The organism is Halorubrum saccharovorum DSM 1137, from assembly GCF_000337915.1.
GTDB classification, from domain to species: domain Archaea; phylum Halobacteriota; class Halobacteria; order Halobacteriales; family Haloferacaceae; genus Halorubrum; species Halorubrum saccharovorum.
Window position 1 is genome coordinate 57552 of record NZ_AOJE01000043.1, and the last position, 50924, is coordinate 108475.

Annotated in this window: 44 protein-coding genes and 6 pseudogenes (1 of these 50 only partly in view); 27 read left to right on the forward strand and 23 right to left on the reverse strand. The window is 64.3% G+C overall.

The genetic code is table 11. The features are described 5' to 3' along the window. The 6 genes and pseudogenes from C471_RS08880 to C471_RS08900 form a co-directional block, all read left to right on the forward strand. A protein-coding gene (locus tag C471_RS08880) for a M48 family metallopeptidase (RefSeq protein ID WP_004048360.1) crosses the window boundary here: on the forward strand, positions 1-607 show its 3' portion. It extends 275 nt beyond the left edge of the window; only the last 607 of its 882 coding nucleotides appear in the window; its start codon lies beyond the left edge, outside the window; its stop codon occupies positions 605-607. 655 nt (positions 608-1262) lie between these two features. Further along, positions 1263-1865: pseudogene (locus C471_RS08885) on the forward strand (IS5 family transposase); the annotation flags it as partial. Next, a pseudogene (locus C471_RS18345) lies at positions 1863-2440 on the forward strand (cytochrome C biogenesis protein); the annotation flags it as partial. The pseudogenes C471_RS08885 and C471_RS18345, both read left to right, overlap by 3 nt. 118 nt (positions 2441-2558) lie before the next feature. Further along, positions 2559-4007 (forward strand): cytochrome ubiquinol oxidase subunit I, encoded by a 1449-nt coding sequence (locus C471_RS08890; RefSeq protein WP_004048364.1) that lies wholly within the window; start codon positions 2559-2561, stop codon positions 4005-4007. Further along, positions 4000-4995, forward strand: coding sequence for a cytochrome d ubiquinol oxidase subunit II (locus C471_RS08895; RefSeq protein WP_004048366.1), 996 nt, complete (start codon positions 4000-4002; stop codon positions 4993-4995). Before C471_RS08890 ends, C471_RS08895 begins: the two co-directional genes overlap by 8 nt. A gap of 541 nt (positions 4996-5536) precedes the next feature. Continuing rightward, complete coding sequence (locus C471_RS08900) at positions 5537-6709, forward strand: tubulin/FtsZ family protein (protein ID WP_004048368.1); 1173 nt, start codon at positions 5537-5539, stop codon at positions 6707-6709. Between the two features lie 11 nt (positions 6710-6720). Here C471_RS08900 and C471_RS08905 read toward each other — a convergent pair whose 3' ends face one another. Continuing rightward, positions 6721-7788: a pyridoxal-phosphate dependent enzyme gene (locus tag C471_RS08905; RefSeq protein WP_004048370.1), complete on the reverse strand. Its 1068-nt coding sequence runs from the start codon at positions 7786-7788 to the stop codon at positions 6721-6723. 796 nt (positions 7789-8584) lie between these two features. Here C471_RS08905 and C471_RS08910 point away from each other — a divergent pair. Then, positions 8585-8935 (forward strand): nuclear transport factor 2 family protein, encoded by a 351-nt coding sequence (locus C471_RS08910; protein WP_004048373.1) that lies wholly within the window; start codon positions 8585-8587, stop codon positions 8933-8935. A 333-nt stretch (positions 8936-9268) separates the two neighbouring features. Here C471_RS08910 and C471_RS18455 read toward each other — a convergent pair. From C471_RS18455 to C471_RS08920, 3 genes and pseudogenes are all read right to left on the reverse strand, one after another. Beyond that, positions 9269-9863: pseudogene (locus C471_RS18455) on the reverse strand (IS6 family transposase). A gap of 216 nt (positions 9864-10079) precedes the next feature. Next, positions 10080-10940 carry an enoyl-CoA hydratase/isomerase family protein gene (locus C471_RS08915; protein ID WP_004048375.1) on the reverse strand — a complete coding sequence of 287 codons (861 nt, stop codon included), beginning with the start codon at positions 10938-10940 and terminating at the stop codon, positions 10080-10082. Then, positions 10933-11823: a 3-hydroxyacyl-CoA dehydrogenase family protein gene (locus C471_RS08920; protein ID WP_049909170.1), complete on the reverse strand. Its 891-nt coding sequence runs from the start codon at positions 11821-11823 to the stop codon at positions 10933-10935. Before C471_RS08920 ends, C471_RS08915 begins: the two co-directional genes overlap by 8 nt. Before the next feature lie 213 nt (positions 11824-12036). Between C471_RS08920 and C471_RS08925 the strand changes: the two genes are divergently transcribed. Together C471_RS08925 and C471_RS08930 are read left to right on the forward strand one after the other, a co-directional pair. Further along, complete coding sequence (locus tag C471_RS08925; RefSeq protein WP_004048379.1) at positions 12037-13044, forward strand: MBL fold metallo-hydrolase; 1008 nt, start codon at positions 12037-12039, stop codon at positions 13042-13044. Between the two features lie 240 nt (positions 13045-13284). Beyond that, positions 13285-14739: an aldehyde dehydrogenase family protein gene (locus C471_RS08930; RefSeq protein WP_004048381.1), complete on the forward strand. Its 1455-nt coding sequence runs from the start codon at positions 13285-13287 to the stop codon at positions 14737-14739. Positions 14740-15063: 324 nt separating this feature from the next. Here the strand turns inward: C471_RS08930 and C471_RS08935 are convergent, their stop codons facing one another. Continuing rightward, the gene (locus C471_RS08935; RefSeq protein WP_004048384.1) at positions 15064-16218 is read right to left on the reverse strand and encodes an acyl-CoA dehydrogenase family protein; all 1155 of its coding nucleotides are present in this window, start codon (positions 16216-16218) and stop codon (positions 15064-15066) included. Positions 16219-16256: 38 nt separating this feature from the next. Further along, the gene (locus C471_RS08940) at positions 16257-17021 is read right to left on the reverse strand and encodes an enoyl-CoA hydratase/isomerase family protein (protein WP_004048386.1); all 765 of its coding nucleotides are present in this window, start codon (positions 17019-17021) and stop codon (positions 16257-16259) included. 60 nt (positions 17022-17081) lie between these two features. Here C471_RS08940 and C471_RS08945 point away from each other — a divergent pair, with 60 nt between their 5' ends. The 4 genes and pseudogenes from C471_RS08945 (at position 17082) to C471_RS08960 (ending at position 20608) form a co-directional block, all read left to right on the forward strand. Next, positions 17082-18260, forward strand: a complete 1179-nt coding sequence (locus C471_RS08945) for a thiolase C-terminal domain-containing protein (protein ID WP_004048388.1) — start codon at positions 17082-17084, stop codon at positions 18258-18260. Next, on the forward strand, positions 18257-19669 hold the full coding sequence (locus C471_RS08950; protein WP_004048390.1) for an OB-fold domain-containing protein: 1413 nt from the start codon (positions 18257-18259) through the stop codon (positions 19667-19669). Before C471_RS08945 ends, C471_RS08950 begins: the two co-directional genes overlap by 4 nt. Positions 19670-19732: 63 nt before the next feature. Next, positions 19733-19987: pseudogene (locus tag C471_RS08955) on the forward strand (amidase family protein); the annotation flags it as partial. A gap of 15 nt (positions 19988-20002) precedes the next feature. Then, entirely contained in the window at positions 20003-20608 is a 606-nt protein-coding gene (locus C471_RS08960; protein ID WP_049909173.1) for a GNAT family N-acetyltransferase, read from the forward strand. 96 nt (positions 20609-20704) lie between these two features. Here C471_RS08960 and C471_RS08965 read toward each other — a convergent pair whose 3' ends face one another. The 8 genes from C471_RS08965 to C471_RS09000 form a co-directional block, all read right to left on the reverse strand. Then, positions 20705-21106 (reverse strand): universal stress protein, encoded by a 402-nt coding sequence (locus C471_RS08965; RefSeq protein WP_004048397.1) that lies wholly within the window; start codon positions 21104-21106, stop codon positions 20705-20707. Between the two features lie 82 nt (positions 21107-21188). After that, a complete protein-coding gene (locus tag C471_RS08970) occupies positions 21189-21965 on the reverse strand; it encodes an enoyl-CoA hydratase/isomerase family protein (protein WP_004048399.1) in 777 nt (258 codons plus the stop codon). Between the two features lie 83 nt (positions 21966-22048). Then, entirely contained in the window at positions 22049-22849 is an 801-nt protein-coding gene (locus C471_RS08975) for an enoyl-CoA hydratase/isomerase family protein (RefSeq protein WP_004048401.1), read from the reverse strand. 52 nt (positions 22850-22901) lie between these two features. Further along, positions 22902-23618, reverse strand: coding sequence for an ABC transporter ATP-binding protein (locus C471_RS08980; RefSeq protein ID WP_049909175.1), 717 nt, complete (start codon positions 23616-23618; stop codon positions 22902-22904). Further along, positions 23611-24417 carry an ABC transporter ATP-binding protein gene (locus C471_RS08985; RefSeq protein WP_004048404.1) on the reverse strand — a complete coding sequence of 269 codons (807 nt, stop codon included), beginning with the start codon at positions 24415-24417 and terminating at the stop codon, positions 23611-23613. The genes C471_RS08980 and C471_RS08985 overlap by 8 nt, the downstream gene beginning before the upstream one ends. Before the next feature lie 2 nt (positions 24418-24419). After that, entirely contained in the window at positions 24420-25496 is a 1077-nt protein-coding gene (locus C471_RS08990; RefSeq protein WP_152421851.1) for a branched-chain amino acid ABC transporter permease, read from the reverse strand. Beyond that, positions 25496-26365, reverse strand: a complete 870-nt coding sequence (locus C471_RS08995; RefSeq protein ID WP_004048409.1) for a branched-chain amino acid ABC transporter permease — start codon at positions 26363-26365, stop codon at positions 25496-25498. Before C471_RS08995 ends, C471_RS08990 begins: the two co-directional genes overlap by 1 nt. A 67-nt stretch (positions 26366-26432) precedes the next feature. Then, positions 26433-27713 carry an ABC transporter substrate-binding protein gene (locus C471_RS09000; RefSeq protein ID WP_204365931.1) on the reverse strand — a complete coding sequence of 427 codons (1281 nt, stop codon included), beginning with the start codon at positions 27711-27713 and terminating at the stop codon, positions 26433-26435. 315 nt (positions 27714-28028) lie between these two features. On the opposite strand from C471_RS09000, the pseudogene C471_RS18350 reads away from it, so the two are divergent. The 3 genes and pseudogenes from C471_RS18350 (at position 28029) to C471_RS09015 (ending at position 30946) form a co-directional block, all read left to right on the forward strand. Continuing rightward, positions 28029-28660 (forward strand): annotated as a pseudogene (locus C471_RS18350) (DUF5058 family protein). A 51-nt stretch (positions 28661-28711) separates the two neighbouring features. Further along, positions 28712-29128 carry a hypothetical protein gene (locus C471_RS09010; protein WP_004048419.1) on the forward strand — a complete coding sequence of 139 codons (417 nt, stop codon included), beginning with the start codon at positions 28712-28714 and terminating at the stop codon, positions 29126-29128. Between the two features lie 183 nt (positions 29129-29311). Then, positions 29312-30946, forward strand: coding sequence for an acyl-CoA synthetase (locus C471_RS09015; RefSeq protein WP_049909184.1), 1635 nt, complete (start codon positions 29312-29314; stop codon positions 30944-30946). Positions 30947-31751: 805 nt separating this feature from the next. Here the strand turns inward: C471_RS09015 and C471_RS09020 are convergent. After that, positions 31752-32036 carry a 2Fe-2S iron-sulfur cluster-binding protein gene (locus C471_RS09020; protein WP_004048423.1) on the reverse strand — a complete coding sequence of 95 codons (285 nt, stop codon included), beginning with the start codon at positions 32034-32036 and terminating at the stop codon, positions 31752-31754. A gap of 6 nt (positions 32037-32042) precedes the next feature. After that, complete coding sequence (locus C471_RS09025; protein ID WP_004048426.1) at positions 32043-32537, reverse strand: GNAT family N-acetyltransferase; 495 nt, start codon at positions 32535-32537, stop codon at positions 32043-32045. A gap of 283 nt (positions 32538-32820) precedes the next feature. Between C471_RS09025 and C471_RS09030 the strand changes: the two genes are divergently transcribed. The 6 genes from C471_RS09030 (at position 32821) to C471_RS09050 (ending at position 36257) form a co-directional block, all read left to right on the forward strand. After that, positions 32821-33741 (forward strand): Phenylacetic acid catabolic protein, encoded by a 921-nt coding sequence (locus C471_RS09030; protein WP_049909177.1) that lies wholly within the window; start codon positions 32821-32823, stop codon positions 33739-33741. Between the two features lies 1 nt (position 33742). After that, complete coding sequence (locus C471_RS09035; RefSeq protein ID WP_004048429.1) at positions 33743-34138, forward strand: metal-sulfur cluster assembly factor; 396 nt, start codon at positions 33743-33745, stop codon at positions 34136-34138. Position 34139: 1 nt separating this feature from the next. Then, complete coding sequence (locus C471_RS09040) at positions 34140-34346, forward strand: hypothetical protein (protein ID WP_004048432.1); 207 nt, start codon at positions 34140-34142, stop codon at positions 34344-34346. Beyond that, positions 34346-35110, forward strand: a complete 765-nt coding sequence (locus tag C471_RS09045) for a Phenylacetic acid catabolic protein (protein ID WP_004048434.1) — start codon at positions 34346-34348, stop codon at positions 35108-35110. The genes C471_RS09040 and C471_RS09045 overlap by 1 nt, the downstream gene beginning before the upstream one ends. A gap of 5 nt (positions 35111-35115) precedes the next feature. Continuing rightward, positions 35116-35292, forward strand: a complete 177-nt coding sequence (locus C471_RS17660) for a PaaD-like zinc ribbon domain-containing protein (protein WP_004048436.1) — start codon at positions 35116-35118, stop codon at positions 35290-35292. Positions 35293-35420: 128 nt separating this feature from the next. Continuing rightward, entirely contained in the window at positions 35421-36257 is an 837-nt protein-coding gene (locus C471_RS09050; RefSeq protein ID WP_004048438.1) for an enoyl-CoA hydratase/isomerase family protein, read from the forward strand. A 75-nt stretch (positions 36258-36332) separates the two neighbouring features. On the opposite strand, the gene C471_RS09055 is transcribed toward C471_RS09050, so the two are convergent. The 4 genes from C471_RS09055 to C471_RS09070 are packed head-to-tail and all read right to left on the reverse strand — an operon-like array spanning position 36333 to position 40717. Beyond that, positions 36333-37319, reverse strand: coding sequence for an MBL fold metallo-hydrolase (locus tag C471_RS09055; protein ID WP_049909185.1), 987 nt, complete (start codon positions 37317-37319; stop codon positions 36333-36335). Further along, positions 37312-38721, reverse strand: a complete 1410-nt coding sequence (locus C471_RS09060) for a UbiD family decarboxylase domain-containing protein (protein ID WP_004048442.1) — start codon at positions 38719-38721, stop codon at positions 37312-37314. Before C471_RS09060 ends, C471_RS09055 begins: the two co-directional genes overlap by 8 nt. Beyond that, on the reverse strand, positions 38718-40223 hold the full coding sequence (locus C471_RS09065) for a UbiD family decarboxylase (RefSeq protein ID WP_004048445.1): 1506 nt from the start codon (positions 40221-40223) through the stop codon (positions 38718-38720). The genes C471_RS09060 and C471_RS09065 overlap by 4 nt, the downstream gene beginning before the upstream one ends. Beyond that, positions 40220-40717: a hypothetical protein gene (locus tag C471_RS09070; protein WP_004048447.1), complete on the reverse strand. Its 498-nt coding sequence runs from the start codon at positions 40715-40717 to the stop codon at positions 40220-40222. The genes C471_RS09065 and C471_RS09070 overlap by 4 nt, the downstream gene beginning before the upstream one ends. A 143-nt stretch (positions 40718-40860) precedes the next feature. Between C471_RS09070 and C471_RS09075 the strand changes: the two genes are divergently transcribed. Then, on the forward strand, positions 40861-41367 hold the full coding sequence (locus C471_RS09075) for a MaoC/PaaZ C-terminal domain-containing protein (protein ID WP_004048452.1): 507 nt from the start codon (positions 40861-40863) through the stop codon (positions 41365-41367). Between the two features lie 71 nt (positions 41368-41438). Further along, positions 41439-42320: a thioesterase family protein gene (locus C471_RS09080; protein WP_004048453.1), complete on the forward strand. Its 882-nt coding sequence runs from the start codon at positions 41439-41441 to the stop codon at positions 42318-42320. Positions 42321-43241: 921 nt separating this feature from the next. On the opposite strand, the pseudogene C471_RS18460 reads toward C471_RS09080, so the two are convergent. Then, positions 43242-43573, reverse strand: a pseudogene (locus C471_RS18460) (IS6 family transposase); the annotation flags it as partial. Positions 43574-44221: 648 nt separating this feature from the next. On the opposite strand from C471_RS18460, the gene C471_RS09085 reads away from it, so the two are divergent. Then, complete coding sequence (locus tag C471_RS09085) at positions 44222-45601, forward strand: Cdc6/Cdc18 family protein (RefSeq protein WP_049909186.1); 1380 nt, start codon at positions 44222-44224, stop codon at positions 45599-45601. Positions 45602-47408: 1807 nt separating this feature from the next. Here the strand turns inward: C471_RS09085 and C471_RS09090 are convergent. Together C471_RS09090 and C471_RS09095 are read right to left on the reverse strand one after the other, a co-directional pair. Continuing rightward, a complete protein-coding gene (locus C471_RS09090; RefSeq protein WP_049909179.1) occupies positions 47409-48545 on the reverse strand; it encodes a Gfo/Idh/MocA family protein in 1137 nt (378 codons plus the stop codon). Between the two features lie 4 nt (positions 48546-48549). Next, a complete protein-coding gene (locus tag C471_RS09095; RefSeq protein WP_004048457.1) occupies positions 48550-49518 on the reverse strand; it encodes a sugar phosphate isomerase/epimerase family protein in 969 nt (322 codons plus the stop codon). A gap of 421 nt (positions 49519-49939) precedes the next feature. Between C471_RS09095 and C471_RS16345 the strand changes: the two genes are divergently transcribed. Together C471_RS16345 and C471_RS09100 are read left to right on the forward strand one after the other, a co-directional pair. Beyond that, positions 49940-50080, forward strand: a complete 141-nt coding sequence (locus tag C471_RS16345; protein WP_080505560.1) for a twin-arginine translocation signal domain-containing protein — start codon at positions 49940-49942, stop codon at positions 50078-50080. After that, on the forward strand, positions 50029-50924 hold an 896-nt coding region (locus C471_RS09100), incomplete at its 3' end, for a substrate-binding domain-containing protein (RefSeq protein ID WP_152421854.1). The genes C471_RS16345 and C471_RS09100, both read left to right, overlap by 52 nt.

The following is a 50924-nucleotide window of genomic DNA, read 5'->3' on the forward strand; positions in this document are numbered from 1 at the left end:
TCCGAATGCGTTCGCGGTCGGTCGCCGCGGAAACGGAACCGTGGTCATCTCTCAGGAACTCATTCAACTGCTTGACCGAAGCGAGCTCGAAGGCGTCATCGCCCACGAACTCGCCCACATCGACAATCGCGACGTCATCACGATGCAACTCGGTCAAGGCATCGCATCCATCGTTGCTATCGTTGCGCAGTACATCGTGTTGTTCACTGGTGAGAACGACCTCGCAGATTTCTTCCTCGCTGTCGTCGTCGGGAACATCGTCCAGTTCGTCGTGATGATCTTCGTGCTCGCGATTTCCCGGTACCGTGAATACGTCGCCGACTCCGACGCCAGGGATGTCATCGGGCAGGGCGAACCACTCGCTCGCGCGCTTGAGAAAATTCATCAGGGCAACCAGCAGGCCCAACAATCGGCTGGACGTGCCCAGCGCAGCCCTGGGTCGGCTAATCGGCGCGGCCGCGGGCGGGGGAGGCAGCGCTCCCGCGACGCGAACGTTGATCAGCAGGTGAGCGCACTCTGTATCTCCAGCTCTGACCGTGGCTTCCTCCAACAAATCGTCTCCACGCACCCGCCCATGGAGAAGCGTATCCAGCGGCTCCGCTCGTAGATGCCCGGGGTTCGCGAACTCCTCGCAGTCGTTCTCGGCGTCCTGCTCGGCATTGTGTTGATTGTCGCCCCACAAACAGCACTCCGACTGTCCGTATTCGTTGGCCCGAACCGTCGACGTCGTGGTGACTACGGCACAGACAAGCACGACTCGCTTTCCGACCAGTGGACGTGGCTCATTCGTGGACTCGGTGTCGTATGTCTCGCTATTGCGCTCTTTATCGCGTATCAAACGTATGCCTGACTGGTCCGCTAACACATCACTATCTCTATAGCTCCAGAGAAACTCATCGATAAGAGATACAGAGGTAGTGAATATGACGGCAACCCCGGAGTCTCGTCGGGTGGTCTTCCGACGGATCGCAAGACGTTCGCATACTGATTGGCCGGCGTACGATTCGACACCGTTGTACGATCGGACGTCGCTTGCTGGTCTAGAATCGGACGTTCGTATCGTCTCTACAACGTGGTTCAGACACGATGATCATACCTCCGTCGAGCAATTCGTCTGCTCGCTCCCGTTGGCCTATGCCATCTTTGACGCCGAGGATCGCTACACCGGGCCCACACGATACGAGAGGCTGTGTTGAATCGCCATACAGCAACGAGGTAGGCCGCTAAATCAAAGGAGTTGAAGCGGGAGAATCCGGTTGTTCATGACGCAGATCTCCCGCTTCATCGGGGAAGTTGTCCCGGTTGCTCAAAGAGTTACTGGCGATGGAGGCGAATCCGCCGCCCCGGAAGGTGGCGGCGGATTCGCCGACTATGCACTCGTTTCCCTTCACTGTCTGCGGATTTACCTCGATTCATCGTACCGCATGACGATCGACCTGCTCAAAGAGATGCCACAAATAACCGGAGAGATCGGCCTCAACGCGGCCGATCTCCCCGCGCCGTCCACGTTGTGTAAGGCGTTCGACCGGATCAGCATGAGCGTCTGCCGAGTGCTGCTGCGCCAGTCGGCGCAGCTGCACGATCTCTCTGAACACGCCGCGATCGACGCCACGTTCTACGACCGCTCACCAGCCAGCCGCCACTACTGCCAGCGAATCAGCTACCGCGTTCAGAAGCTCAAAGTCACAAAACTCGTCGATACAGCGTCTCAATCCGTCCTTGACGTTCACTGCTCAACAAATCGGGAAGGGAGCGACGCAGACCTCGCTGAGCAGATCGCCCGCCGGAACGCGGGCGATCTGCGGTCTCTCGCGGCCGATAAGGGCTATGACAAGCAATCGCTTCGTGAAGGATTACGCAAGCTGCCGGGCTACGTTGGATTCTACGTGAACTCTACTGACACCGAAAGCGCCTCTGTCACAGGCGCGGGGATTCGGGGAGTGGTAGCCGCGTTGGGCGTACTTGCGACGTTTGCGTTGCTGGGCGGGGCCACGGCGTGGGTCGGCCACGAGACACTGTCAGATATCACCATTTTTGAGACACTGGTCGGCGGATTGCTCATCATCTTCGGATTACTTGTCGCATTCGACCGCGCTCCATCACTGTCGGTATCACTTCCAAAGCGCCGATCAAGCGTTCTCGGCTTCGGTCTTTTTGGCGCGGGATACGCATTAGCTGGTGCCGGATGCGTCGCCCCAGTCTTCTGGCAGTTGTAGCCCGAGCAATCACCCTCTGGACCGAAGCAGCGCTGCTCGTATTAGGAGTCTATGCCGGTGTTGTTGCTGTACTAATGGCTGCAACAACCGTCGCAACTGGAGTCAGTATCATCAGTAACGCAAATCGCGTAATGGCTCATGCCGGATGGCTCAAGCGGCTCGCCGGCGTTGTGATGATCATAGCTGGGATCGGTCAACTCTATCTATCAGTTATCGTATACTAATACGGCGATTGAGGTGTACAAAAAGTACGGTTCTAATAATAGAATACTATTGTGGTGAATGCTCCAAACTGGGAACCGTTGGGCTACTCATAAGCTATTGTGCCGTAGCGTAGGGCGAATGGGTCCAATCACACTACTGAGTGCCGTCGACCCAGTCTGGGCGACGTTCCTCTCTCCGGAACTCGCGAGTCGGATGCAGTTCGGATGGACAATCTCCGTTCACATCATCTTCGCGTCCCTTTCGATCGGGCTCGCACCGTTTATTATCTACTTTACTTGGAAAGACGTGCGGACGAACGAGCAGCGGTATGCGCGATTGCGCTCGTTCTGGGTGAAGGTTTTCGCCGCCGGTTTCGTGATGGGTACAGTCACCGGGATTCCGATGAGTTTCCAGTTCGGCACGAACTTCCCACAGTTCGCCGAGGTATCCGGTGAACTGATCGGCGGCCCGCTGGCCTTCGAAGCGAAGATGGCGTTCTTCTTAGAGGCCGTCTTCCTCGGCGTGTTGCTGTATGGCCGCGACCGTGTTGAGGACCGAACATACCTCATCTCGTCGGTGCTCGTCGGCTTTGGCGCCTGGCTGTCTGGGTTCTGGATCCTGATCGTCAACGCTTGGATGCAGACCCCACGGGGCTACGAGATGGTCACCCGGAACGGGATGGAAGTCGCCAAACTAACCGATCCGTTCGCCGCGTTCCTCACCCCGCGAATGCCCTGGATGTACGTGCATATGATGAACGCGTCGGTGCTCGCGGTCGCACTGCTGGTCGCGGGCGTCTCGGCGTACATCGTCTGGAAAAAGCCCGACACTGAAGCCTGGAACACCGCACTCAAGCTAGCTGTCGTACTCCTAATCATCTCCGCACCGTTCCAAGCGGTCCACGGCGATGCCTACGGCCGCCACGTCGAGGACACCCAGCCACAGAAGTTTGCCGCGATGGAGGCTCACTACGAGACGGGGCAGGCCGACCTACACCTGCTCGCGTTTCCGAAGTCACCTGAGGCACTTACCGACCCGCGAGCCGAGAACCTCGTCACCGTGAGCCTCCCCGCAGTTGGGTCGTTTCTCGCCAGTGGCGGGGACTTCGACGCCGAGGTCATCGGACTGAACGAGTACGAGGAGAACCCCCCGGTAGCACTCGTGTTCTGGTCGTTCCGTTTCATGGTCGGGCTCGGGTTCCTGTTCATCGGGCTCGCGCTCTGGGGCGGGTTCCTCACGTACCGAGGCGGGTTGGCCGACAGCACACGCTACCTGAAGGCGATGATCGCTGCATCGCCGTTCGGCTACGCTGCGTTGCTCACCGGCTGGTACGTCACCGAGATCGGCCGGCAGCCGTGGGTCATCCAGGGCGAGCTCAAGACGAGCGAGGCGGTGTCATCGACGCTCACCGGGGCCGAGGCGACACTGACCCTGGTCGGGTTCGTCGTGCTCTACATCGGGCTGATGCTGACAGCGCTGTACATCCTGAAGTGGCTGGTCCGAGAGGAACTCCGGTCACTCGGCGTCCGAGAGTCGAATGGCGGCCGCTGGCACGGCCCGATTCCGTGGGTGAGTAGCGATGACTGACCCGCTGTTGCCCGTCGACGCGTACCTCGTCGAATCGCTGCCGGAGATCTGGTTCGGCGCCGTGCTGTTCGCGTTGGGGATGTACGTCGTCCTCGACGGGTTCGACTTCGGTATCGGGATGCTTTACGCGACCCGGACGGACGAACGCGAGCGGGAGACGTTCCTGGCGGCGTTCGGACCGGTCTGGGACGCGAACGAGGTGTGGGTCGTCGCCTTCGGGACGATGCTGCTAGCGGCGTTCCCGCGCGTGTACTCGCGCCTGCTGGCGGACAACTATCTGCTCGCGCTCGGGTTCGTCCTCGCGCTGGTGTTCCGCGGCCTCGGTCCGGAACTCCGCGAGCAGCGCGACGACGAGCGCTGGAAGCGCTACACCGACTACGCGTTCATCGGCGGGAGCGTGTTCGCGCCGCTCCTGTTGGGGATGCTCGCGGGTCGCTGGCTGTTCGGCGGAGCGACGCTACCAGTGGCGTTGACTGGCGTCGCCCTAGTCGCCGTCTCGATAGTCACGGGGGCGGCGTTCCTCGCAACCAAGACCGAGCCCGGTCTGGCATCGGAACTGCGAGCGTACGGCATCGGTGCGACACTGGCGTACCTTGGCGGTGTGGTCGTGCTGCTGGGAACCGTCGTCCTGACCGATGCGGGCGGCGCTGCCGACGCGATGCTCTCGCTGCCCGTCGCTGCAGTCGTCGCTCTCTCGGTCGCCGTCGGGCTGGGCGGGAGCGGACTGGCCAGACGCGGTCGGTACCGAGCCTGGCTCGCGAGCGCACTGGCGCTGCCCACACTGTTGACGATCATGGTCGCAATTCTGCTGTACCCGACGATTTATCCGCCGACCGGGCTGTTGGTTAGAGAAGCGGTCGTGTCGCCACTAGCGCTGAACCTCGTGACCGTCCTCGGGTTTCCGGTCCTGCTGTTGGTACTGTGGTACTTCAAGTTCCTCTACGGCGTGTTTAGCGGCCCAATCGAGGGTGAGGGCTACGGGGGGTGACCCCACCAACGTCTCGTCGTTCCATTCTCCGCTCAGTACTGGGGACTCTCCGATCGGGGATGTGTGCGATATGATGGAATCACATCCTCGCGATAGTGTATCACACTCAGTGTCACACATCACCAGTGCCGGCAACTGGAACGCGACAGAGCGTATCGGCTTCGGACCGCCGAGGACCGCATTGTGTCGCAGTTTGTCAAGCAGACACTCTAGCTGGAGCCATCGAAGGAAGATAGTTCCATATTCATGGAGAACGCCGGCCTCAACCCCTGAGACCCGGTTTTGCCACCGTGTCGGGGGATAGGGCAGTTTTGGTGGACTGATCGATGCCATCGAACGAGATCGCGAAGGGCTCGAACGGGGGCAGCCGTACCGATTCATTCACCTCACCGATGCCGCCCGCAAGCTGTTCGACCAGAATAACTTTTCGAGCCCGACGCATACCGAGACCTGTTCGCCGAAGTTGTGGTTAGCCGTCGAACGCCGTTTGTTATCCAAGCTTTATGAGTCCGCCCCGCGTATCTACATGTGGTGTGTTTACATGAAACTCGCATTGATCGGGGTCGGACAGGCGGGCGGGAAGGTGGTCGACGAGTTCTTGGACTACGACGCACGGACGGGCGCAGACATTGTCCGTGGAGCGATCGCCGTCAACACGGCCAAAGCGGATCTCCAGGGAATCGACCGCCTCCCGGAGGACCGCCGGATTCTGATCGGGCAGTCGCGAGTGAAGGGCCACGGCGTGGGGGCGGATAACGAGCTGGGCGCAGAGGTGGCGGAAGAGGACATCGACGAGATCCAAGGGGCGCTCGACTCGGTACCGGTCCACGAGATCGATGCGTTCCTCGTCGTTGCGGGGCTTGGTGGTGGGACGGGGTCGGGTGGAGCGCCCGTGATCGCTAAGAACCTCAAACGGATCTACACCGAACCTGTGTACGGGCTCGGCATTCTGCCCGGCAGCGACGAGGGCGGGATCTACACGCTGAACGCCGCTCGATCGCTCAAGACGTTCGTGGATGAGGTTGACAACCTCATGCTGTTCGACAACGACGCGTGGCGCAGTTCGGGTGAATCCGTTGAGGAGGGGTTCGACGCGATCAACGAGGAGCTGGTCCAGCGGTTCGGCGTGCTCTTCAGTGCGGGCGAGATAACCGAGGGAAGCGACATCGCCGAGAGCGTGGTCGACTCCTCGGAGATCATTAACACGCTCAAAGGCGGCGGGATCTCCTCGCTGGGCTACGCCGATGTCGAGGTGGACGAACCAGAGCGGAAGGGGTTGCTCTCGCGGCTCCGTGGCGATTCGGATGACGGGATCGACAGTACGGAAGCGACCAACCGGATCACGAGTCTCGTCCGGAAGGCGACGCTCGGTCGGCTCACGCTGCCCTGTGAGGTGAGCGGGACGGAGCGTGCGTTGCTCGTCGTCGCCGGCCCGCCGGAGTATCTCAACCGGAAAGGTATCGAGCACGGTCGCAAGTGGCTCGAAGAGCAGACCGGGTCGATGGAGGTCCGAGGTGGTGACTATCCGCGACGCGGTGAGGGAACGGTCGCGGCGCTCGTGCTGCTCGGTGGTGTGACGAACGTCCCGCGAGTGAAAGAGCTTCAGCAGGTCGCGATCGAAGCGCAACAGAATCTCGGGGAGATCACCGACGAGAGCGAGGACCGTTTTTCGGAGCTGATGGATAGTGACGGGGAGCTGGAATCGCTGTTTTGAGGGCGGGTAGGTTACGTATCAGTGAGCAGCGAGGCGAGGCGTTCCGGAAGGGCCGCCCGATTTGCCCGCTCGGTCGCAATCGACGCGTCCCCGGTACCGAGCTCTTTGAATCCTGTCCCGGTCGGCACGAGAACGACATCGTCGTCAGAGCCGATCGCACCGCGTTCCGACAGCCGCGTTGCACCCGCGAGCGACGTCGCCGACGCCGGTTCGACACAGAACCCGCCGTCGACGGCGAACTGCCGCTGCGCCGCCCGAATGTCATCATCGCTGACCGACACGACCGAGCCACCGGTGTCGCGAACAGCCGCGAGCGCACGACCACCGCTTGGGGGGTCCGGGTTCCCAATCGAATGGGCAATCGTCTCGCCGATCTCGTCGTCCGTAAGCGGCGCCGGATCGGCTACGCCGGCGTCGAACGCCCTTGTCAACGGATCGGACGTGTCCGTTTGGACGAGGTACAGCCGCGGCGGCTCGTCCAGCGATCCTGCGGCTTCGAGGTCACGAATCCCACGCCATATCCCCGAGGCGAAGCCCCCAGAACTCGTCGGCAAGACGATCGCGTCGGGCACGTCAGGCGCAAACGCCTCGCAGATCTCGAACAGGGCGGTCTTGTACCCGCTGATCCGTGACGGAGCGTCACTGACGAGAATCGAGATCGGGAGCTCCGTCGATAACTCGAGTGCATCGTCATAGAGGGCTCCGTAGTCGCCGTCAACCCGCACGATCGTCGGGTCATACTGACCGATGAGCTCCAACCTGACCGACGGGATCTCGTCTGGAACGAGTACGACGCACTCGCGATCCAGACCGGCTGCGTGCGCAGCGGTGCTCATCGCCATGTTGCCGTACGAGACGGTGCCGACGGCGCCGCCGCTCGCTGCAACCGCATGCGGGACCGCCACCGCGCTGCCCCGGTCTTTGTACGAGCCGGTCGGGTGTTCTCCCTCGTCTTTGACGTACACCTGACAGCCTGCGACAGCGTCGAGTCCCTCGCTTCTGACGAGCGGTGTCCCGCCCGCGGCGCGAGCGATTCCCTTCGGCCGGTCGATCGGGAGGAGCGGCTCGTAGCGCCACATCCCGTCGTAGTCTCGACATCCGTCCCAGGAGAATGCTGCCGTGTCCGTTTCGAACCAAACCGGCTCTCCACAGGTACACCGGACACGAGCGGGATCTTCGTACCGGTCACCACACCGGTAACACCGCGACGTCGTAGCCATAACGCGTCCTGGGAGGCCCGGCGACGTATACTCTCCGACCGTGAAATCTCCCCTCCGTCAACCCCATCCGGAGCGAGCGTCCAACAGGGAGCGTCACCAGCGGAATTGGACGACATCAGCCGTGAGAGGATTGTCAACATGCCTTTAAGAGCAGTACGCCCGCAGCGAGGACGTTCACGGTAGTCGTCAATCGCCACACAAAATGAAGAGCGAACTCATCCCCCACCAATACAGCGACTCTCATCGAAGCGATACCGATGCGGAACAAACGCGCCGTGGACTACCGTCCCGCATCGAAGTCGGCGTCGATCGGGGTTCTAAATGTATATGAATACCAACATTCTCGGAGAGTGTCGAGTATTAAATTTATCAGAGACACTACCTCGAAGACCACAGCGCCCCGGTCTCACGCTTGCGCACGGACCTCGGTATCAACTAGAGACGTGAGCCTTCTTTAGATACGGGTTTCGCCGAGCGGTGTGCGAAGTGCACCCCGAGGCGAAAAGACGCTCCGCTACAGGTACTGAATACTGACGAGGTGGCCGCTCCTCACTGAGACTTACAAGGCTAAAACCCCTCTCTGAAGGCCGGAGAGGATGTCAACGATGAGATACAGCAGAAGAACTATGTGTTCGTCTCCAGAGATTGTTCTCGTATGAATGAGAGCAAACGCGATCAGCTAATCGACTCCTATTTGAACGGGATGGATCACGAGGACAAAGCCCTGCTACGAGACGCCTTCGCCCCGGATATCGTACACGAACACCCCGTCCGCGACGTGAGGGGGATCGAAGATTTCCTCGTATTCAAAGTCGACGAACAGCCGCCCCAAGAGTCCGAACACAAAGTGAGCCGCCGCATCCACGTTCCGGAAGTGTCCGTGGTCCAAGGGCGAAAAGTCGGAACCGTTGAGGGGCAACCGGTAGACGTCTCGTTTTGTGATGTCTACGAGTTCAACGCGGACGAGTCGTCGATCACGAAGCTTTCTGTCTACGTGCGAGAGTGAGCTATCAGGAGGCAACGTCGATCGGTCTTCGAGGTCAACTGTCGGAGCCCCCTGGCGGTGAAATCAATGAGCCAAGGGAGAACGTCTTGAGGAGAGATGGGCCGATCGCTGAGCACGGACGAGTCGGGTAGCCGAGTCCGTTTTCGGACCGTAGCGGACTTTCTCTGTGCTTAACGGGACGACGACGAATACCTCGCCCAGACCGAGACGGAGACCGACGCAGAGGGGCACCACGAAACCGGCCTCGATCGTGAACGTCGCCGCGGATCGTGTCACTGGTTGCGTCAATGTCCGTCGTATCCCGCGGCGTGGGTACGCTCCGGTCGTGGTGACTCAAGCACGGTTCCACCAGACGGCGTGGGCTTGCAACCAGCTTCTGCGGTCGATAGATCGATGTGTGTAAAACAGTTTGAGAACAGAGAGGTTTCTCGTCTTACCTCACAAGATATACGTTCAACGGGGTTCCTGAAGCCGTGTAGGTGGACGCGGTAGCGGAGGTAGGTTGACGCGGTAGCTGAGGGTTTTCGCGTCGGATACCACCGATGAGATCGGTTCGTCATCGGCGAAAAACACGGCGTCAAAGACGCCGTGGTTCTCGGGACACTCGGTGAGGGATTCTCGTGCGATCGGAATCGCATACGTCTGAAAGAACCGGGAGTGAGGCTTCTATCAGATGTGGGATCAGCCGCGACGTACAGCAAGTACTGCTCGTCGGCGATCCGGATCGGTTCTGATCGACCGCACCACGATCCGGCTCTCAGCGTCAGCTGGCTGCAGCTCGGCTTGCAGTACCCAACTGTGAACAGCGATACGTCTTCGGTTGACACCAAGTGCTCAAAAAAAATAACTGTATTCGAAATTGATGAGATGACGAAATAGTGGCGGATACCTTTTCAATGATCTCGCGGGGTGCCCGCTCTCGATCCACACTTCCAAGTCAACATCCGCGCGTTGATCGTCGCCGTTTATCCGTCTGAATACGTCTCGTTCGAGGCGGAAGATCCCTTAGAAAAGGGTAGCACACAGCAAGGATCGAGATCGTCTGAACACGCCAATCGAGTCGAACAACTGCGTGGCCATCAGCATGGAGGTGCGGCGAACCGCCGGCCAACAGAGTTCAAGATCGATCTGTCGGCACGCGGTGCTATTCGCCGTGCCAGTCGGGATCGCGTCCCTCGAGGAAGGCGTCGATGCCTTCGTTTTTGTCGTCGGTCGCGAACAGTTGCGCGAACAGGGCAGCCTCGTACGCCAGCCCGTCGTCGAGGTCCATCCGGCCGCTTGCCCGCACCGCATCCTTCGCGAACTCGAGCGCGACCGGGCTCTTGTCGGCCATCGCGCCGGCCAGTTCGTCTACCCGCTCGTCGAGCGATTCCTCCTCGAGGACTTCGTCGACGAGTCCGATGTCGCCCGCCTCGGCGGCGTCGATCAGCTCGCCCGAGAGGATAAGCCGCATGGCCTGTCCCTCTCCGACGAGCCGTGGGAGACGCTGGGTACCGCCGCCTCCCGGAATGATCCCGAGAGAGATTTCGGGCTGACCGAGCTTGGCGTCCTCAGCCGCGAGGCGGACGTCACAGGCCAGCGCGAGTTCGCATCCGCCTCCGAGCGCGTGTCCGTTAATTCGGGCGATCACCGGAAGCGAGAGATCGGCGACACGCTCGTAGATCCGGGGGCGTTTGCTGGCTTCTCGCTGTTCGAGTGCGTCGCGCTCACGGAGTTCGGTCACGTCGGCTCCCGAGACGAACGCGCCGCCCGCGTCGTCGCCCGTGAGCACGACGACCCGCGACGACGGGTCCGCCTCCGCGGCGGCGAGCACGTCGGCCAGGTCCTCGCGGACCGCCGCGTTCAACGCGTTGCGCTCGTCCGGCCGGGAGATCGTCACCGTCGCCACGCCGTCGGCGCGGTCACCGACGGCCGCCTCGACCACGTCGGAGTCGGCGGCGACGGCGACGGGGTCGGCGGCGTCCTCAGAACCGGTGGCGTCGCCGGTGTCGCCCGAATCAGACATCGTCGATGTCTCCTTCACCGCTGACGCCGACGATCTCGCCGTCCTCCCAGACGTAGAATCCCTCGCCGCTCTTCTTGCCGAGCTTCCCCGCGCGCACCTTCCGGCGGAGCGCCTGCGGCGGCCGGAACCGCTCGCCCAGCTCCTCGCGGAGGTACTCCAACACGTCGAGGCGCACGTCGAGTCCGACCACGTCGGTCAGCTCGATCGGTCCCATCGGGTGGTTGTAGCCGAGTTCCATCGCCTGATCGATGTCGCGGGGACTCGCGACGCCGGTCTCGAGCATGCGGATCGCCTCCGCACCGAGGGCGACGCCCAGCCGCGAGGAGGCGAAGCCGGCGGAGTCGCGGATCGTGATCGGGGTCTTGTCGAGCGACTCGACGAACTGCGTGATCCGATCGAGGGTCGCCTGGTCCGTCTGCTCGGCGCGGATCACCTCGACGAGCCCCATGATGTGGACGGGGTTGAAGAAGTGGAGGCCGAGCGCGCGGCCCGAGTCGTCGAGGGTACTGACGATCTCCGTCACCGACAGCGACGAGGTGTTCGTCGCGATGATCGCGTCGGCGGGCGCGGCCGCCTCGACGTCCTCGAACACGCTCTGTTTGAGACCGACATCCTCGGGAACGGCCTCGACGACGAGCTCGGCGTCGCCGACGGCCGCCTCCAGGTCCGTCGTCGTCGAGATGTGGTCGAGCGTCGCCGTCATCTCGGCTTCGGTCACTTTCCCCCGGTCGACGCCGCCCTGGAGGTTCGCCTCGATGCTGTCGACGCCGTCCGCCAGCACCTCCTCGTCGATGTCGCGGATCGTGACCTCGTTGCCGGCCATCGCAGTCACCTGTGCGATACCGTGACCCATGGTTCCCGCACCCAGTACTGTGGTTCGCATGAATCCGATGTCTCTTTGGACGCAAATGAAACTTGCTGTCCGCGCAGCCGATTTCGCGGGTGCTGATTTCCTGTCGGATCGGATGGGGCAGTGACCCGAATCCGTTGGCGGCCGTGGCCCGAATCCGTTGACGACCGAGACGGGTGCGGATACCGCTCGTCGACGGCCCGGCCACACCGACAGCTTCGTTACGGTCCGTGCCAAGGGTACCCTATGCGTACGGATAGCGACGACGCGCGATCGATAGGCCTCGAAAACACGGTCTTCGAGGGATCGAACACCGTGTACCTCCTCGGCGCAGACGGGACGGGACCGCTCACACTCGTCGACGCCGGATTCGACACTCCGGACATCCGCGATCAGTTGGCGGCCGGGATGGAAGCGGCCGGCCACGCGGTCGCCGACGTCGACCAGATTCTGCTCACTCACTACCACGGCGACCACGCCGGCCTCGCGGGCTGGGTGCAGTCCGAAAGCGGCGCCGAGATTCGGATCCACGAGCTCGACGCGCCGGTCGCCGCGCCGGACGAGGCGGCGTATCGCGACCTCCGGGAGAGACAGGAGGCGGCCTTCGAGGCGTGGGGAATGCCGGAGCCGAAGCGCGAGGCCGTGCGGGTGGTGCTCGACGAGGAGACGGACCTCGCGACCGGTAGCCCCTCGATCGAGCCGATCGCCGACGGTGAGACCGTGCGGGCCGGACCGCACGAGCTGACCGCGATCCACCTCCCGGGCCACACCGCCGGCCACGTCGGCTACCACGCGGCCGACGTGGGCGTCCTCTGGAGCGGTGACGCGCTCTTGCCGCGGTACACCCCGAACGTCGGCGGCGCGGACGTGCGGCTCGACGGCGCCCTCGCGGCGTACCTCGAGAGCCTGGAACGCATCGTCGCCACCGCCCCGGAGAGCGCCTGGCCCGGCCACCGCGACCGCATCGACGATCCGGTCGGGAGGGCGCGCGAAATCATCGAACACCACCGCGAGCGCACCCGACGGGTCATCCGAGTCCTCCGCGAACGCGGTCCCGCGAACGCGTGGGCCGTGAGCCACGAGCTGTTCGGCGAGCTCGAGGACATTCACATCCTCCACGGGCCCGGCGAGGCGTCCGCCCACCTGGAACACCTGACCGACCGGGGACTGGTCGAGCGCGACGGGGACGGGACGTACGCGCTCGCCTCGCCGACGGACGACCTGAATCTCGAAGGGCTCTTCCCGGCCGTCTGATCGACGGTCGCGAGCACGTTCAACGACAACGTCCCCCACAGCGCCTCGATGACCGGGCGGTCGCGAGGCGAACCCTCCCCGTTCAGATTCCCTGCACGCTTACCCGTCACCGCGATACCGATCATAACGGCGTTCAGTTTCGGTCGTCAGACCGATCCCCGCTCGTCGCCCGCGCGCACTCGAATACGAAAGCAGAGCCGGTTACGGAATCTTTTTGAAACGACCTCGACACGGTGAGGTATGGGATACGACGGCCCCACAGAGTTGTACATCGACGGCGAGTGGACGTCGGCGACCGACGGACAGACCATCGAAACGGCAGACCCCGCGACGGAGGAGCCGTACGCGACCGTCGCGAGCGCGACGGCCGAAGACGTCGATCGCGCGGTCGACGCCGCCGACGCGGCCGCCGCTCGCGACGGCGCGTGGCGCTCGCTCGACCCGAGCGAGCGCGCGGCACACCTCCACGCCATGGCCGACGCGATCGACGACCTCTCGGACGAGATCGTCTTGGTGGAATCGCACGACAACGGAAAGACGCCGTTCGAGGCCGGACTCGACGTCGACATGGTCGTCGACACGTTCCGGTACTACGCCGGGTGGGCGGACAAGCTCACCGGGCAGACGGTCCCCGTGCCGGGCGACAGGCTCGACTACGTCCAGCAGGAGCCGCTCGGAGTGACCGCCCACATCGCGCCGTGGAACTACCCGTTCCAGCTCGCCGGGCGCAGCCTCGCGCCCGCGCTCGCCTGCGGTAACACCGCGGTTCTCAAACCGTCGAGCCAGACGCCGCTGTCGGCGCTGTACTACGCCGAGGCCGCCGAACGCGCCGGAATCCCGGACGGCGTCGTCAACGTCGTCCCCGGTACCGGGAGCGAAGCGGGCGACGCCATCGTCGGCCACCCGGGCGTCGATCACGTCGCGTTCACCGGGAGCACCGACGTTGGGAAGGGGATCATGTCCCGCGCCGCCGAGAACGTGACCGGCGTTACCATGGAACTCGGCGGGAAGGGGCCGAACGTCATCTTCCCCGACGCGGACCTCGACGACGCGGCCGCCGGCGCCCACTACGGGATCTTCATGAACGCGGGCCAGATGTGCTGGGCCGGCTCGCGTCTGCTCGTCCACGAGGACGTCCACGACGCGGTCGTCGAGCGCGTCGTCGAGCGGGCCGAGGCGACCACTCTCGGGAGCGGGATCGACGACGACGGGCGGATGGGTCCCCTGATCAGCGAGTCCCATCTCGAGGACGTCGAGGCGTACGTGCAGGCGGGGCTCGACGAGGGAGCGACCCTCGCGACCGGAGGGTCGCGGCCCGACGACCGCGGGGACGGGTACTTCCTCGAACCCACCGTCCTTACCGATGTCACGAACGACATGACCGTCGCCCGGGAGGAGATCTTCGGACCCGTGCTCTCGGTGATCTCGTTCGCCGACTACGAGGAGGCGATCGAGATCGCGAACGACTCGCCGTACGGTCTCATGGCCGGCGTCTGGACGACGGACCTAGAGACGGCACACGGTGCGGCAGCCGACCTCGACTACGGAATGGTCTCCGTCAACGAATATCCGGTGACGTTCCCGCAGACGCCGTTCGGCGGCTTCAAACAGAGCGGCATCGGCCGCGAACAGGGAACGGAGGCGCTCGCGGAGTACACGCAGGCGAAGAACGTCAACGTGAATCTCGAGGGCTGACTCCGCCTCTCGAACCGACGCGATTACGGCTGGCGTATACGCCCGTGACGACGGCGTTCCCGTGGCTCCGACGCGGCGTTTACAACAACCACAATTACACCGATACGGTTGTAATCCTCTAGTCGCTGCCACGACACCTCGTCGACACGCGTCGTTAGCGGCACGTCAACGGGCGATCTCGGGCGATGCGTGACCGACTGCTCGCACAGCGTATACGGCTCGCGAATACGGACATTACGGGCGCGATCAAGCGATCGAGAGCGCTACGGGAGCGTCTGCGATCGGTCGAACGCGTCCCGAGAGGAGTTCGAACGTCGTCGCCCCTCAGAGCCCGAGCGCCGCCTCCGCGACCGTCGTCTTCTGGATCTCGTCGGTTCCGCCGATGATCGAGAGGATCCGGGCGTCGCGGTAGTAGCGCTCCAGCGGGTAGTCCGCGCGGTACCCCTTGCCGCCGTACACCTGCATCGCGTTCCGGGCGACGAACTCGGCGGTCTCGCTCGCGGTGAACTTCGCGCGCGAGGAGGCCCGCGTGTCCCCTTCGCCCGCCGCGATCCGAGTGGCCGAGTCGTAGACGAGGTGGCGAGCGGCGGCGAGCCGCGAGTCCATCTCCGCGACGAGCACCTGCACGGCCTGATACTCGCCGACCGCCTGCCCGCCCTGCTCGCGGTCGCCCGCGTAGGCGACCGCCTCGTCGAACGCCGCACGCGCGATCCCGACGCCGATCGCGGCCAACCCGGTCCGAGCCATGTCGATCGTCCCCATCGCGATGCGGAAGCCGTGGCCGATCTCGCCCAGCAGCGCGTCCCCGTCGACGGCGACCTCGTCGAGGGTCGAGTCGCCGGTGACGTGCCCGCGCATGCCGAGGTACTCCCCCCGCTCGAACGAGAACCCGTCAGTCTCGTCGACGCTCGGGACGAGGAAAACGCTCACGCCGTGCCCCTCCTCGGGCGCCGGGCGCTTGCGCGCCACGACGAGGTGGAGGTCGGCGACGCCGGCGTTCGTCCCGAACGTCTTCTCGCCGCTGATCCGGTAGCCGTCGTCGGTCGCCGTCGCGACGGTCTCCAGCTCCGAGGGCGACGACCCCGCTCCCGGCTCCGTCAACAGCATCGACCCGACGCGCTCGCCCGCGACCATGTCGGGCAGCAGCCGCTCGCGCTGGGCGTCCGTCCCGAAGTTTACCACCGGCAGCGTCGCGAAGGTGTGCCCCTGGATCGTCTCCGCGACCGCGCCGCTCTCGGCCGCGATCCGCTCGATCGCGAGACAGTAGGCGACGAAGTCGGCGCCGAGCCCCCCGTACTCCTCGGGGACGAGAATCCCGAGGAGCCCCCGGTCGCCGGCCTCCTCGATCACGTCGCGGGGGAACTCCCCCGACTCCTCGATCGCTTCGGCGCGTTCCGCGACGACCTCGGTCGCGAACGACTCGGCTCGCTCCCGGACAGCGCGCTGCTCTGCGGACAAGGACTGCTCGATGAGCGTCATGCCCGCTACTCCCTGCGCGTTCCTCTTAAACGTTCACGTCAGTCGAAGTCCGGCCGGCGGTCGTCGAGGAAGGCTGCCACTCCCTCTTCGTGGGCGTCAGTCCCATAGGCCCGGACCTGCAGCGCCGCCTCGCGATCGAGCGCGTCGTCGACGGGACGGCCGAGGTTCCCGTGGATTCCCTCCTTGATCAGCCCGAGCGTCGTCGTCGGCTTCCGATCGAGCGTCTCCAGCAGTTCGTCCACCCGCTCGTCGAGCGCGTCTCCGGACACGGCCTCGTTTATCAGCCCCATGGAGGCGGCCTCGTCGGCGTCGAAGAGCCGCCCGGTCATCGTCAGCTCCTTCGCCCGCCGAAGGCCGACGAGCCGGGGGAGAAGCACTGTCCCCCCGGTGTCCGGAACGAGCCCCACGTTCACGAACGCCTCGCCGAACCGCGCGTCCGCGTCGGCGTAGGCGAAGTCACACGCGGCCGCGAGGTTCGTCCCCGCTCCGATCGCGTCGCCGTTCACCTTCGCGATCACCGGGAACGGGGCCGAGAGGATCGCGCGCACGTTCGCGTTCAGCGTCTCCCGTACCCGCCGAGCGGCCTCGTCGGGCGTCTCCTCGCGCTCGCGCATCGACTCTAAGTCTCCGCCGGCACAGAAGCTCCCGCCCGAGCCCGTGATCACGAGCGCGCGGACGTCCCGCTCTCCCGCCGCCTCGATCGCGTCGCGGAGCTCTCGCGCCGCGGCCGGCGTCATGGCGTTCCGAGCGTCCGGTCGGTCGAATCGCGTCACCTGTACGCGTCCGTTGACATCGGTCTCCATACGTGCCCTGGGAGACGGACCCACATAGTTTTTAGTGCCCGCGTCGACGTTACTCGTCACATGCGTGAGGCATATGTCATCGGAGCGGGTCAGTCGCCGTTCGGCTCGTACCCGGACGAGACCTATCGATCGCTGTTCGAGACGGCGTACGAGCGCGCGCTCGACAGCGTCGACGGCGACTTCGACCCGGATCGGATCGATGAGGCGTTCCTCGGCACCCTCGGCGTCGGCGGCCGTCAGATCGGCCTCAGCGGCCCGGCGGTGACGGAGCATATCGGCCAGCACGGGATCCCGACGACGCGGGTGGAGAACGCCTGCGCGGCCAGCGGCTACGCGATGCGAAACGCCGTCTCCGCCGTGAAGTCGGGCATGGCCGACCTCGTCCTCGCGGGCGGGTACGAGGTGATGACGGACACCAGCGCCGACCAGACGAAGTGGTGGCTCGGCGTCAGCGGCGAGACCGAGTGGGAGCGGCTCTCCGGTACCACCTTCGCCGGCGTGTACGCGCAGATGGCGTCCGCGTACCTGGACGAGTACGACGCGACGCCGGAGGACCTGAGCCGAGTCGCGGTGAAGAACCACGCGAACGGCGCCGAGAACCCGAACGCCCACCTCGGGTTCACCTGCTCGCTCGAGGACGCCACCGCGGCGCCCGCGGTCGCCGACCCCCTCACGCTGTACCACTGCTGTCCGACCACCGACGGCGCGAGTGCCGCGCTCGTCGCCAGCGAGGAGGTCGCTCGCGAGCTGTCGGACGTGCCCGTCCGGGTCGCCGCCAGCGGCGCCGCCTCCGGGGCGGTCGGGCTGTTCCAGCGCGACTCGCTCACCTCGGTCCCGGCGACCGTGACGGCCGCCGAGCGCGCCTACGACCAGGCCGGGATCGAGGCCGGCGACGTGGACTTCGCGGAGGTCCACGACTGCTTCGCGATCGCCGAACTGCTGGCGTACGAGGACCTCGGCCTCTGCGACCGCGGCGAGGCGCCCCGCCTGCTGCGCGAGGGCGTCACCGACCCCGACGGCGACCTCCCGGTCAACACGAGCGGCGGACTCAAGTCGAAGGGGCACCCCATCGGCGCGACCGGAACCGGGCAGGTGGTGGAGGCGTTCGAGCAGCTCCGCGGTCACGGACACGTACAGGTCGACGGCGCCGAGCGGGGACTGACCCACAACGTCGGCGGGAGCGGCGGGGGCGTCACCGTCCACGTCTTCGAGCGCGGCTTCGGGGGTGGGTCGGCGTGACCCGCGGACTCACCGCAGCGGGCGTGCACGTCCCCCGCTTCCGGATCGAGTCATCGACGATCGGCGAGGCGTGGGGCGTCGATCACGCGAGCGGAATCGAGCGGAAGGCGCTGCCAGCGGCGGACGAGGACGCGGTGACGATGGCGATTTCGGCCGCGAGAGACGCGCTCGACCGCGGTAATGCGAACGCGGCAGACCTCTCGTTCGTCGGCCTCGCGACCACCACGCCGCCGCTGGCCGAGGAGGAGCTGGCGCCGCGGGTCGTCCGCGCGCTCGGGGGAGCGAGCGACGCCCGCACCGCGACGGCGACCGCCAGCCCCCTCGCCGGGCTCGACGTGCTGGAGCGGGCGGTCGAGGCCGACGGGCCGGCGCTCGCGATCGCCGCGGACGCGCCCACCGGTGATCCGGCCGAGGCCGACCACCGACTCGGCGCCGGCGCGGTCGCGTTCCTCGTCGACGATGACGCTCCGGTAACGCTCGTCGACAGCGCCGCGCACTCCGACGAGTACCCCGGCGTCCGCTACCGCGAGCGCGGCTCGGAGGAGGTCGACGCGCTCGGGGTGACGACGTACGAGCGCGACGCCGTCGGCGAGAGCGTCGCGGCCGTCGTCAGCGACCTCGACGTCTCCGAGCCGGCCGGGGCGGCCCTCCACCAGCCGAACGGCGGGCTCCCGCACCGGGCGGGCGGGCGGACCGACATCGACGGCGCCGCGATCGAACGCGGCACCGTGGTCGACCGCGTCGGTGACGCCGGGGCCGCCACGGTCCCGCTCGGGCTCTGTGCGGCGCTCGCGTCGGCTGACGCCGACGACGCGACCGTCGCCGTTGACTTCGGCGGGGGCGGCGGCGCACTCGGGCTCGCGTTCGCGGGCGGGCTCGATAACGCGCCATCCGTCGACGAGAGACTCAGCGGCGGTGAACTCGTCTCGTACGATCGGTACCTCCGCGAGCGGGGGTACGTCGTCGACGGCGAGGTCGCCGGCGGCGGCGCCCACGTCAGCCTGCCGTCGTGGCGCCGGTCGCTCGACGGGCGCTACCGGCTCGTCGCCGGCCGGTGTCCCTCCTGTGGAGGCCTGACGTTCCCCGCCGAGGGGGCCTGTGGCGTCTGCCACGACCGCGGCGCGTTCGAGCACGTCGAGCTCCCGCGAGAGGGCGTCGTCGACGCAGTGACGGTGATCGGACAGGGCGGCGCGCCGCCGGAGTTCGTCCCGCAGCAGGAGCGCGACGGCCCCTACGCCGTCGCGATCGTTCGGTTCACCCATAGCGGCGAGGAGGTCACGATCCCGATGCAGTTGACCGACTGCGACCCCGAGACGGTCGCCGTCGGCGACGACGTTCGGGCGACGATCCGCCGGGTGTACGCCGACGAGGGGATCCCGCGGTACGGCTCGAAGGCGACACCCATCTGAGGACCCGGGCGGGGAGTCGGGTGAGCGGCGGCCCCACGCTCCCCTTCTGACGGAGTACGGGACAGGGAGTTGCTCCCGAACACGGCACCGTTCGACGTGACTGGGCATCCGGCCGTCTCCGTTCCGGCCGGCACGAGCGACGGGCTCCCGGTCGGGCTGATGCTCGTCGGCGAGCAGTTCGACGACGCGACGCCGCTGGCCGCCGCACGGGTCGCAGAGCGGACGCCCGACCGAGCGGCGGCCGCCGGGGACGGGGGAGTGACCGTCAGCGAACGGCGTCTCCGGAACATGTTCGCAACGACGTTTATATGGGTGTGACACGAATCCTCACGTATGAGCGCGCAATCTGACTCGGCGGGAGTGTCCTGCTCCGCGTGGGACAACTCGGAGTGTGGCGGCACGACGTACTGTCCGCCGCGGTGTCCGCGGTTCGAGGGGAAAGACGGCACGCCGTACGTCGCGCGGCCGTTCAGAGAGGGGGACCGATCGGCGCTCGTTTCGATGTACGCCGACCTCGACCGGTTCAGCCGCGCGAACGGGTTACCGCCGATAACCGTCCCGAAGATCGAATCGTGGCTCGACCGGCTGCTCGAGAACGGGTGGAACCTGGTCGTGGTCGACGGCTCGGAGGTCGTCGGTCACGTCGCCGCCGTCCCGGTCGACTCGGCCGCGCCCGAGTTCGTGATCTTCGTTCATCAGGACCACCAGAACAACGCGGTGGGGACGGAGCTCGTCAAACAGCTCATCGCGTACGCCGACGACCGGGACCACGAGGGGCTCACGCTGGAGGTGTCGACCGGCAACGAGCGCGCGATCACCGTCTACGAGAACGTCGGGTTCGAGGTCACGAAGGAGAAGCTCTCCGAGATCGAAATGGAGCTCGATCTCGACGGGCCGCTCGCCGAACGCCTCCAGCGTCCGCCCGCGGAGCGCGAGTGAGGTCCGTCGCTCGGCCGGGCCACCGCCGGTATCCGGACCACGCGTAGAGCCGTCCGATCGGCCGATCGGACGGCGACCGGGACGGCTACGTCCGTTCTACGTCCGTTCGTCTCCGGCGATGAGCACGGGGAGCTCGGTCGTCAGGATGATGTCCTGCGTCACGCTTCCGAACAGCGCCTTTCCCGTCGGCGATCGCTTCCGCCCGGCGAGACAGATCAAGTCGGCCCCGGCTTCGTCCGCGTACCCGACGATCTCCGTCGACGGGTCGCCGCCTCGACCGACGAGTTCCACGTCGATGCCGGCCGCTTCGAGCTCCTCCTCCGCGAACCTGGCCGTCTGGAACTGCGTGATCGACGCGCCGGTCGGGTTGTCCGAGAACACGTGCAGCACGGTCACGGAGAGATCGTCCGTTCGCATCGGCAGATCCGCTGCGACCGTCCGGACCTGTCGACCAACGCGTTCCTCGTCGTCGTCGATAGCGAACACTATCTCGCTCATAGTCACCATGTCACACTCGGAGTATAAATAGGCTACTGAAGGTACCGACGCTGAGTCTCATCCAAACGGGTATCACCGACGGTTACTCGCCGGTGAACTCCGGGTCGCGGTCCTCGCGGAACGCCGCGATCCCCTCGCGGTGGTCGTCGGTCTCCAGCAGCGTGCTCTGTGCGAGCGACTCGACGGTCCCGGCGGTCCTGGTGTCCGCGTCGCGGGCGGTGTTGACGACGCGTTTCGCCAGCCCGATCGCCTGTGGCGGGCGGTCACAGAGGTCCTCGGCGTACGCGTCGGCCGCCGAGTCGGGATCGTCGGCCACGCGTTCGACGAGCCCGACCTCGCGAGCGCGGTCGCCGTCGATCAGTTCGCCGCTGAAGATGAGATCCTTCGCCGTCCCCGGTCCGACGAGGTGAACGAACCGAGAGCAGCCGCCGAGCCCCGGAATGAGCCCGATGTTGTGTTCCGGAAATCCGAGCGTCGCGTCCGGCGCCGCGATGCGGACATCGCAGGCCAACGCGAGTTCGAGCCCGCCGCCGACGCAGGTGCCGTCGATCGCCGCGATCACGGGCGTTTCGATCGTCTCTATCGCGTCGAACGCGCCGCCGAGGATCCGAGAGTTCTCGCGGAACTCGGCGGTCGTCCACTCCTGTGCCTCCTCGAAGAGCGCGACGTCGGCCCCGACGGAGAACACCTCGTCGCCGCCGGCGACGATCCCGACCCGCACGCGGTCCTCGCGGAAGACGTCGACCGCCTCGGCCAGCTCGTGGCGCATCCGCTGATCGATCGCGTTCACCGGGTCGTTGTCGAGGCGGATCGTCGCAACGCCCCCGTCGACAGTCACAGTGAGCGTGTCGAATTCCATGGTGGTGGGCTCGCAGGTGAGAGACTTGGTTCTTTCTCTCGCGAGGGCCTGCGCCACCGGTGCCGACGGATCGTCCCGCCCCGTCAGCTCCACTCCGGATCGCGCTCCGCGAAGAACGCCGCGAGCCCCTCGTCGAACGTGTCCGACTCGCTCATGCGTTTTATCGCCGAGCGCTCCCGTTCGAGGTGGCGATCGAGTCCCCCCTCGAAGGCGGTGTCGAGCAGCCGTTTCGTCCGTGCGTACGCCTCGGTCGGGCCGGAAGCGTAGTCGACCGCTCTCTCTGTCACCGCGGCGAGGAACTCCGCTTCCGACCCCTCGTACCGCTCGTTCGCGATTCCGAGGTCGACCGCCTGCGCCGCGTCGATCGGGTCGGGGTCGAACAGCAGCTCGCGCGCGCGATACGGCCCGACCGTCCGGACGAGGAAGAACGGCGTCGCGTTGTCCGGCGTGAGCCCGATCCGAGCGTACGCCGTGTCGAACACCGCGTCCTCGTGGACGTGGATCAGATCCGACGCGAGTGCGAACCCGAGGGCGCCACCCGCAGCGACGCCCGTAACCGCCGCGATAACCGGTGCCGGGAACTCCCGGACTGCCCGGATCAGTCGGTTTGAGGCCGCCGCGATGGCGTCGATCTTCGCGGACCGCAGCTCTTGTGGCGCCTGTTCGATCGCCTGCAGGTCGGCGCCCGCGGAGAACACCGGGTCGCCGTACAGGACGAGACAGCCCGCCTCGCCGGCGACCGACTCGACGGTTTTCGCCATCGCCTCCACCTTCGCCGGGCGGAACACGTTCAGCGGTGCCTCTCCCTCCTCCATCGCGATCCGGATGACGTTCCCGTCGGCGACGCGCTCGACGCGGACGAGCGGGTGCGGTCGCTCAGTCATAGCGCGACACCTTCGACGTTCGCGGCTGGATGACGGGGAACCATCGTCCGGATCATTTCACCCCCAAGTAGCTCTCCATCGTTTCCCTGTCCTCGAGTAGCTCCGAGGCGGGGGATTCGTGGACGATCCTCCCGGTCTCGAGGACGTACGCCCTGTCCGCGAGCCCGAGCGCCATCTCGGCGTTCTGCTCGACGAGGAGCACCGTCACGCCGCGCTCGTTCAGCTCGCGGACGATGTCCGCGACGTCGTCGACGATCTGCGGCGCGAGCCCCTCGCTCGGCTCGTCGAGCAGGAGGAGGTCCGTCTCCGGCCCCAGTAGCGCGCGCGCGATGGCGAGCATCTGCTGTTCCCCGCCGCTCATCGTGCCGGCCTGCTGGTCGCGGCGCTCGTCGAGCCGAGGGAACTGGTCGTACACCTCCTCGAACCCCGCCGACTGGTCCCCGTCGCCGCTGTGGGCCGCCAGTCGGAGGTTCTCCTCGACGGTGAGGCCCCCGAACACGCGACGCTCCTCCGGGATCCAAGAGATCCCGCGCTTGCGTATCTGGTTCGGGTCGAGCCCGTCGATCGCCTCGCCGCGTATCTCGACGGTGCCGCTCGTCGGCGGCGTCAGTCCCATCACGCTCCGGAGCGTCGTCGTCTTCCCCGCTCCGTTGCGCCCGACGAGCGCGATGATCTCGCCCTCCCCGACCGACAGCGAGAGGTCGAACAGGATGTGGCTCTCCCCGTAGTGGGTGTCGATCCCGTCGACGGAGAGCAGGGGATCACTCATGACCGCCACCCCGAAGGTACGCCTCCTGTACCCGCTCGTCCGACTGTACCTCAGACGGCGTCCCCTGCGTGAGCAGTTTGCCCTCGTTCAACACCGCGATCTGGTCGGAGATGTCCATGACGATGTCCATATCGTGTTCGATGATCACGACCGTCGTGTCGGACGCGATGTCCTCGATCAGCTCGACGGTCTCGTTCGTCTCCTCCGGGCTCATCCCGGCCGTCGGTTCGTCCATCAGCAGCAGCCGCGGCTCCGACGCGAGCGCGATAGCGACTTCGAGGTGGCGACGCTGCCCGTACGCCAGGCTCGACGCCGTCTCGGTCGCGACCCCGTCGAGCCCGACTCGCTCCAGTACCCGTTCCGCGTCCGCGATCGGCTCCTCGTGAGACGCGTGATGGGTGAGGAAGTCCGCGGGACCGAACCCGGTGTAGCGGGCTTGCGCCGCGAGCCGGACGTTCTCCAACGCGGTGAGCGACGAGAAGAAGTTCGTGATCTGGAACGACCGCACGATCCCTCGCCGGACGATCTCGTACGGCTCGACGCCGCCGATCCGCTGGCCGTCGAACTCGATGCGCCCCTCGGTCGGGGCGTGCTTCCCGGTGAACGTGTTGAACAGGGTCGTCTTCCCGGCGCCGTTCGGCCCGATGATCGCCGTGATCCCGCCGTCGGGGATCTCGATCGAGACGTCGTCGAGCGCGGTGAGTGGTCCGAACTGCTTCGTGAGCCCCTCTGTGCTGAGGATGGCTCCGCTCGGTGCGTCTCCGTCCGTCTCGGGCCCTCCGATCGTGTTTCCGCTCATGGTCAGTCACGCACCTCCCGCACGTAGTTTTTCAGCGCCTCCTTCACGCTGTCGACCGCGCCGCTCGGGTCGTCGCGCAGCGATATCAGTGCCCCGGCGATGCCGCGCGGCGCGAAGATAACCACGAGCACGAACAGGGTGCCGAGGATCACCTCCCAGCTTGCGACGCCGCCGAGTCGGTCCTCGAGGAAGACGACGAGCCCGGCGCCCACCATCGGCCCCCAGAGGGTTCCCATCCCGCCGAGCAGCACCATCACGACCAACTCGCCGCTGACCGTCCAGTGGAGCAGTCCCGGGTTCGCGACGCTCTGGAAGGGGACGTACAGCCCGCCGGCGAGTCCGGCGAATCCTCCGCTTATCGCGAAGGCGATGACCTTGTACCGCTGGACATTGTATCCGATGAACTCGATCCGGTCTTCGTTCTCGCGGACCCCCTGAATGACCCGTCCGAACGGGGAGTTCGCGAGCCGGATCAGTCCCGCGAGCGACAGCGCGACGAGGGCGAGTGTGAGGAAGTAGTAGGCGAGCGGGTCACCGAACCCGACGCCGGCCAGTTCGTAGGAGCCGATCCCGTAGAGACCGTTGTCGCCGCCGGTGACCGTCTCCGCGCCTGCGATCGTCGCCGGGAGGTCTGTGAAGACGACGACGTACAGTAGTTGGGCGAACGCCAGCGTTAGCATCGCGAAGTAGATCCCGCGTGCCCGAACGCTGAGCCATCCGATCAGCGCGGCGACGACCACGCCGACCAAGACCGAGGCGGGCAAGACGACCAACGCGTTCGGCGTCACCTGTCCAACGAGCAGTGCGGCCGTGTACCCGCCTGCACCGTACATCGCCGCGTGTCCGAACGACAGCAGGCCGGCGTAGCCGAAGACGAAATCGAGGCTCAACGCCAGCAGTGCGAACGCCAGCATTCGAACGAGGAGATTGACCCAGAACGGCTGGATCGATCCGGCGATCGGTCCCGCGGCGGCGAGACCGAGGATACCGACGGCGAGCAAGATCCGCCCCGGCCGCGAGAGGATCTGGTTTCCCGTTCGTGCTTCGTCGTCGTCTCGAAGAAGCTCGAACACCGGCATCATGCGGCCTCCGTGGCGCCGAACAGTCCGTTCGGTTTCACCATCAACACGATCGCCATCAGTCCGAACAGGGCCAAGTCGGTCAGCGTCGGGGCGATCAGCGCGCCGTACGAGGTGACGAGCCCGATGAGCAGCGCGGCGAAGACGGCACCGCGGAAGCTCCCGAGCCCCCCGATGACGACGATCACGAACGCCTCGATGATGATCCCCATCCCCATGCCGGGGTTGACGGAGCGCGACGCCCCGAGGAGGACGCCCGCGAGCCCCGCGAGCACGGCACCGAACACGAAGACGCCGGTGAATACCTTCGAAACGTCGATCCCGAGGGCGTCGACCATCTCCGTGTCGTGAGCGCTCGCCCGCATGATGATCCCGAGGTTGCTCCGGTCGATCGCGAGCCAGACGCCGCCGATCAGCGCCGTGCTGATCGCGAGGACGAACAGCCGGTACACCGGGTAGTCCACCACGCCGAGCGACAGGGTGCCGGTGAGCAGCGCCGGCTGGGCGATCTGCCGCGCCTGCCCGCCCCATATCTGGACGACGGCGCCCTGGATCATGATGGCGAACCCGAACGTCAACAGAATGTGGTACAGGGGGTTCCGTCCGTACAGCGGACGCAGCGAGAACACCTCGATCGCTATCCCGACCACGCCGACCAGGAGCGGCGCGATCAGCAGCGCGAGCCAGAAGCTCCCGAGTTCGGCCGCGATCACCGACCCGAAGTACGCTCCGAGCATGTACAGGGCCCCGTGCGCGAAGTTGATGACGTCGAGCATCCCGAAGATGAGCGTCAGCCCCGCGGCGATCAGGGCGAGAATCATCCCGGACTGGACGCCGAGCAGGGTGGCGCGTACGATCGACTCGATCATTCAGCCGGCCCTCCTCGTCGGGACAGGGGACGGTCTGCGAGCGGCGTCAGGTGTGATACGGATCATGTTAGCTGAGGTCGCAGTCCCACGTGGGACCCTCGACGCTCTCTATCGTCTCCACAACCTGGTTTTCGACCGGCTGTTCGCCGTCGCTCTCGACGACCTCACGGACGTACATGTTCTGGACGGCCTCGTGGGTCTGCTCGTTGAATCGGAAGCTCCCGCGCGGGCTGTCGATCGCCATCCCGCTGAGCGCGCCCGACAGTTCGTCGGGCTCCGCGCTGCCGGTCTCCTCCACGGCGGCGGCGAACGCCTGCGCCGAGTCGTACCCCTGACACGCGTACACGTTGGCCGTGCTGTCGTACGCGCCGCGGTAGTTCTCGACGAACGTCCGGTTTCGCTCGCTCTCCTGTGTGGGCGTGTAGTGGAGCAGCGAGTACATGCCGAGCGCGGCCTCTCCCTGTGCGGGAAGCGTGTCCTCCGAGAGGAGGAACCCGCTCCCGGTCTGCGTCATCTCCTCGTCGAGGCCGTAGTCGGAGAAGGCAGAGACGTATCCGACCGCGTCGCTCCCGGCGAAGAAGGAGAAGACGGCGTCCGCCCCGCTGCTCTCGATCTGGCTCAGATACGTCGAGTAGTCGTCGGTGCCGAGCGGTGCGCCGACCTCGGCGACGATCTCGCCGCCCGCCTCCTCGAACGCCTCGCCGAAGAAGTTCTTGGAGTTCTGGCCGAACGCGTAGTCGGCGTACGCCAGACAGACGTTGTCGGCGACGTTCTCGTACACCCACTCCGCCAGCGGGGCGCTCGTCTGCCAGTCGTTGAACGACGTCCGGAAGTGGTAGTCCAGGCACCCTTCTTGCGTGACGCGGTAGTCGCCGGCGTTGGCGTTCAGCCAGATCGCGCTCCCCTCCGACTCGATGGTGTCCATGATCGCGATTGCGACCGCGCTCGACACCGGACCGACGATCACGTCGGCCTGCTCTTCGATGAGCAGCTCGCGGGTCACGTCGATGCCCCGGTTCGTGTTCGCCTCCGTGTCGCGCTGGACGGTCTCGACCTCTCGCCCGTCGATCTCGCCGCCGTTCTGTTCGAGGTACATCTCGAACCCGTTGACGATGCTCTCGCCGAGCATCGCGTACGTGCCCGTAAACGGCAGCGCGTAGCCGACGGTGAGCGCATCGCCGCTCTCACCGCTACCGCCGAGACACCCGCCTATCGCGGCCGCCGTCCCGACCGCCGCACCCGTGCGGAGGTACCCCCGCCGCGACATCGCCGATTGGTCCCGGTCGCCACGTTCGATGCGCTGGTCTCGATCCGACGTGCTACCGCCCGACATGAGTCTGCGAACCATGGACACGACTGCGAGTCCATCATATTTATAAATTATGGAAGCGGGGCCGTTCCAGTAGCGTTCGGCGGGCGTTTTCCTGCGATTATCAACATATATGCACCATGGTAGAAAGGCGCACTCATGGTATAGATAGGGTCCCTGCCAGTGGTACCGGCGTATATGGACGTCGCGAACAGCCGATGGCTGTGGCTCTCAACGGTCCCGGTCGTGTCGGTGGTACTGTTACAGGCGGCGATATTCTTCCGGCGGGCCTAGTCGGACGGAAAGGAGATCGGGCTGTCGGACGAGCAGCTCAAGTCCGGATTCAAGACGGGCGTGATATCCGCGATCGGTCCCGCGGTCGCGGTCCTGGTCGGCATGCTGGCGCTGGTCGCCACCATCGGCGGGCCCGTCGCGTGGATGCGGCTGTCGGTGATCGGCTCGGTCGCGTTCGAGCTTCCCGCGGCCGAACTGGGCGTGAGCCAGCTCGGCTACAGCCTCGGCGACGGCGACATCACCGAGACCGCGTACGCGACGGCGGTCTGGTCGATGACGCTGGGCGGTACCGGCTGGCTGATCGTCTCCGCGTTCGGGACGCCGCACATGGAGAAGGCCAGACAGAAGCTCGGCGAGGGAAAGACGCGCTCATCCCGATCATCGGCGCCGCCGCGATGCTGGGTGCGTTCGCCTACTTCCTGACCGGCGAGGTCGCCACGGGAACGCCCGAGACGGGATCGGTCGCCGCAGGGGGCTTAGTAATGCTCATCCTGTTACAGATCGCGGACGAAAGGGATATCCAGTGGCTCCGCGAGTGGGCGCTCGGGACCGCGTGCTGGTCGCGTTCGAGGGCGAATCGGCCCACGCCGGGGTGGCGCCGAACGAGGGTCGAAACGCGGTGCAGGCGTTCGTCACCGCGGCCGACAACGTCTACGGAATCCCGCGCCACAGGGAGGGAGCCACGCGCGTGAACGTCGAGCGAGATCCGCTCCGACAACGCCGCGAACATCATCACCGACCGCGTGACCGCGTCGATCGAGGTCCGCGGCGGGTCGACCGAGCTAATGGAGGACATGCGCGACGCGGTGCACCGCCGCGTCGAAGCGGCGGGGGAGATGCACGGGTGCGACACCGAGATCACTCGCACCGGAGAGTCGATCCGGCAGGACTGCGACGAGGAGCTCGTGGACCCCGTGAGCGAGGTCGTCACCGACCGATCGGACTCGCTGTCGCTGATCCGGCGCGACGCGCTGGCCGCCAGCGAGGACGCCACGTACCTGATGCGGGCCGTGACGGAGAACGGCGGCACGGCGACGTACGTCGGTATCGGCGGCAGCAATCCGAGCGGCCACCACACGCCGACGTTCGACATCGATGAAGAGAGCCTCTCGATCGGCGTGGACGTGCTCTCGACCGCCGTTCGAAAGCTCCTCTCGTAGCGGGCCACACACCGAAAGCACCCTCAGACGCCCGCTGGGGATTCTTCCTAGCAGTGAGTGGCGCGGAAGCCGCGATCGTCCGTCGCGTGGAACTCGGAGTGACGGCCCGGCCCGGCAGAGCGGCGTCCGTGACTGAGCGAACCGTTAGGTATATAATGAAACCACATGATCGATGATCCGTACATGCAAGAGGCTGTCACGGAAGAGTACCTGCCGAGCGACTCGGAGGCGCCCGACACCATCCACACGCTGCCCGAACAGCACTACCCCAAGCGGATCAACGTCGTCGACGAGCTGGTCGACAGACACGTTCGGGAGGGCCGCGGGGATAACGTCGCAATCTACTTCGAGGACCGGGAGATCACGTACTCGGAACTCCAGGAACAGGTGAATCGACTCGGAAACGCCCTCAAAGACCTCGGCGTCGAGCCGGGCGACCGGGTCGTCGCTCGGTTCCCTAACCGGCCGGAGGCGATCGTCTCGTGTCTGGCGATCCAGAAGATCGGTGGCGTCGCGCTCCCGTCGATGAAGCTGCTTCGGGCGAAGGAGCTCGAGTACATCATCAACAACGCCGAGGCGGCGGCGGTCATCGTCTACGACGGGCTCCTCGAGGAGGTGGATAACGCGCTGCCGAACCTCGACACGGTCGAGAACGTGATCGTCGCGGGGCGCAACGGCGTCGATCACGATCACCACAGTTACGACGACCTCGTCGACGCTGCCGACCCCGAGCTGGAGGCGCACGACACGGAGCGCGACGACCTCGCGCTGATGCTGTACACGAGCGGGACGACCGGGCGGCCGAAGGGCGCGATCCACACCCACCAGAACATCCTGGCGACCGCCGACGGATACGCGCGCTACTGTTTGGAGCCGACCGAAGACGACGTCTTCGGCGGTAATCCGCCGCTTCCGTTCGCGTACGGATACGGCGACCTCGTCACCTTCCCGTTGCGATTCGGCGCCAGCGTGAGCCTCGTCGAGGACGCCAGCCCCGGCGACCTGTTGGACGCGGTCGAGGCCCACGGGATCACGATCCTCGCGTCGATCCCGACCGGGTTCAACCAGATCCTCGAACAGTACCCGGACGGCCCCGAAGAGTACGACGTTTCGTCGCTGCGGCTCGGACTCAGCGCCGGCGAGCCCCTGACGCCGACGACGTACGAGAATTTCAAATCCGCGTACGGGATCGACCTCCTCGACGGGATCGGGACGACGGAGATGCTCCACATCTTCATCAGCCATCGCCACGACGGTGAGATAGACCCCAGTGCAACCGGGTTCCCGGTTCCGGGGTACGAGTGCAAGATCATCGACCCGGACACGGGCGAGGACCTCGAGCGCGGGGAGTCCGGGCTGCTCGCCGTGCGCGGCCCGACCGGCATGGAGTACTGGAACCGGCCGGACAAACAGGAGGAAGTCACCCAGGACGGCTGGTCGATTCCCGGAGACATCTTCGTACAGCGCGAGGACGGGCGCTTCGAGTACAAGTCCCGTAGCGACGACCTCATCATCTCCAGCGGATACAACATCCCGGGGCCGGAGGTCGAGGCCGTCATCGAGGAGCACGATTCGGTCTCGGAAGTCGCCGTCGTCGGCAGTCCCGACGAGCAGCGCGGCGAGATCGTCAAAGCGTTCGTCGTTCGCGCCGAGGACGAGACGGACGAAGACGAACTGATCGGGGAGATCCAGAATCACGTGAAAAACACCCTCGCGCCGTACAAGTATCCCCGCTCAGTCGAGTTCTGCGAATCCCTTCCGCGGACGGACACGGGGAAGATTCGCCGCACCGAACTGCGCGAGCAGGAACACGCGTAACTCCCGTTTCGACGTGGTCTCGTCGGAGCCATAACCGCTCGTGGTCCATCGGCTTCCACATCGTCGTTCCCCCACATTCGTCGTTCTCCCTTCCACATCGTCGTTTCTCTCCCCACCACATTTCGTCGTTCGCCGTGCTCGCGCGGTGTCGCGCCCGTCTTCTCCCGACACGTCCCGGCGAATCGGTTGCAGAGCCCCCCCTCTGGGCGCGATCTCCCGATCGACGACAATGATGAGCGTCGTTCGACGGAGCAGTTCGATCGCGATATCGGGGGGTAATTGATGCCCGCACGCGGCGCGTCGCGCCGGGGAGGGTGACCCGTGGACACTAGCGTATACATATACAGTATACGTATACGGCAGTCTCGGCGAGCCGATCGCTCTCTAGGAGCGAGCCGAACGACGAGGGGCATCTCGCGTTACGAGCCCGACGCGCCGATTTCGATCGCGCCTCGACGAGCGAGAAATCTGAGCGCCTGAGAATTACATTCATATGGTTGTAATTTTCCGGCGGCGATCCGGGTTCCCGTCGTATACACAATACGTATACAGAAATGTCGGAGCGCTTCGAGACGAGGCAACTGGGTGCCGACGCCCTCGGCCGGGTCAGACGAGCCGTCGATCGCGGGCCGAAGTCACAACGGGAACGGAGGGGCCGCCGGGAGACGCCACCATCGACGAGGCGTCTTCGGTACACAGGACGAACGGTTCAGAACGAAAAGGGCCAAACGAAAGGGTTCGAAAGCGGGTCAGAACGGTCTGCGCTCCTGCGGAAATGGGTAACGAAACTGGGAGCGATGCCGAGTCAGGGGCTCTCGTCGGTTCGGATCCGGAGATCCGACCGAGGCTTCGCGATACAGGTGAGGGCGTACCCCTCGTCCTTCTCGCTGTCCGAGAGGAACATCCCCTCCGTCTGATCGACTTCGCCCTCTTCGACGATCATCGCGCTACACACGCCGCAGACGCCCATTCGGCACTGGTACGGGGGTCTGAGCCCCGCTTCCTCGGCCGCTTCGAGTATCGGCTTGTTCTCGGGTATCTCTATCGTCCGCCCCTCGTCGACGAACTCCACGGAGTAGGTTTCGACCATCGCTCGCTACTCCTGGTCGATCGACCGCTCGAAGACGTGCTCAACCGGATCGAACCCGTTCGCCTCGTAGAACCCCTCGGACCGCTCGTCGCCGTGGATGACGTCGACACGGTAGAAGTCGACGTCCTTCGGAGACTGCGCGAACCACTCGTGGACCTCGTCGAGCAACGCCGCCCCGAGCCCGTTCCCGCGGTGGTCCTCGCTGACGAAGTGACCGTTGATGTACCCGTGGTCCTGCAGCCGGAAGATCGGATGATTCCCCGTGATACGCGCCTCGAGGACCCCGACGAGGTCACCCGTCTCCTCGTGTTCGGCGACGATGACGTTCCCGTACTTGGAATCGACGAGCTGGTTCTCGAAGTACTTGAGCCACCGATCGTCGGCGTCCTCCTTGTGCTCGTAGCGATCGTCGTGCTTCGAGAGGTGGCTCGTGAATCCGTGCCACAGGTCCAACAGTTCTCCGCCGTCGTCCATCGTTGCCTCTCGTATCTCGTACGTCATGTGTCCCCATCTAAACCGGACCCTCAAAAAATGCACTGGTCAACGGGGTCGTCTCGCCTACGGACCGTCCGGATCGGGAAGTTGCCGTCTACGGCGTTCACGCAGACGCGATAGCGCCGGCCTGTCGGACGCTGAGAGCGTCCGGACTTCTCGGACCGCACGTTCCGGCTTCCCCGCAGATTCCATTCGGATCACCCGATCGGCCGATATCGCCCGATACAAGAACCGTATACAGCAAACAGTTATAACCTTGCAGTCTAAACGCATTGATGAGATCAGCGCTATGCCAACAGAGAAACGATTCAAGGAGGAGTTGCAGAACGGACGGATGATCGAATCGACCGAAGAGATGACCGACGGCTACAAGAAGGCGCTCAAGCAGATCCTGACCGTTTCGGGGGACACCGAGCTGATGAGCGCGCCGGCGTACTACGACCAGTCGCTCAACGCGCCGTCGATGGACGCCCGCGCCTCCTGTGTCAGCGTCATCCAGGACGAGTTGGGCCACGGTCACATCGCCTACCGGCTGCTGGAGGACCTGGGTGAGGACCGACACGAGCTCATCTACGAACGCGAGCCCCACGAGTTCCGGAACACGTACGGGTTCGACCAGCACATCGACAACTTCGCCGAGCTGGTGTCCGCCCACGGGATGTTCGACCGCGCGGGGATCGTGCTGCTCAGCGACATTCACGAGAACACCTCGTACGCGCCGTGGAAGCGCGCGCTCACGAAGGTGAGCAAGGAAGAGCAGTTCCACCTCCGGCACGGCGAGACGTGGATGCGCCGGCTCGCCAACAACAGCGAGAAGACGCGCCGGCAGCTCCAGGAGGCGATCGACTGGATGTTCCCGATGGGCGTCGAGTGGTTCGGCATGCCCGACGACAAAAAGAAGCACGACGACCAGCTCGAGTACCGGATCAAGGGCAAGTCCAACGACGAACTGCGGCAGGACTGGCTCTCCCGGGCGATGCCGCTGATGGACGAACTGGACCTGGACGTGCCGGCCCACTACGACGAGGAGCGGGAGAAGTACGTGCTCGAGTACGACATGCCGGTCGCGTTCGATCCCGACAACAAGGAGTGGCGCTTCGACGAGCCGATCTCCTGGTCGGACGTCATCGACCGATGGCGCTCTCGCGGCCCGGCCAACGAAAAGTACGTCAACATGATCCAGTCCGGCACGGTCAACGTCCAAGTGTAACATGTCGAGCGCATCCTCAGACCCCGACGGCGCGGCGACGACATCACTGAGCGGCGAGTTCGTGGCGGAGCGACGGGCCGACGCTTCAGCGTTCGAACAGCAGCTGTGGGACGTCCTCGACGAGATCCCCGACCCGCACATCCCGGTCAGTCTCGTCGAGATGGCGATGATCTACGACGTCGACGAAGCCGACGGCCACGTCACGGTCGAGATGTCGTTCCCCTGTATGGGGTGCCCGGCCTACGACATGATCCACAACGACGTCGAGAGCTGCCTCACCGTGCTCGACGGCGTCGACGAAGTCGACGTCGAGGTCGTCTGGGACCCCGTCTGGTCGAAGGACATGCTCACTCCCGAAGTCAGAAGCAAAATGAACGAATCCGGAATCAGCCTCTAACATGAAATACGAAGTATTCGCACGAGTCAACCAAGGCGACGACACCATCCACATCGGAAACGTCACCGCCCAGTCGGACCGCCTCGCGAAAGTGTACGCCCGAAATACCTTCAACGAGGAGGACTGGGATCGACTCGCCGTCGTCAGGGAGGACCACCTCCTCGACGTCGAGGGCGAGGCCAAGCCGACCGTGGAGGTGAGCGCGTAATGAGCGACTGGCCCGAGCCGGCGGTCGACTACGTGCAGGCGATCACCGACACGAAGATCCTCCTCGGCCAGCGGTACGCCCAGTGGAGCCTCGCCGGTCCCTCGCTCGAGGACGACATCGGCGGCGCCAGCGCCGCTCAAGAGGAGATCGGCCACGTTCGCCAGCTCGTGCGCGAGTTGGAAGGACAGGGTCGCGACCCCGACTGGCTCAACGGTGACAGAGAGCCCGAGGAGTTCGCCAACGCGGCGTCACTCGACCGGATCGACGGGAACTGGGCGGAATACCTCGCCTCGATCGCTCCCACCGACCGCGCCGCCTGGTACATGCTGGACGCGATCGACCGCGACGACCTCGACGGGCTGATCACCAAGATCGGCGAAGACGAGTACTTCCACCTCGAGTACCACGACGCCCGCTTGGAGACGCTCGCCGACGAGGACCCCGAGACGATCCAGGCCACGCTCGAGGAGACGCTTCCGCAGGCGCTCGCGCTCATCGGCCCGGCCGCGCACGACGAGTCCGCGGACCCGCTGTACGACGCCGGGTTCACCGACCGACCCGCCGCCGAGCTTCGCGAGGCGTTCGCCGAGCACTACCGAGAGCTGTTCGCCGATACCGACGTCTCCCTGGAGGCCGTCGACTGGGACGCGCCGCCGATCGGGGAGTGGGACGAGACGCGACGGCGCGCCGACGCCGGCGCGATCGCAGAGGCTGACGTCACGCAGATCAGCGGCAAACAGAACGAGCTGTTCGCGATGAACTGATAGCGATGACGAACCAACAGACCGACCCCGTCGTGACCTGTCCGTTCTGTGAGTCGACGGACACGGAGCAGGAATCCGCCTTCGGGAGCGAGATCTCGAAAACGCAGTACTACTGCAACGGCTGTCACACCGTGTTCGAGCGGATCAAGTACGACGGCGCGAATCCGGACACCGGCCGATAGGGAAACACGCCGACATCGGGGGGAATCCGAGCGACCCCGTTCAGCGTCCGCTATGCTCAGCGCCTCTACTGTCCAATTTGGGGCGTTTGGGGAATATTTATGTAGGGTTGGCGTGATCGGTATCATGTATGTCGCTTCGACCGTTCGACGAGCTAGAACTCGAGTATTTCACGACCGAAGTAGATAACCACGTGGGCGTGCTTCGCCTCGACCGGCCGCCGGCGAACGCGCACGACATCGACGTCCTGCTCGAACTCCAGCGCGCCGTCGAATCGATCCGCTTCGACGAGAACGTCCGCGCGGTGCTTTTCGGCAGCGCCAACGACACGTTCTTCTCGACGGGCTTCGACATTCAGGAGCTCGCGGAGGAGTCAGGCCGCCAGGTCGGCTACGCGAGCCAGACCAGCAAGGAGGTCATGATGAAGATCCGGTCGACGGACACCATCTTCATCGCGATGGTCAACGGCCACTGCATGGGCGGGGGCCTCGAACTCGCGCTCGCGTGTGACTTCCGGTACGTCGGCAACGACGAGGACTACAACATCGGGATGCCGGAGATCAGCCTCGGACTCATCGCCGGCGAGGCCGGCACGCAGCTGCTGCCGCGCTATATCGATCGGTCCGAGGCGCTCGAGATGATGCTCACCGGCGAGACGTTCACGCCGGAAGAGGCGACCGAGAAGGGGATCTTCGACAAGATCTTCGCGCCGGAGGAGATCGAGGACGCCGCCTTCGAGTTCGCCGAGCAGATCGTCGAGAAGCCGAGCGTCGCGGTCGGCAACAACAAGCTGGCCGTCAACGAGGGGCTGGAGATGCCGCTTCAGGACGCGCTCGTCCACGAGCGGGAGCTCCAGAATCGCCTGCTCGGCTCCGACGTCGCCGAGGAAGGCGTCACGGCGTTCCTCGAAGACCGCGAGCCCGACTTCCTCGGCGTCGAACTCGGCGACAAGGAGCCCGGCGAGTAAGGCCGGACCCGTCGTCAGTCTGTCCCTCTCCCGCTGTCGTCAGTCCCTTTCTCGCTGTCGCCGATACCTCGGTCGTCAGTCCTCACTCCCTTTCGGCCGTTCCGTCGCCGTCGGCGTGAGCCGCCGCTCCGTCGGATACGCGTCGACCGTCGCCCGAAACCGGACCGGCGAGCGGTCGAGCGGTTCGACGACGGCGACGGCGGCGAGTCGCCGGAGGTGGGCCGCGGCCTCGCCGGCGCCGAACTTCGCGTGGATGTCCGACAGCTCGCCGAACAGCGCCGTCGCCACCTCCCACGGGGTCGGCGGCTCCTCGGCGGCGGCGACCGCCTCGAACGTGGCGGCCGCCCGCTCGCGGTGGTGGCGCCGCACGGCGGCGATCTCGGCCGGGACATCGATCGACGTCCCGTGTCCCGGATGGGCCGTCAGCCCGTCGGACTCGAGCCGGCGCAGCGAGTCGAGATACGTTCCCAGCGGATCGGAGAGTCGGGTGTCGCTGCCGCCCACGTTGGGCGTGTACGTCGGCAACAGGAGATCGCCGAGAAGGAGGTCCGTCTCCGTGCGGAGCGAGGCGTGGCCGGCGGTGTGGCCCGGCGTGTGAACGAACTCGACCCCGCCGACGCGGTCGCCGTCGCCGTGCCGACGAACCGGGTACGTGTCCGGGATCGGCGACGGCGCGTCGCCGTCGGCGACCTCGTCTCGGACCGGCTCCGGGACGCCCCAGCGTTCGAGCGTCTCGCGGTCGCGCCGCACGCGTCGCTTCCGGGCGCTCGCGTACTCGCCGACGAGCGGGGCGTCGCGCCGGTGGAGGTGTACCGTCGCGTCCGCGCGGTCGGCGAGTCGGCAGGCGAGGCCCGCGTGGTCGACGTGCCAGTGAGTAACAAACACTCGTTCGAGGTCGTCGAGCCGGTAGTCGGCGGCCTCGATCCCCTCGCGGAGGTCGCGCCACGCCGCGTCCGTCGGCGGGCCGGGATCGACGACGGCACGCTCGGCCGGCAGGAGGTACGCGCTGTTCACTCCTTCCGGCGTCCCCTCGCCCACGGGAAGTCGGAGCGGATCAGTCATCGCCGTCGAGCCGGTCGGGACGGACCGCCTCATCGAGCCCGAGTTCGTCCCAGCGGTCGGCCAGCGACGCCAGGACGCTCTCGGAGAAGGCAGTCTCCATCGTCACCCGGGGCGCGATGTACTCCTCGTCCCAGCGCGGGTCCCACGTGGCGTTGATGTAGAGCCGAGAGCCGGCGTCCTCGTCGCGGTATTCCGGCGCGGCGGCGCTGGAGGCGTGCGACTCGCTGAACACCCAGTCGTTCGCGGGGTGCGCTTTCACCCACATGTCGTCCAACGCCCGAGCGAGGTCGGTCGGGTCCGCCTGCTCGTCGACGACGAGCACCTTATCGAAGAGGTCCGAGAACGAAAACAGCGTGTTCGCGAGCTGCCACTCGAAGCCGGCGTACAGGATCTCGCTCGAGACGATACAGAGTCCGAGACGCCCTTCGACGGGGATCTGTATCCACCGAACGGGGGAGACGCCCCAGTAGTTTTTCACCCGACGGAACAGCTTCGCGGCCTCGACCAGACACGCCAGGTGGACGTCGTCGGCCAAGGGCCTGTCGAACGGCGCGAACGGTATCGTCGGCTGCTCTCGCGTCGCGATTCCGGTCGTCTCGACCGCGACCGTTGTCGTCTCCTGTCCGATCTCCCACGCCGCGGTCCGGCCGGCGTCTTTCGGGTCGATACCGGACAGTCGGCCGTCGACGCGTACTTCGGCCTCGGCCGGGACGGTCCGCCCGTCGATAGTCGCCAACTGGAGGTCGCTCAGCCCGGCGGCGAGCGCCGGCGCGTCCGGCGTCGGCTGGCCCTGCGTCCACGCCTGCAACGCGGCGATCAGCACCGGTGCCGACACCCCGAGGAGGACGCTCACGTCGGTCCGCGGCGGACACCACTCGGCGAACGGCCGCGGGACCGAGAGCCGAAGCTCGGTGCTTCGTCGCCCCCGTCCGGCGATCGGCGCCCACGTCGTCTCGCCGTCGACCTCGGCCGCGATCACGCCGAGCGAGACGAGCGGAACCCCCTCGCGCGTCGTCGGTAGCCCGAGGTCGTACAGGTCCGCTCCGTCGCAGCGGGTCGCGTCCGGTTCCGCGTCCGGACGCTCGTCGATCGAAGCGGGCTCCCAGCGCGCGAGCCGATCGATCAGATCGACGTACGAGCCGTCAGGCGGGTGACCGAGCGCGCCGGCGATCCGATCCCACGGATCCCGGTCGTCCGAGAAGAACTGGTCGGGACCGCCGTAGACGCCGCTCACCAGCCGAGCGATCCCGGAGGTCTCGGTGAACCGGACGACCGGGCAGCCGTGTCGAGTCGCCTCCGCCGCCACCGCCTCGACCGTCCCGTCCCAGTGGACCGGTTCGGTCACGTCGACGGTGGTGTCGGTCTCTCGGAGCCAGTCGAGGTGGTCCCGGAGCGCGGTCATCGGTCCGCCTCCGTCTCGGCGAACGGGAGATCTCCCGTCTCCACGCCGGCTCGTTCGAGGATGCGCCGCGCTCTGTACCGACGGTCGATGTCGGCGGAGTCGTCTCGGAACCGATCGTCGGGGTCCGCGTCGCCGGCGCTCGTGGCGTCGATGTACGCCTTCGCGGTCTTCGCCTTCGAGGTGCCGGTCTGGATATCTCCCTTCTCCGTCGGCGTCTGGTAGATGTTCAGCGGCACCTTCGGCATCGTCTCGACGCCGAACTGGTGGAAGTCCGCGTCGGGGTCGGCGTGCAGCGCGAGCGCCTCGATCACCGCGCGTTGGTCGAGCGGGTCGACGTCGGCGTCGACGAACACGAAGAAGTCGACGTGTAACATCCCCCACGTCGTGAAGATGAAGTTCGCCATGTCGTGGAGGTAACTCGGGTCCGTCGTTTCTGTCGAGATGACGTACACCGTCCGCGGCGTCGACTTCCACGGCGCGATACACTGGACGTCGAAGCCGGCGGTGCGGAGTCCCAGCGTCGCGTCCGGGCCGACGCAGCCGACCTCCATCGAACTCGTCGCGTTCTCCGTCTCGCCGACGCCAGTCCCCTCGACGCAGAACGGGATGATCGGGTCCTCGCGGCTGGTTATCCCCGTCACCCGGAACAGCGGCATCGACCGCCGGGGGCCGTGCATGTAGCCGAAGTAGTCGCCGAACGGTCCCTCGTCCCGGCGCTCGTTCGGCAGTATCTCCCCCTCGATCACGAGTTCGGCGCTCGCCGGAACCATGAGTTCGTTCGTCTCACAGGGGACGAGGTCGACGGGTTCCCGCTTCAGCCCGCCGGCGTACTCCGCCTCGTTCCGCCCCGTCGGAATCCACATCACGGACGTGTACTGTACGGCCGGTTCGACGCCGACGGCGATCGCGACGGGCATCGGCTCGTCGCGTCGCTCGTACTTGTAGTAGTAGAGGTTCGGCGTCTGCTCGCCCGCCAAAAGCAGGACGCTCGACGTCTCGCTGTCGTGGATCATCGACCGGTGGTACGACCAGTCGACCCACTCGGAGTCCGGGTCGGGGGCGATCAGGGTGTGGAGGTTCGAGTACCGACCACCGTCGCCGGCGTGGATATACGGCCACGGGTAATCGAGGAGGTCCACGTCCTCGCCCGTCTGTATCCGCCGTTTGCACGGGGCGTCGTCGTGCGAGACGATCCGCGGCTCGATCGGGTCCTTCAGCCGGTCGATCACGGACTCGTAGTACTCCTCGTACGAGAGGTCCCGCGGGAGTCCGAGCCCGAGCGCAATCCGGTCCCACGGCCGGCGCTGAGAGCCGCGATACGGGTCGCCGACGAGTCGGGCCGTGTCGACGTCCTCGAACAGCGGCACATCGCCGTCGGCCTCGTTCAACAGCAGCGTCACGGCGCTGGCCTCCAAGTTCCACGAGACGGGCTCGTCGATCCGGTGGAGGTCGCCGCAGGACTCGAGGGCCCCGAGATACTCTCGGAGGCTGTCGGCGGTCATTCGCCCTCGCGGAGCTCGCTCGCCAGTTCGCTTCGCTCCGACTCCACCTTGAGGTCGATGTACTCGCTGACCAGATCCGGGTAGGCGTCGGAGAGGTACTCCAGCATGATCGTCCGGCTGGCCTCCGACACCGACTCGAACTCGCCGCGTTCGGTGAGGTACTGCAGCAGTGTCTTCACCTCCTCCGATCGGGTGTTGATCACCGTCGACTGGTCGTTGACGTCCTCCATCGTCGCCTCCAGCAGGGCGCTGTCGACCTGCTTGCCGTCGTCGGTCTCGATCACGTCGAGATACCACTCCTCCTCGATGTTCTCGTGAGGACCCTTGACGACGGTGAGCCGCTCGGGGTCTGCGAGGTTCTCCGGATCCCTGTCGACTCTCGCCTTGATATCGAAGATTTCCTTCGTCTCTTCGTCGCTCACCTGCAGCCGGATCTCCTCCCCCTCCGGATCGTCGGGCAAGTTGTTTTCGGACGTGACGTACTTTCCTGCCATCCTTGCCGAGGGATACTGGACGGTGTTCAATAAAACCCTTACCAACATTCGAGGGAGCGAGCGCGGAAGCGCGCCGCGAACGGTGAGGCGTCCCCGGAGGAGAAGGGCCACACTCATGTGGTCAGGAGCCGTCGCTCGAGCCGATGACCGATTTAGGCGAGGAGACCCGATACCTCGAAGACATCGAGGAAGGAACGATCCGATGCGGCGAGACGGAGGTCACAGCCGACGATATCGTCGAGTTCGGCGAGCAGTTCGACCCGCTTCCGATCCACACCGACCCCGAGGCGGCGGCCGAGAGCCGCTACGACGGGATCATTGCCAGCGGCTACCACACGTTATCGCTGTCCGTACGGCTGTTAGTCGATGCGGTCCGGAGTAAGCGAGCGGTCGTCGCGGGGGTCGGGATCGACGACGTCCGGTGGCACGCCCCCGTTAGACCGGGCGACACGATCACCGTCGAGACGACGGTGCTCGGGACACGTCCCTCAGAGAGCGATCCGTCAGTGGGGGTCGTTCACGAGCGGATCGTCGCGAAAAAGCGGGACGGAACCGAAGTCCTCACCCTCGAGAACCACGAACTCGTGGAGCGGCGTGACCCCGATGTTGACACTGCGGCGGCCGATTCGGCTCCGGGCACCGGGCGGTGAGGTACGAGCCGCGGTCTGGACTCGTTTGCCGTTTCCTGTACATTCTTATTGCCGGTCGAGTAGAACGCGCTATGCGAGCTATCAGTAATAAGCGCGTCCACTTCGGCGAGTTCGCCGGCCCGCTCGCTCACGAGGCGGCGATCTTCGACTGGCAGCTGATATCGACCCAAGAGCTGGCGGCGGCGTTCGACTACCCCTTCTCGGCGATCCTCGAAGACGACGGAATCCCGTACGCTCCCGTCGTCGTCGACGCGAGCGTCCACCGCTACCCCGCGATCGGCGATGTGGTGAACGTCGACGTCGACCCGGTCGCAGTCGGGGAATCGAGCCTCGACCTCAAGTACGAGATGACCGACGGCGACGGCGATCCGATCGCGACGTTGCGTGCGACACACGTGACGATCGGGCCCGACGGCGGGGCACTACCACTCCCCGAGACAGCGCGAGATGCGTACGCCGCCGCCCGCGTCGACGACGATGTCGACCCCGGTCCGGAACCGATGTCCGAACGCGTGAGAGACGGCGGAGACACGGATCCGACCGCGGTCCCCCAGCCAGAACCGCTCCCGTCATACGGGACGACCGTCCCGATCCGGAGCCCGTACGTCGAGGGTGCAGAACTGGCGTACTTCGAGGAATATCCGCGATTTGCGGGGACCGCTCTCGAAGCGTTCGTTGCAGAGCACGGGCTGAGCGTTGGGGAGACGAGCGGCGAGAAGTGGCCGTACAAGCCCCGTAGCTGGCATTGGGAGTTCACGGCACCGGTACCTTTCGAATCGGAGCTCCGCGTCGATTGCGAGGTGGTCGCCGTCGATCGAGACGTGGTCCGCGTCGCACAGGAGTTTTCGAGCGGTGACACGACGAACATCGATGGCGTCACCGAATACGGCTGTTTCGACCGCACCGGTGAGCCGACGACGTTCGACGAGCCGATGCTTGAACCGCTTCGGTGATCGGAGAATCTGCTTGCAGGTGAAAGCGAGCGATCGCAGCCACTCGTTAGCAGCTTCCGTTTCGACGTTGTTGGACTAGTTTCTGTTTCAACGTTGTTGAGCTAGTAAGGAATCGTATGTTTTGGGAGTATGCATTGAAACTGATACATTGGCGGTAGTATTGGGTTCATATAATATATTTCTAGGATATGTCGTGCGCCTCTGAGCTCGAAATCGTGTTTGCGACAGGCTCGGTGACGTGGAATCGCGCCATCAACGGTAACGATCGCGCCAGCCACGTCGTGTTTGTCACCGAACTCCGCGAGATACGGGTCAGTGATCGCGCTCGTTCGTCAGTGATCGCGCTCGTTCGTCAGTGATCGCTCGTTCTCGTCGGCTCACGCGTGCCGTGTAGGAATTCGGTCGAAACGGCAACGTCGGTCGAAACGGCAACGTCGGTCGAAACGGCAACGACGGCTGCGTACAACCATTCATCGTCGAACAGAGTCCGTTTTACCAACCGAAACGTGACTCAGACACCGACTCGTTTCTGGCTTCGGATCGGCCTGGTGAACTCAGTGTAGACGGTACATCGAGCCCTACGAACACCAGATATATAAGAAAAATATATAGTATTGGAATTTGATTATTATAGCCGCTGGCGTGTCCGAGTGAGTTCCAACCCGTATCTCGCCACCCGTATCTTGCCGGCGGCACCTGACGGGTGATGTCGAGATCGTCGGCGGCAACGAGCCGAGACAACCGGTACTGAACAATCCCATGCTATCGACGAGGGCCGCTCTCAACGGTTGAGAAACGATCGACGGGCGGGCGTGAGAAAGGTACAGTAGTCATGGTCGGCCGCCATTGCGAAATAGAACATTATTTGGACAGTACCGTATTTGGACAGTACCCACCCCCGGGGATGTCCGCAATTTCACGGGAGCGATGACGTATTTCGTTCGTATACGGTTCAATCGCGCCGTGCAGCCAGAACTGCTGACCGTGAAGGCGGATCATCTTTTCGTCAACCGCGGATTGATCCTCGGAGACGGTCGAGATGGGCTGTAGTCGGCTTTATGAAGCCAGCTGTGAATAGCGACGTCTCTGATCAATCCCGTAATCGTCGAGAAATCACTCACTTCTCGTTGAGACATACCGAACAAGTAACAGCGGATCCCTACTTCAATCGCCCATCGCGGTGTTCAATCTCGCTCCACAAACGACAAGTCGATCCACGCGACACGTCTGCTGCGGCGCTCGGTTTCGGCCATAGACACTCTGAAGTCGAGCGCCTCACCCTCTAACGTAACGCGACTCGATGATTCTCGATCGATGATTCTCGATTGGTGTTATCTGGTAGTACCCCCGCCCCCGGGGTTGTCCGCAATTATCCGGAAAAACAGGGGGGCCGGCATAGTCGGGTCAACAAAGCCGACTTTCGGGAGGACTGCCGATCAGCGTGACAAATTCCATTTTCTTCCGGTAACGTATATTATAACTCTTTCTATTATAAGATATATATAGTAGATAGAAGGCCTAAAACGACAGATCCGATCGCAGAATATAGTTATTTAAATACTGTTGCTGCTCTGTCGATCTAGTCACTATACATTCCTACACTCGAATTGCGGACAACCCCGGGGGCGGGGGTAGGGTGTTTGCCTTCCTTTCGTTGCTGGACCAAACGCAGTCCACCAGCCAACACCAACGTGAGCGAGTTCCCGCCCCACTTCGTGTTGTTGAATTGCGGACAACCCCGGGGGCGGGGGTGGAAGGTAGGGTGAAGTTCCTCTCCAAACGCGAACCTGGTGTGTGTCACTGAAATGATTGTAATCCCGGACGAGATGGGGGGTTATTCGGACAAGTCGGACATTACGGACACGGGGGTTTATGTGGGTTGGATACACCAAATGTACACAATGGACTCGTCTCCGTACTCAACGACCTCCGAGATCTTTGCGGTCGGCGGCGAGGATTATCTCAAAGAGGGACACACCCCAACCACGTTGCCGGAGAGGGAAGACGAGATCTTGAAGCTTCGACGCTCGTTGAAGCCCGCGGCCCGCGGTGCCGGCGCCGAGAACACGTTCCTCTCTGGCAAGGCTGGACAGGGGAAGACGGCGGCCGCGAAGGCAGAGCTGGCCGAGCTGGAGGCGTTCGCTGACGCTCAGGATCTCGATCTGACAACCGTGTTCTTTTCCTGTGAAGGAATTTCCTCGAGCTACACGCTCGCGTGTGGACTCTGTGAGGAACTCGGTGGGGTGAACCCTAACGGCCATCCGATGCAGAAGGTCCTTGACCACCTCTGGGACGCGATGAACGAGGTCGGTGGGACCGTTATCATCGTCCTTGACGAGATTGATAATCTCGGTACGGACGACAAGATCCTCTACTCCCTCCCTCGTGCACGCGATAAGGACTACGTCAACGACGATGTCTATCCGTCAATTATCGGCATCAGCAACGACCTCCAGTGGCGTGATAACCTCGATCCTGCCGCGAAAGACAGTCTCTACGATGACTCTATTTTCTTTGCGCCGTACGATGCGGACGAACTCCGCGATATTCTCTCCCGCCGTGCGAGCAAGGCCTTCCGTGACACATCGCTCGTGTATGAAACTCCAGAGGGCGAGGAGTTCGAGATCAACATCGATCTGGACGACGACGATGGCTCGCTTGCCAAAGCTTTCGACCAAATAGACGCCGATCGGACCGATTGTACGCTCCTTCGTATCGATTCAGAAATCCTGTCTGACGACGTGATTCCCCTCTGTGCCGCGTACGCCGCCCAGGACAAAGGGAGTGCCCGCCAGGCGATCAAGTACCTCCGAAAAGCCGCTGCGATTGCTGAGTCCGAGGGTGATGCACACGTCGGAGAAGAGCACGTCCGAGCCGCTCAGGGCGAAGCTGAGCGAGAACTCATCATCGAGGGGATGGAACAGCTCACCACCCAGGGACACCTCGCGCTGGCAGCGGTGACGATTCTCGAACTTGGCGGTCATTCCGGGATTCGGACCCGTGACGTCTATGATGTCTATACATCTCTCTCAGACCATATTGACGCCGATCGCTTGGCCCAACGCCGGATGCGTGACCACCTCATCGAGCTTGACATGTTGAGTATCATTCGCGCGCGCAAATCTGCCTCAGGCTCCGTCGGCGGCGAGGCCTACACGTTTGAACTCCGCGTCGAGCCGTCGACAGCCATCGAGGTACTTGAGGCTGTTTCGCGATTCGAATCGGTTGATTTCAACGAACTTGCGAAGAGGTGGCTGAACGAGCAGCAGACACTGAACTAGCAACGATCGGATCGCTCGTGGTCGTTACTCACCCCCCGGGTGTGTCCGCAATCAATAGAAGCCCCGTCGGCTGTCTCTGTCGCTACACTGGAAACCACCAGACTACACTGGAAACCACTAGAAATGAGAGGTGTCGAAAATCGCGACTTCCAGCGCTGCGTGTTCCTATCATATCCCCGTCATTCTTGATAAACAGGGAGTAAGCCCTTCCACAGACTTCGGCGGCGTTACCTTCGGCGTGAATCGCGGTTAACGTCGGGTGTTTTCGAGCCAGCCTTTAACTGTCTGTATGTCGACATCATCCGAATTATTCGAGAAACATAATGTTCTGTATCCTATTTTGAAAAAGATATGTTCGATACCATGCCAGTCCTCGTGTTGCATATCTTGAAATCGATAGCCTGCTTCGACAAGATCTGGTCCGAGGTGGTCTGCGCTATCGACGAGAAAGCCCACGTCATTGAGCTGATAGCGCCCGTGTAGTTCGATCAGAAACGATCGCGCCATCTGTTTCCTTGCCGTCGAACGGGACTTACGTACTGGATTTCGTCCGCGTACGGATCAACCGCGCTGTATTGCTAGAACTACCGATCGTGACGGTGGAACAACTTTTCGTCAGCCGCGAGTTGGTCCGCGGAGGCAGTCGAGTTCGGCTGTCGATCTACTTTATGAACCAGTCGTGAATAGCAACGAGATCCATATCAATTCCATATCTTTCGAGATATATACTTATATCGAAAAGTGACATGATTCCAAGCGATATCGAATATTTCCTTCAGCCATCTATCGCGGCGTTCGCTCTTGCCCCACAAACGACAAGTCGATCCATTCGATACCTCCGCTGAACCGGTCGAATTCAGTATCGGCTCTGTGAACTCGTCCGCCTCATTCTCTAAGGTAAAACGACCGACCAAGGCCGGGTAACAATCATTGAGACTCCCTCACCGACGCTTCATCAATTCGTTCGCAGATCTCCTCTCCATTACACTTGTAATTTTGTAATCAACATCTGTTCGTAATATCAGAACGATAGTGACGCTATGACAATCGATGTAATTTCATATTCACGATCGCGTGGCACATCGACACGGCTACTCGACAAGCAAGCGGACAGAACGCGCCCAGAATGCGTATCGCTACCACGTGTACCCCTGTATCGCTTCGGTTCCGGTGTCGTCGCTGTGATCGAGGACGTGACCAAGATCTGTCTCATTTCCAGTCTAACGTTTTCTCCCCGCCCTTACGGCTTTGAAACATCGAGATCGCTCTATTTACCTAACTGATCGAACGCTCTTACTCTCCGATCTCTCTGTTCTCTATTACAGAATATATGTCTCAACACGTGACATAAGAACCTATTCGGAGAATCTTTGGTACAAAATTAGACGTTCAACACATTCTATCACCGACACACCGACATCCTGTCGGAATAGCTGTTCTATTATCGGAAACACTCTACAGTCGTCACGGTAACCTTCCGCTGTCAGCGACCGAACTGCCACCCGCAGGATGATCTTCGCTGAGATTATGATCGCGAACGTCGGTGATGCTGCGGGGTACGATGTCATTCAGCTGTATACTCGGAGAGCAACATCGAACAGCCTCGTCTCGTGAAGAAGTCGTTGGTGTCACCGGCAGGGGTACGCCGTCGAGGGGCCGTGGGCCGCCGTCGTCGACGCCCCTGAGCGAATCGGAGCACAGCCTCCGGTTCGCGCCAGGGAACTTTCTCGTCGGGAGCTGAAAGTATCGCGCACCCACGGGTACGCGAAAGCGGGAAAAATGTACCGGTGGCTCCGTGATTCTCGATTCAGATCTCGGTCCAGCGATCCGTCTCATCGCTCCGGCTAATGGCGTCGAGGACGCGCTGAACGGCCAGGCCGTCCTGGAAATTCGGGTGGTACTCGGACCCCTCGGCGACGGCCGTGAGGAATTCGTAGTCCTCGTGAACGAACGTGTGTTCCCAGCCGATGGTATGGCCCGGCGGCCACCAGTGGTCGATGTAGGGATCGTCGGGATCGGTCACGAGAACCGTCTCGAAGCCGCGGTCGTCTCCGCGGAGCACCTCCAGTTCGTTGAGCCGTTCGAGGTCGAATCTCAGGCTCCCCTCCGAGCCGTTCACTTCGATCGTGTGGGCGTTCTTTCGCCCGTTGGCGAAGCGGGACGCCTCGAAGGTTCCCATCGCGCCTCCTTCGAAGACCGCTTGAGCGGAGTAAGCGTCGTCGACGGTGACCTCGCGGGTCTCGACGCTCTCCTGGCTCTCTGCGTCGAGACCACCGCCGCCCTCGCCTGGCACCGGCCGCTCGTCGACGAAAGTGTGGAGGTGGCCGCTGACGCGTTCGATCCGGTCACCGAGCAGGAACTGCGCGAGGTCGATCGAGTGCGCACCTAGGTCACCGAGTGCACCGCTACCGGCCAGTTCCTCGCTGTTCCGCCACGACCACGGCGCCTGCGGATCGACGAGCCAATCTTGGAGATAGGTCGCCCGGACGTGGTGGATCTCGCCGAGGACCCCGTCGTCGATGAGTTCCTTCGCGTACCTGATAGCCGGCACGTACCGATAGTTAAACGCGATCGCGGTGGGGACGTCTGCATCGTCGGCCGCCGCCGCCATCCGTTCGGCATCGTCGGTCGTCGCTGCGAGCGGTTTCTCACAGAGAACGGGGACGCCTGCCTCGAGCGCGGCGATAGCCGGCTCGGCGTGAACGTGATTCGGTCCCACATTGTAGAAGACGTCGACCGCGTCGATGGCTTCCTGCCAATCGGTCGTCGTCCGAGAGAATCCGAGCCGGTCAGCGGCGTCTGCGAGCGCCTCTTCGTCGCGGCCGACGAGGATGTCTCGCTCGATCTCCGGTGCCTCCGGGAAGAACATGGGAAGCCGGGCGAACGCGTTCGAGTGAGCCTTTCCCATGAACCGGTAGCCGAGCATCCCGACAGTGACTGTCATGGTTTCAGGCCCAGTAGGCGTCTCCCGGCTGCGTCTCGAAGACCGCTCGCTGGAGCACATCGACGGCCCGCTCCAGTCCTTCGCGGCTCGACGTGAGCGAGTCCTCGTGCTCGATCGACAGCGCGCCCTCGTAGCCGACCATCCGGAGCGTCGAGACGATGTCCTTCCAGTGGGACTCGCCGTGGCCGTAGCCGATCGAGCGGAACAGCCACGAGCGGTCGGCCTCAGCGGTGTACGGCTCGGTGTCGAGAACTCCCTTCACGCGCGCGTTCGCGTCGTACACCTTCGTGTCCTTCGCGTGGAAGTGGTGAATCGCGTCGCGCTCGCCCAGGAAGCGGATCGCCTCGGTCACGTCGATCCCCTGCCAGTAGAGGTGCGAGGGATCGAAGTTGGCGCCGATCCGCTCGTTCGTCGCCTCTCGGAGCCGCATCAACCCGGTGGGCTCGTACACGAGCATGTTCGGGTGCATCTCGATACAGATGTTCACCCCGTGGTCGTCGGCGTGCTCCGCCAGAGCGGTCCACGTCGGCACGGCGACCTCCTCCCACTGGTAGTCGAGCGCCTCGGCGTGTTCCGGCGGCCACGGCGCCGTAACCCAGTTCGGGACCTCGTCGTTCGGCCCGCCTCCCGGGAGCCCGGAGAAGGTGTTGACGTTTTCCACCCCCAACTGGTCGGCGAGGCGGACTGCCTCTTGGATCTCCGTTACCGCTCGGTCGGCGCGGTCGTCGTCCGGATGCAGCGGGTTGTTGTGCGTCGACAGCGCGCTAATCTCTAGGTCGTGTTCGGCGACCAGCTCGAGCAGCTCTTGCTGTGCCGCTTCGTCGTCGAGGTACTCTTCGCGCGCGAGGTGACTATCACCGACGAACCCGCCGCAGCCGAACTCAACCGCACCGACTCCGATTTCGGAGAGGTATTCCAGCGTCTGATCTAACGGCTCTTCACCCAGTGCCACTGTAAGGACTCCTACATCCATAATCGCCAGATATCCCCGTTCGGAAATAAATGTATGGCAAAAACATTTATATATTCTCGGCCACCCCCGAACTCGTTCCGCTCGGTCGTCGACATGAACCGACGGGTTTCCTGTCTGTCGAACTCCGCCTCGTCGAAGAGTTTCTTGCCCCGGTCACGTAGGTCTTGACGGTGCCGAGGTCGGACGACGGACCGGGCAAGTCTCTCCGGGCCCCTGGTTTCACGATCCGGAGGCCGATGCGGCGCTGTTCGGTGCATTCCGCGAACACGTCGATCTCACGATCGCGCTCGCGAAAAGTGTCTTGCAGGCTCCTCCGACCCGCCCGGAGACCCGACCTAGTCGAGGCCGGATGTGTGAGTGCAACTATCCAAAGATTTAATTACTTCATCTCATCATATCTCTACGACCGTTGCGATAAACCATGACAAAAAAGCAAACGCAAACCGACAGCTCGAGGCGACAGTATTTGAAAGCGATCGGCGCGACCGGCATCGCGGCCGGTATCGCCGGCTGTGCGGGCGGNAGCAAACGCAAACCGACAGCTCGAGGCGACAGTATTTGAAAGCGATCGGCGCGACCGGCATCGCGGCCGGTATCGCCGGCTGTGCGGGCGGTGACGGTGGAGACGGTGGAGACGGAAGCGACGGCAGTGACGGAAGCGACGGAAGCGACGGGAGCGACGGAAGCGACGGCAGCGATTACGAAGCCATCGGGAACTTCCCGCCCGAGGGTGACACCGTGGCGATCGGGTTCAACGGGCCGACNAGCGACGGAAGCGACGGCAGCGATTACGAAGCCATCGGGAACTTCCCGCCCGAGGGTGACACCGTGGCGATCGGGTTCAACGGGCCGACTTCCGGCGCGTTGGGTCCGGACGGGCAGGACCAGGAGAAGGGCTATGACCTCGCGATCGAGCATCTCAACAACGGTGGCGGGCTCGTCGACTACTGGGACCGCCTGAGCGGCGACGGCATCATGGGTCACGAGGTCGAGCCCACGAAGGCCGACACGGCCGGCAGCGCCGACACCGCGCAGGACAACATCGAGCGGATGATCCAGCAGGACAACATCCAGTTCTGGACCGGCGGCATGTCCAGTACCGTGACGATGGCCATGCAGAACGTCGCCCAACGGGAGAAAGTCCCGTTCATGGGCGGTAACTCCACCTCCTCAGGGATCTCCGGGGAGAACTGCTCGCGGTACTACTTCCACCCGACGTTCCACGCGGAGATCATCGGCATGGCGATGGGCGAAGCCGCGCCCTCGGTCCTCGGCGAGGACCGCTCGCTGTTCCACATCTACATGGACTACTCGTACGGGCAGTCGAACCGCGACGCCGCCCGGAAGTACCTCACCGAGCAGGGCCCGTGGGAGCACGCGGGTCAGGCCGCCATCGCGGAGGGTGA

Excerpts from the sequence above, each read along its gene's own strand:
- C471_RS09020 (WP_004048423.1), bottom strand. The coding sequence starts at position 32,036 with ATGGTCGAAACCTACTCCGTGGAGTTCGTCGACGAGGGGCGGACGATA.
- C471_RS08905 (WP_004048370.1), bottom strand. The coding sequence starts at position 7,788 with ATGTGGCGCTACGAGCCGCTCCTCCCGATCGACCGGCCGAAGGGAATC.
- C471_RS08965 (WP_004048397.1), bottom strand. The coding sequence starts at position 21,106 with ATGAGCGAGATAGTGTTCGCTATCGACGACGACGAGGAACGCGTTGGT.
- C471_RS09090 (WP_049909179.1), bottom strand. The coding sequence starts at position 48,545 with ATGACAGTCACTGTCGGGATGCTCGGCTACCGGTTCATGGGAAAGGCT.
- C471_RS08990 (WP_152421851.1), bottom strand. The coding sequence starts at position 25,496 with ATGCCGGTGTTCGAGCTTCTTCGAGACGACGACGAAGCACGAACGGGA.
- C471_RS08925 (WP_004048379.1), top strand. The coding sequence starts at position 12,037 with ATGCGTACGGATAGCGACGACGCGCGATCGATAGGCCTCGAAAACACG.
- C471_RS09050 (WP_004048438.1), top strand. The coding sequence starts at position 35,421 with ATGTCGCTTCGACCGTTCGACGAGCTAGAACTCGAGTATTTCACGACC.
- C471_RS09060 (WP_004048442.1), bottom strand. The coding sequence starts at position 38,721 with ATGACCGCGCTCCGGGACCACCTCGACTGGCTCCGAGAGACCGACACC.
- C471_RS09055 (WP_049909185.1), bottom strand. The coding sequence starts at position 37,319 with ATGACTGATCCGCTCCGACTTCCCGTGGGCGAGGGGACGCCGGAAGGA.
- C471_RS08970 (WP_004048399.1), bottom strand. The coding sequence starts at position 21,965 with ATGGAATTCGACACGCTCACTGTGACTGTCGACGGGGGCGTTGCGACG.
- C471_RS09035 (WP_004048429.1), top strand. The coding sequence starts at position 33,743 with ATGTCGAGCGCATCCTCAGACCCCGACGGCGCGGCGACGACATCACTG.
- C471_RS09025 (WP_004048426.1), bottom strand. The coding sequence starts at position 32,537 with ATGACGTACGAGATACGAGAGGCAACGATGGACGACGGCGGAGAACTG.
- C471_RS08940 (WP_004048386.1), bottom strand. The coding sequence starts at position 17,021 with ATGGAGACCGATGTCAACGGACGCGTACAGGTGACGCGATTCGACCGA.
- C471_RS08995 (WP_004048409.1), bottom strand. The coding sequence starts at position 26,365 with ATGATCGAGTCGATCGTACGCGCCACCCTGCTCGGCGTCCAGTCCGGG.
- C471_RS08985 (WP_004048404.1), bottom strand. The coding sequence starts at position 24,417 with ATGAGCGGAAACACGATCGGAGGGCCCGAGACGGACGGAGACGCACCG.
- C471_RS09045 (WP_004048434.1), top strand. The coding sequence starts at position 34,346 with ATGAGCGACTGGCCCGAGCCGGCGGTCGACTACGTGCAGGCGATCACC.
- C471_RS09000 (WP_204365931.1), bottom strand. The coding sequence starts at position 27,713 with ATGGTTCGCAGACTCATGTCGGGCGGTAGCACGTCGGATCGAGACCAG.
- C471_RS08930 (WP_004048381.1), top strand. The coding sequence starts at position 13,285 with ATGGGATACGACGGCCCCACAGAGTTGTACATCGACGGCGAGTGGACG.
- C471_RS09015 (WP_049909184.1), top strand. The coding sequence starts at position 29,312 with ATGCAAGAGGCTGTCACGGAAGAGTACCTGCCGAGCGACTCGGAGGCG.
- C471_RS08900 (WP_004048368.1), top strand. The coding sequence starts at position 5,537 with ATGAAACTCGCATTGATCGGGGTCGGACAGGCGGGCGGGAAGGTGGTC.
- C471_RS09030 (WP_049909177.1), top strand. The coding sequence starts at position 32,821 with ATGCCAACAGAGAAACGATTCAAGGAGGAGTTGCAGAACGGACGGATG.
- C471_RS08935 (WP_004048384.1), bottom strand. The coding sequence starts at position 16,218 with ATGACGCTCATCGAGCAGTCCTTGTCCGCAGAGCAGCGCGCTGTCCGG.
- C471_RS08910 (WP_004048373.1), top strand. The coding sequence starts at position 8,585 with ATGAATGAGAGCAAACGCGATCAGCTAATCGACTCCTATTTGAACGGG.
- C471_RS09085 (WP_049909186.1), top strand. The coding sequence starts at position 44,222 with ATGGACTCGTCTCCGTACTCAACGACCTCCGAGATCTTTGCGGTCGGC.
- C471_RS08975 (WP_004048401.1), bottom strand. The coding sequence starts at position 22,849 with ATGACTGAGCGACCGCACCCGCTCGTCCGCGTCGAGCGCGTCGCCGAC.
- C471_RS09075 (WP_004048452.1), top strand. The coding sequence starts at position 40,861 with ATGACCGATTTAGGCGAGGAGACCCGATACCTCGAAGACATCGAGGAA.
- C471_RS17660 (WP_004048436.1), top strand. The coding sequence starts at position 35,116 with ATGACGAACCAACAGACCGACCCCGTCGTGACCTGTCCGTTCTGTGAG.
- C471_RS09080 (WP_004048453.1), top strand. The coding sequence starts at position 41,439 with ATGCGAGCTATCAGTAATAAGCGCGTCCACTTCGGCGAGTTCGCCGGC.
- C471_RS08920 (WP_049909170.1), bottom strand. The coding sequence starts at position 11,823 with ATGCGAACCACAGTACTGGGTGCGGGAACCATGGGTCACGGTATCGCA.
- C471_RS09040 (WP_004048432.1), top strand. The coding sequence starts at position 34,140 with ATGAAATACGAAGTATTCGCACGAGTCAACCAAGGCGACGACACCATC.
- C471_RS09065 (WP_004048445.1), bottom strand. The coding sequence starts at position 40,223 with ATGACCGCCGACAGCCTCCGAGAGTATCTCGGGGCCCTCGAGTCCTGC.
- C471_RS09070 (WP_004048447.1), bottom strand. The coding sequence starts at position 40,717 with ATGGCAGGAAAGTACGTCACGTCCGAAAACAACTTGCCCGACGATCCG.
- C471_RS08915 (WP_004048375.1), bottom strand. The coding sequence starts at position 10,940 with ATGTCTGATTCGGGCGACACCGGCGACGCCACCGGTTCTGAGGACGCC.
- C471_RS08895 (WP_004048366.1), top strand. The coding sequence starts at position 4,000 with ATGACTGACCCGCTGTTGCCCGTCGACGCGTACCTCGTCGAATCGCTG.
- C471_RS08945 (WP_004048388.1), top strand. The coding sequence starts at position 17,082 with ATGCGTGAGGCATATGTCATCGGAGCGGGTCAGTCGCCGTTCGGCTCG.
- C471_RS08890 (WP_004048364.1), top strand. The coding sequence starts at position 2,559 with ATGGGTCCAATCACACTACTGAGTGCCGTCGACCCAGTCTGGGCGACG.
- C471_RS09095 (WP_004048457.1), bottom strand. The coding sequence starts at position 49,518 with ATGGATGTAGGAGTCCTTACAGTGGCACTGGGTGAAGAGCCGTTAGAT.
- C471_RS08980 (WP_049909175.1), bottom strand. The coding sequence starts at position 23,618 with ATGAGTGATCCCCTGCTCTCCGTCGACGGGATCGACACCCACTACGGG.
- C471_RS08960 (WP_049909173.1), top strand. The coding sequence starts at position 20,003 with ATGAGCGCGCAATCTGACTCGGCGGGAGTGTCCTGCTCCGCGTGGGAC.